This window comes from Ornithinimicrobium carbonis, assembly GCF_977012275.1.
This window is the reverse complement of sequence record NZ_OZ348993.1, coordinates 966,833-1,024,503: the sequence shown is the minus strand read 5'-3', so window position 1 is coordinate 1,024,503 and position 57,671 is coordinate 966,833. Positions and strand designations below refer to the sequence as shown.

Here is a 57,671-nt window from a genome sequence, read left to right as displayed (position 1 = left end):
AGGGCGGTGCCCTTGTGGTCGACCGCCCCGACGTGGACGACCTGGGCCCGGGCCCCGTGGGCGCGCAGCCGCCCGGCCGCCCGGTGGGCGTCCTCGGCGGGGGCGTCGACGTCGCGGCCGCCGACGTAGAACCGCACCGGTGCCGACGTCCCCACGTCCCCCACGCTGTTCTCCGCCAGCCGCCGGGCGAACCACCCCTGGCCGCCGCCGCACAAGTCCTCGACCGTCTCCCGGGTGAGCAGGTGGGTGGGGTCGCGCGGCAGCGCCATCTCCACCTCCAGCGAGCTGCGGGTGCCGTCGAGCAGGATCGGCAGGCGTCGGGCCCAGCGCTCGCGCACCACGTCGTCCAGCGGCTGCCCGTACACCCGCGCGTAGGACATGGCCAGCGCCGCCAGGTACGTCGTGTGGTGCTGCGAGCGTCCGGACAGCACCGCCGGCCCGACGGTCTCCGCCAGCCGGTGCGCGCCCGCCACCGAGGCCACCGCCACCACCTCGAACGGCGCCTCCCGCCGACCCAGCTCGGCGAGCGCGGCCAGCGAGGCGTGGCCGCCCTGGGAGAAGCCCAGCAGGGCCAGCCGCTCGGGCACCCTGGTCCCGACCTCGGTCAGCACCTGCGGCAGCACGTCGAGCAGGTCCGCGACGGCCCGCCCCTCGGTCGGGGCGTGCAGGTAGGGGTGGGGTCCGGGCGAGCTGCCCATCCCGAGGTAGTCGGGCGCCACGAACACGTACCCGGCGCCGGCGAAGGCCAGCGAGGCCATGACGCCCTCGAGCCGGTGCGGCGCCGACGGCACGTGCAGCCGGTGGGTCTGGGTGGCGTGCTGGTAGGACACCACGGCGTGCGGCCGCACCCCCTCCGGCGTCGCCACGAGCCCGGAGGCCAGCGTCGGCCGTCCGTCGACCCCCGTCGTCGGGTAGAGCACCCGGTGCAGCCGGACGCCGTGCCGGGCCCCGAGGCTGGCGAGCCCGAGCGCCCGCAGGGCGAACCGGGCCGCCGGCTGGGGATACCTCCGCAGCCGCGACACGACGGGCAGACCGACCTCGCAGCCGGTCGTGGTGGTGACCATCGAACTCCCCTGACGCGACGTGATCTCGTCAGGGTGACCCTGGTCACACCCCCTGTCAAGAGGGTATGCCGCTGGCGTCCCGGCGCGAGAACCCCGCCCTGGCGTGCGACGATGCCCGGATGCCCTCCCCCGACGCACGTCGCGAGCTCTTCGACGCCCTCGTCGACCTCGACGACGCCGCCGCCACGACCGTCCTGGACCGCGAGCGCGGACGGCGGGGGCTGGACGCGCTGGTCGGGGACCTGGTCGTGCCGGTGATGCGCGAGATCGGTCTGGGCTGGGAGCGTGGCGAGGTCTCGGTGGCCCAGGAGCACCTGGCCACCCAGCTGGTGCGCTCGGCCCTGGACCGGATGTCGGCCGGCTGGGACGGCGGCGACGGGCCGCAGGCCTGGCTGGCCTGCCCTCCGCGCGAGCTGCACGACCTGCCCCTGCTGGCCTACGGGCTGCTGCTCCGTGAGCGTGGCTGGCGGGTCCGCTTCTTCGGTGCGAGCACGCCCCTGCACGACCTGCGACGGTCGGTGCGGGTCCACCGTCCGGAGGTGGTCGTCGTCTCCGGCGACGACCCGGCCCGGCTGCGCGCCAGCCGGGTGGCGCTCGACCTCCTCGCCGGCGACGCGGTCCTGGCCCTCGGCGGCCGCGCGGCCCAGCTCGCCGGTGCCGACCTGCCCGGCAGGGTGCTCCCCCCGGACCTCGTCCTGGCGGCCGACCGGCTGGCCGAGGTGCTCGCCGAGGCGGAGTCCGGCCCTCTCGAGCTGCTCGGGACGGGCTGACCCCCGTCCGGTTTGCTCCGGGGGCCGTCGGGGGGCACGGTGGCCCTATGAGCGAACACACCCCCGAGCACGAGCGCGACCGCGACGAGGACGGTTTCGGCACCGTCGACCGGACCGAGGAGCAGCAGGAGCGGGCCCAGGTCGACCTCGACCAGCCCGAGTCCACCGACGACGTGCCGTGGAGCCCGCCGACCAGCCAGCCGATCCACTCCGAGTTCCCGGACGACCCGGCCGAGGAGACCATCGACCAGCGGATCGCCCAGGAGGAGCCCGAGCTGGGCACGGCCTACGGGGCGCCCGAGCCCGGTGGGGTCCTCGGCGGGGCGGACGACCCGGCGGCCCAGGGTCCGAGCGTGGGCGGCGACGACCCCGACGCCATCCCGGCCGACCAGGACGTCCTGGGCACCGAGTCCGGCCTCTGACGAGATATCACGGACTCTCGTCATAGAACTAGAAAGCCCTAGAGGAGCCGATCGCGTTCTGCTCCTCGCGCTCGGGACCCGGGGCGACGTGGAGCCGTTCGCCCGGCTGGGGGAGGTGCTCCGCACCCAGGGGTATGCCGTCACGGCGGCCGTGCTCGAGGACGGCGCCGACCGCATGGCCCGGGCCGGGGTGACCCCCGCCGTCGTCGGACCGGTGGCCGAGCGGACCATGTGGTCGCCCTCGCCGACTGTCCGACGGGTCGCCCACCTCAACCCCGGTCTCATGTACCTGCAGATGCGCCGCGCCCTGACCCGGCACGCGAAGGCGCTGGCCGAGGGGCTCGCCCCGCTCCTCCTCGGGGACGCCGTCGTCGTCTCCGGCCTGCCCACGGCCCGGCTCGTCCCCCTGCTGCAGGCCCGCGGCGTCCCCGCGCGGCTGGCGCTCATGGCCCCCCTGACGCCCCACCCGACCGGGACCTCGGCCTGGTCCCACCCGTTCACCGAGCTGCTGCCCCGGGCCGTCGAGGTCCCGCGTCAGCGGCTGCTGTGGTGGATGACGACCGGGCTGTCCGCCGCCCTGGCCCGCGAGGTCGCCCGCCGGCTGCCGGGAGCCACCCCGTGGTCCGCCGGGCGTGCCACCCCGCGGCTCGGTCCGGGTGCCACCCGGCCCACTCCGGGTGCCCCCCCGACCGCCGCCCCCACGGCATACCTCCCCCTGCTGGCGACCAGTGCGGCCCTGGACGCCTCGCCCTCGCCGGGGGTCCACCAGGTGGGGTGGTGGGCCGACCCCGCGCCGGTGGACCCCCTGCCGCCGGAGCTCGCCGACCACCTCGAACGGCATCCGGGGTCCGTCCTGCTGGCGCTGGGCAGCATGCCCGCGGACCGCCCCGACCAGCTCGTCGACCGGCTCGCGGAGGTGGCGCGGCGGACCGGTCGTCCCGTGGTCATGCAGATACCCGGGGCGCGCACGGGAGCAAGGGGCACCGTGTTTGTCGTCGGCGAGGTCGACCACCGCGCGCTGCTGCCCCGCGTCGTGGCGGTCGCCCACCACGGCGGCGCCGGGACGACCCACGCCGCCACGGCCGCCGGGCTGCCGCAGGTCGTGGTCCCGCACCTGGGGGACCAGGCCCACTTCGCCCGGCAGGTCCACCGGGCGGGCGTCGGGCCGGCGCCTCTACGGCCGGTGCTCGCGACCGCCCGGACCGTGGCCGACCGGCTGGAGCAGGCGCTCGCCGACCCTGCCTACGGCCGTCGGGCCCGCGCCGCCGCCCAGCTCATGGCGTCCGAGGACGGCCTCGGCGCGACGGCGCAGATCGTCCGCGAGATGGCGGCGGGTGCACCCGCGGGGTGACCGCAGCACCACCCGGGAGGCCCGACCCCCGACAATGGAGGGGTGAGCGGGACGAGAGTGCTGGCGCTGAGCAGCCCGATCTACGCGCACACGCTCAACGCCGTGCCCTTCGTCGAGGGCCTGGCCGCCCGCGGGGCCGAGGTGCACCACGGGGTCGCCACCCCCTGGGTCGCCTCCCGCGCCGTCACCTCCCACGACCTCGTCCACGACACCGGGCCGGTCCCCCCGTTCGTCCCTCCGGGCGGCCGGGTCCGTGACGTCTCGGCCCGCTACGCCTGGCTGGTCGCCGACGCGGCCCTCCGCGTGCGGGCCGTCGAACGCCTCGTCGAGGACCTGCGTCCCGACGTCGTCCTCACCGACTCCCTCGGGTACGCCGGGGCGCTGGCCGCCGAGCGCCTCGGCCTGCCGTGGGTCAGCTTCGGCGACGGCCCCCTCCACTTCCCCGACGAGCTCACCCCGCCGTTCGGCGCCGGCCTGCCCTACCGCACGCCCCGCCCCTGGGTCTGGCGCAACACGGTCGTGCAGGCCGCCAGCCGTCGCCTCGTCATGGGCCGGGCCCAGCAGAGGTATGCCGCGCTCCGCACCTCCCTCGGGCTGGCGCCCCGCGACGTCCCGGTGCTCGAGGCGTGCCTGTCCCCGCTCCTGCACCTGCACTGCGGGGCCCCGGAGCTGGAGTACCCCCGCGCCGAGCTGCCCGACCACGTCCACTTCGTCGGGGCGCTGCGCCCGCCGCAGCCCGCGGGCTGGGTCCGTCCCTCCTGGTGGGACGCGGTCGTGACCGACCACGCCGGCGACCTGGTGCTGGCCACCCAGGGGACCCTTCGCGGCGATCCCGCGGAGGTGCTGGCCCCGACCCTCCGGGCGCTGCAGGCCACCGGCAGGGCCGGCCTGCTGACCACCGGCGCGGGCGACCCGGTCCTGCTCGGCGGGCCGGGGGTGGTCGCCGCCGACCCGGGCGAGGGACGGCGGCCCTCCCGCGCTCCCCACGCGGTGCCCTCCCGCGCCCACGCGGCGTCCTCCCGCGGTCCCCACGCGGTGCCCTCCCGCGCCCACGCGGCGCCCTCCCGCGCCCACGCGGCGCCCTCCCGCGCCCACGCGGCGCCCTCCCGCGCCCCGGCCCCGGTGGCCGTCGAGCAGTTCGTGCCGTACTCCGAGGTGCTGCCCTCCGCCGGCGTCTTCGTCACCAACGGCGGCTGGACCGGGGTCCTGCTCGCCCTGGCCCACGGCGTCCCGGTCCTGCAGGTCGGCAGCACCGAGGAGAAGGCCGACATCGGCCGGCGCGTGGAGTGGGCCGGCGCCGGCGTGCACCTGGGCGCCGCCCGTCCCCGGCCCTCCTCCGTCGCCCGCGCCCTCGCGCGGGTGGAGGGTGCGGCATACCGGGCGGGAGCCCGCCGCGTCGCCGCCTCGCTCGCCACCCGCGACCCGGGCCGGGACGGTGCCGAGCTGGTGCTGCGACTCCTCCGCGCCGGGGGCTGACCGCGGGCTCGCGGACACACCCGCCGGGAGGTCGCCCCGGGGAAGGTTGGACGAGCGGATACAGTCGGATTCCGGGCGCCCGCCCGGACACGGCGACGACGAGGATGCTTCTCGGGTGAGCATGACGACGACTGACCGCGACCACGACCAGGTCGTGCTGGTCGACGAGGACGGCACGGAGACCGGCACCGCCTCCCGCACGGAGGTGCACGGGACCGACACGCCGCTGCACCGTGCCTTCTCGCTCTACCTCTTCGACGACGAGGGCCGCGTGCTGATCACCCGCCGCGCCCTCGACAAGCTCACCTGGCCGGGGGGGTGGACCAACGCCTGCTGCGGGCATCCCCGCCCGGGCGAGGCGCTGGCCGACGCCGTCCGGCGACGCCTCGGCGAGGAGCTCGGCCTGCAGGTCGAGGACCTGCAGCTGGTGCTGCCGGACTTCCGCTACCGCGCCGTCGACGCCAGCGGGATCGTCGAGCACGAGCTGTGCCCGGTCCTCGTCGGCCGCGTCGCCGGCGAGCTGGCGCCCGACCCGGCCGAGGTCTGCGAGCACGCCTGGGTGGCCTGGCCCGACCTGGTCGCCGCCGTGCGCGCCACGCCGCAGGTCTACAGCCCGTGGGCCGCGCTGCAGGTGCCCCAGCTCGACGGCGAGCGGCCGCGCCTGCCCGTCCGTCCGGTCGCGGCCCGGTCGCTCGGCCCGGGCGCCTCGGCCACCCTCGACCGGGTCGACGAGCTCCTGCGCGAGGAGAGCACCTGGGTGGAGCAGGTATGGAGCAGGCTGGCCCCCGCGGGCCCGCCGGACCTCATCGGGAGCCAGGTCGGCGACCTGCCCACCTGGCTGCACGCCCTGCTCGCCGGCGGGGGCAAGCGGATCCGTCCGCAGATGTGCCACTGGGGCTTCGTGGCCTCCGGCGGGGCCCTCGGCAGCCGGTGCCACGACCACGTGGTGCGCGCGGCCGCCGCGCTGGAGACCCTGCACCTGTTCGCGCTGGTGCACGACGACGTCATGGACCAGTCGGCCGAGCGCCGCGGCCGCGCCTCGGCCCACGTGGTCGCCAGCGAGGCCTTCCGGCGCGGCGGCGGCCACGGCGAGGCCGACCGGTTCGGGGAGAACATCGCCGTGCTGCTCGGCGACCTGGCCCACTGCGAGGCCGACCGGATGGTGCACCCGCTGCCGAGCGAGATGCGCGACTACTGGTACGAGCTCAACCTCGAGCTCATCGTCGGCCAGCGGGCCGACCTCACCGGGGCCGCGGCCCGGCGCACCGACCTGGCGCACGCCGAGTCGGTGGCCGCGCTGAAGTCCGGCTCCTACACGATCGAGCGTCCGTTGCAGCTGGGGGCGCTGGCCGCCGGGGCGGACCCCGGGCAGCGGGCCGCGCTGGCGACCTTCGGCTGGCACCTGGGCCGCGCGTTCGCCTGGCGCGACGACGTGCTCGGCGTCTGGGGCGACCACCAGGTCACGGGCAAGCCCTCCGGGGACGACCTGCGGGAGGGCAAGACCACGCTGATCTGGGTGCTCGGCGCCGAGCGCCTCACCGGCGGTGCGGCCGCCGCCATGGAGCGGGTGGGCACCCCGGCGGCCCGCCCCGAGGACGTCCCGCTCATGCAGGAGGCCCTGGTGGAGGCGGGGATCCGGCAGGAGCTGGAGGACCGGATCGCCGAGGAGCTGGCCGTGGCCGAGGACGTGCTGACCGACGCCCCGCTCACGCCCGACGGCGTCGACGGGCTGCGAGCCACCGCCCGGGCGATCGCCTGGCGCGACGTCTGAGGGGCAGGCCGGACCGGAGCCGCCGGGCCCTGCCGAGGAGGCCGCCACCGCTGCCGGGGAGGCGGCCCCCCTCCCCGGAGCCACCGACCCCGCTGCCGAGCGCGAGCCGCATACCCCGCAGCCAGTAGCCCTCGATGAGGTGGTCCCAGCCCAGCTCGGGCTCGTCCACGATCCGGGGCGCCCGGGCCAGCAGCCGCCGCAGGAGCACGTCCGACTCGAGGATCGCCAGCGGCTGGCCGGGGCACTTGTGCGCCCCGTCGCCGAAGGAGAGGACGTAGTCGTTGACCCCCGACGGCAGCGGCCGCCCCGGGCACAGGTCGAGCGGGTCCGCGCCGACGACGTCCGGGTCGGCGTTGGCCGGGCGGACGCAGACGTCGACCAGGTCGCCCTCGCCGATCGTCCACGACTCCCCGCCGTCGGTGATCTCCACCGGCTGGTGCACCCGGCGGTAGATGTGGCCCACGACCGGCTCGAGCCGGATGATCTCGTGCAGGATCGCGAACCGCTCCTCCTGGCCGGCGACGAGGTAGCGCTCGCGCAGCGCGTCGTGCCGCAGCAGGTGCCAGGCGGCCATGACGATGAACTCGCGGGTGGTGACCATCCCGGCCGTGCCGTAGGTGACGCACTCCACGAGGACGCCGGTGGTCGAGTAGCCCTCGTCGAGCAGGTGGCTGATGACGTCGGGCCGGCGCTGCCGTCGGCGCTCGCGCAGGGCCGGGCGGACGTCGGCGAGGTAGAAGCGGGCGACCGGGACGAGGCCGTTGACCGCCGCACGGGCCCACTGCCGGGGCGTGCGGCCCAGGTCGTCGCGGGTGATGTCGAACGGCGGCTGGTTGAAGAACGACTCCAGGCGCCGGGCCATCCGCGGCACGGACGACTCCGTGAGCCCGACGACCTCGGCGGTCACCTCGACCGTGTAGAGCAGCGCGAGCTCGTCGAGGACGCAGCCACCGTCCGCCTCGGCGCCGTCGAGCAGACGTTCGGCGCACTCCTCCATGAGGTCGGTGTAGCGGTCGCCGACGACCTTGGGGGCGAAGAACCGGGCGACCTTGCGCCGCTGGTCGTCGTGCTGGGGCCCGTCGGAGACGAGGATCGGGTGGTGGTCGAGGTAGCCCTGCGGGATCGCCTCGGCGGTGAACCCGGCCTGGGTCGTCGCCCCGCGCGCCCGTAGCACCTGCCGGGCAGCCTCCAGCGAGCGGATCCGCCAGACGTGGCCCTCCCGCTCGACCCGCGGCGTGCTCGCCTCGCCGGGCTTGACGGCCCTGCGGCGGGCGGGGCTCATCGGCCCCGGAGCCCGGGCACCCGGGCCGCGCCCCGGCGCAGCGCCGCCGGCACCCGGGTGGCGCCGTCGCGGAGCAGGCCGGGCACGGTGGCCGCCCCGTCACGTACCGCAGCGGGCAGGTGCGGCCGCCGTCGCAGGATCCCCTCCAGCGGCACGGTCCACACGTCCTCGCCGCGCACGCCCCAGCCCTGCAGCAGGTGGTTGGCGGCCAGCACGCCGGTCACCGCCGCCCGCTCCATGAGGGCGATCGGCCAGTCCACCCGCAGGCCGTCCCCGGCCAGGGCCAGACCGGGGTACGGCGTGTCGACCGTGGGCCGCTGCCGCCAGGGGCCGGTCCCCACCAGGCCGCAGTCGTCCTCGACGACGAGCTCCTCGTGGACGCTCTCCAGCTCGGCCGTCTCGGGGTAGACCTGGTGCAGGGAGGCGAGCAGCCGGGCCCGGACGCGCTCCTCGTCCAGCCCGCCCCGGCCCCCGCCGGCGACGTCGGGGTCGCGGTGCGGGTCCACGGCATACCCGTGCAGCTCCACGACCGACCCGCCGTGCTCGGCGGACCAGTCGGCCGCGCCCTGCTCGAAGCGCTCCAGGACGGTGACGTTGTCGAGCAGGTCGTAGCCGCTCGTACCCAGGAACGCCTCCCGCGACGGCGCGACGAGCCCGTCGCACCACAGCCGAAGGACGACGAACGGTGGGGCGTTGCGCCCGGCCGCCAGCCGCTCGTGCCACGAGCGCTGGGCCCGGCCCAGGGTGCGGTCCTGCGACACCGGCAGGTCGGCCACCAGGGCCCGGGTCGCCCGGGGGTCGGTGGCCAGGACGACGGCGTCGGCGGTCAGCTCGCCGGCGTCGGTGCGCACCGTCCAGGCCCCGCCGTCGTCCCCGCCGTCGTCACCGCCGTCGGCGGTGCCGTCCGGACCGGCCGGCTGCGCGGCATACCCCGAGGGCGGTGCGACCTGCTCGACCCGCTCGCCGGTGCGGATCTGCACCCCGAGCCCGGACAGGTAGCGCCCCAGCGGCGCCCACAGGGCGGTGTCGTAGTCGTCGTCCGGCACGTCGAAGAGCAGGCCCTCGGAGGAGCCGGTGAAGTAGGTGTGGAACATCCCGACCAGCTCCCCGGCGCCGAACTCGCTCGGGTGGGCGAAGAAGGAGCGGGCGAAGACCTCCAGGGCCAGGTGCCGCGCGCCGTCGGGGAAGCGCAGCCGGTCGAGGAAGTCCTGCGCGGACTCGCCGTCGTAGCGCTCGTGGCTCTCCGGGTAGGAGACGTTGACCAGCTCCAGCGCGCTCGGGATGTGCACCGACGGCAGCGCGGACACCGGGAACGTGGGGCTGCGCAGGACGAAGGTGACCAGGTTGGCCGGCGGGGTCGCGGGCAGCTTCGCGAAGCTGTCGGTCAGCCCGTCGCCGCGGCGCAGCGGGTAGTCCGGCACCGGCACGAGGTGGTCCAGCTCGGGGTCGACGCGGCGCAGGAGGGCGCGGAGCGTGTAGTACTGCCGGAAGAAGGCGTGGAAGCCGCGGCTCATCGTCCGCCCGTCCTGCGTCGGCCAGGCGCGCACCCGCCCGCCCAGCTGCTCGCAGGCCTCGACGAGGGTGACGCGCGCGCCGCGCTCGGCGAGCACGACGGCCGCCGCGATCCCGGCGATGCCGCCGCCGACGACGACCACGTGCCGCTCGTCCGTCAGGCGGGGGGCGCCGTCGGGGCCCGGGTGCAGGACGGCGTGCGGGTCGCGGCCGGGAGGGGTTCGGTCGTTCATGGCGGCTCCAGGTGCTGCGGGTGGTCGGGGTGGGCCGGGGAGGCGTGGACGGGGTGGGCCGGGAGGGTGCTCGCGGCGCGGTCGCGGCGTGACCGCGGCGCGGGTCTGTCCGGACGGCCTAGCCGGGCCGGCGCGCGAGGACGGTGTGCAGGATGCCGCGCTGCCAGCCGCCGGCGGTGGACCAGGACACGTCGGTGAACCCGGCGCGCGTGAGCCGGCCGGTCAGCTCGGCGGTGCTGTCGTTGTCCAGGACGCTGCGCCACAGGTAGCGGTAGATCGTCGGGTTGCCCCTCACCGCGACCGCCAGCGGCATGACCACGCCCCAGCACACGAGCGTCCACACGGCGCTCGCGACCCGGTCGCCCTTGACGTGGTAGTCCTGCAGCGCCACCCATCCGCCCGGACGCACCTGGTCGCCGATCGCACGGACCACGGCGTCGCGCTGGTGCTCGGGCACGTTGCGCATCAGGTATGCCGCGAACGCCCCGTCCGCGGGCCCGGCCAGCTCCCGGTCGGCCACCTCGGGCAGGTCCTGGGCCACGGCGTGCACGAAGGAGACGCCCGGCGGCCAGTCTTTGCCGCGGGCCTGGGCGAGCATGCCCTCCGAGGCGTCCAGCCCGACGATCCGCACGCCCGGGCCGGTGGCCTGCAGGAGCGCCTCGGTGGACAGGCCCGAGCCGCAGCCCAGGTCCCAGAGGGTGAGCGCAGGAGCGGCCGGCCCGTCGACGGGCGTCGCCGCCGGGCCACCCTCGTCCTCGGCCCCCCGGGCTCCGGCGGCGGCACGGACCGTCCCCCGCAGCCGGGCGACCAGCCCGGTCGCCGCGTCGCGCAGCGCGCGGTGGTAGCCCGGGTTCAGCCTGGTCAGCAGGTCGTAGCGGTCGGCGGCCCGGTCGAACTGCTCGGCGAGCTCCATCGCCGCGGCCTTCACCGGCGCGGCACGATCAGGAAGGGGTAGCGGTCCACGCCGTCAGCCTAGTCGCGGCCCGGTGCACGCCCCGCGCCGCCCGGGCAGCCACCCGTGCGGTCGGGTGCACGCCCGGCGCCGCCCGGGCAGCCTAGTCGCGGCCGGGCAGCCACCCGCGGCTGCCCGCCCCCACGCCACGGACCACCGTGCACCGCTGTCGTGTCACGCCGGTCGTCCTGGCGACCGGCGTGACACGACGGCGCGGTACATCGGTTGGTCCTTCGCACCGTGACGGGTCGCACACCCAGGACGGGACGTCTGTCACTGCCGGACGGGCGCCCCCGGGGCATAGCGTGATCGTCATGACCACCTCCTCGTCCGGGACCGCCGCGGAACGTCGCCCGACCGCCGCGGACCGTCGCCCGACCGCGGCGGACCGTCGCCCGACCGCCGCGGGTCCTGCACCCGCCCCGGTCGTGGGCGGCACGGCGCAGCCTCCGGCCACCTCTCTTGTCCTGCAGGTGGACGGCCTCGTCCGGGCCTACGGCGACCTGCGGGCCGTCGACGGCGTCTCCCTGCAGGTGGCGCCGGGTGAGACGTTCGGGCTGCTCGGCCCCAACGGCGCCGGCAAGACGACGACCATCCTCATGATCGCCGGGCTGCTGCGCCCCGACGCCGGCAGCGTCCACGTCGCCGGGACGGACATGGCCGACGACCCGATCCGCGCCAAGGGCCACCTGGGCCTCGTCCCCCAGGAGCTGGCGATCTACCCCGAGCTGTCCGCCCGCGACAACCTGCGCTTCTTCGGCCGGCTCCAGGGGCTGCGCGGCGCCCGCCTGAAGACCCGCGTCGAGGAGGTGCTCGAGCTGGTCGGCCTGGAGGACCGGTCCACCAAGCCGAGCAAGACCTTCTCCGGCGGCATGAAGCGCCGGCTCAACATCGGCATCGGCCTGCTGCACGAACCGACCCTGCTCATCCTCGACGAGCCGACCGTCGGCGTGGACCCCCAGTCCCGCAACGCGATCCTGGAGTCGGTCGCCACGCTGACCGACGCCGGGATGGCGGTGCTCTACACGACGCACTACATGGAGGAGGCCGAGCGCCTCTGCGACCGGATCGCCATCATGGACGGCGGGCGCGTGCAGGCCCAGGGCACCCGGGACGAGCTCGTCGAGCTGGTGGGCGACGCCGACGTCGTCGTCCTCGCGGGCGGGGGCGACCTGGCCGCCGCCGAGGCCGCGGTGGACCGCATACCCGCCGTGCAGCGGGTGGTCCACGACCCCCACGGGCTGCGCCTGACCGTCCGGGGGGCGCCGACCGCGATCGCCGGGATCGTCACCGCGGCGAGCGGTGCGGGCATGAGCTTGCACGACGTCCAGATCACCCGCCCCGACCTGGAGTCGGTCTTCCTGCACCTCACCGGCCGGGCGCTGAGGGACTGACGTGCGCGCCCTCCTCGTCCTCGTGGCCCACGACCTGCGCCAGCACCTGCGCGACCGGTCGGTCATCCTCTTCGCCGTCGTCATCCCGCTGGCACTGTCGGCGGTCTTCAGCCTGGCGTTCGCCGGGGTGGACGACCCGCAGCTGGACCCGGTGACCGCGGCGGTGTCGGTGCCCGACGGGGACGAGGCGGCCACCGCCGTCCCCCGGACGCTCGCCAGCCTGTCCGAGGCGGGCATCGACGTCACCGTGCTCGAGGTCCCCGCCGACGAGGTCACCGCCGCCGTCACGTCCGGCGAGGCCCAGGTCGGGATCACCGTGCCGGAGGGGTATGCCGCCGCGCTCGACGACGGGACCGGCGCCTCCGTCGACGTCGAGGTGGGCGAGGACGCCGGCCTGGCCGGCCAGGTGGTCGTGGGGGTGGTCAGCAGCACCGTCGAGGCGATGGAGCGCGACGCCACGACGATCGCCGCCGGGGCGGAGCTGGGGCTCTACGGGCAGCAGCTGGAGACGCTCGTGGCCGCGCTGTCCGGAGGCGGAACGGCGCCCGCCGGCTCGGCGACGGACCCGGAGGGGACCACGGCCGACGGGGCCGCCGGGGGCGCCGCCTGGACCGTGCGGGGGGTCGCCGGGGGGCAGCTGTCGCTGTCGGCCGGGATCGTGGCGGGGCAGGCCGGCATGTTCCTCTTCTTCACCGTCGGCTTCGCCGTGCTGACGATGCTCACCGAACGGGAGTGGGGGACGCTGGCGCGGGTGCGCTCGACCCCGATCCGGCCGTGGCTCGTGCCGCTGGCCAAGGCGGTCGTGGCGGTCCTGCTCGGTACCGCCTCGACGACCGTGCTCCTCGTGGCGGGGTCGCTGTTCCTGGAGGGTGTGTCCTTCGGCTCCTGGCCGGCGGTGATGGTCGTGGTCGTGGCCGTGGTGACCGCGGCGACGTCGGTCATGGCGCTCATCCTCAAGCTGGCCGGCACCGCCGAGCAGGCCAGCCTCATGCTCTCGGTCGTGGCCATCTCGCTCGGCGTGGTGGGCGGAACCTTCTTCCGCGTCCCGGACGAGGGGCTGCTCGGCCAGGTGCTGGCGCTCAACCCGGTCGCCGCGCTCGGCCGGGGGCTGAGCGTGACCGCCGGAGGTGGCGGCGTCGCCGACCTGGGACCCGTGCTCCTGACCCTGCTCGGCTTCACCGTCGTGCTGCTGCTGCTCGCCCGGGTCGTCCCGGGCCGGAAGGACCCGCTGTGAACGCCGTCGTCGCGATCGCCGTCCACGAGCTGAAGAGGTTCCTGGCCGACCGGTTCAACCTGTTCTTCGTCTTCGTGCTGCCGATGATCCTCGTCGTCGTCCTGGGCCTGCAGGCCACCTCGCAGGCGGCCAGCTCGGTGGGGGTCGTGGACGGGGCCGAGGGGTCGGAGGTGGCCACCCTCGCCGCCGTCATCGTCGACCAGCTGGACGCCGCCGGGCTGGAGGCGACGGCATACCCCGACGAGGAGGAGCTGGGCGACGCGGTGACCGAGGGGGCCCTCGACGTCGGCGTGGTCGTACGCTCGGCCGCGCCCGCGGAGCTCGAGATGGTCGCTCCGGGTGAGGCGGCGCCTCCGGGGTTGGACCAGCTGGTCAGGGGCGCGGTCGACGCGGCGTTCGTCGAGCTGGGCCGTCGACAGCTGCTGACGGAGGCGGTGGACGGGGCGGCCTCCGACGGGAGCTCCGCCGACGCCTCCTCCGCCGACGCGTCCTCCACCGCCGAGGTCGTGGCTGCGCTGGAGCGGGCGGAGGCGCAGCGGGACCCCGTGACGGTGGACGTCCGCTCCGCCGACCCGGTGATGCAGGAGTTCGCCTCGATGGGCCGCTTCGACATCGGCGCCGGCGGGCAGCTGCTCCTCTTCGTCTTCCTCAACACCCTCACGGCCGCCAGCGCGACCATCCAGGCCCGCCGGAGCGGGGCGCTGCGACGGGTGATGGCCGCGCCGGTGAACGCCCGGCAGGTGGTGGCCGGGCAGGCGCTGGGCCGCTTCGTCGTCGCGGCGTTCCAGGGCATCTACATCATGGCGGCCAGCTCGCTGCTCTTCGGGGTGGACTGGGGCAACATCGTCGTGGTGTCGGTCGTCGTCGCGGTGTTCGGCCTGGTGGCCGCCGGGGTCGCGATGCTCATCGGCGTGCTGATGGACAGCGAGGGCGTCGCCAGCGGGGTCGCGGTCGGGGCGGGCCTGATCCTCGCCGCCGTGGGCGGGTCGATGGTGCCCCTGGAGTTCTTCCCGGACACCATGCGCCGGTTCGCCTACCTGACCCCGCACGCCTGGGGCTACGAGGCGATCGCGGAGGTGCAGCGGCGCGGCGGCGGCCTGGTGGACGTGCTGCCGCAGATCGGCGTCCTGGCCGGGATGGCGGCCGTGGTCCTGGCGCTGGGGACATGGGCGCTGCGCAGGAGCCTGGGGCGGGTGATGTGACGGGCCGCCGGACCCCGACGGGCCGCCGGACGTGCGCCGGACAGCAGGACCCGGGCCAGTGCAGTCGATCGGGGCCATGATCAGGGCCACGATCGACTGCGCACGGACCGACCGGCGGAGATCCACGTCCTGCCACTGACCTTGCGGGCGGCGGCCTGGCGCTCGTAGCTGCGTGGCTGAGGAGGCCCCGGTGCCCGCACCCCTGTCACGATGACCTCGTGAGCTCCTTCGACGAGCACCTGGAGGACTGGCGGGCCTACACCGCCGAACCCTGGAACCGCATCCGGTATGCCGTGGTGCGCGACGTCCTGGCCGCCCACCTCGGCGACGTGGGGGCGGGTGCGCCCCGGCTGGACGTGCTCGACGTGGGCGGGGCGGACGGGCTGGACGCGGCCCCCCTCCAGCAGCTCGGGCACCGGGTGACCGTGCTGGACCCGGCCGAGGGCATGCTCCGCCTGGCCCGCGAACGCGGCCTGCGCACCAAGGTCGGTGGGTTGGACGACCTGGCCGGCCGTCCGGCGGTCGACGCCGTGCTGTGCCACTACGTCCTGCAGTACCGTCCGGACCCCGCCGCTGACCTGCGCCGGCTCGTGCAGGTGCTGCGGCCGGACGGACTGCTCTCGGTGGTGCTGCCCAACCCCGACCACCGGGTGCTGACCGCCTTCCTGCGGCAGGGTCCGGAGGCGGCGCTGACCGAGCTGGAGGCCACGAGGGCGCCGACGCTGACGTTCGGGACGGAGGTCGCCAAGATCGACCTGCCCCGGTTGGAGCGCTGGATGGCCGGCGCCGGGATGGAGGTCGTGGACGTGTTCGGCGGGCGCACCGTGGGCGACCTCCTGCTCGACAACGGGCCCAAGGCGGACCCGGACTTCTACGCCGCGTGGGAGCGGCTCGAGATCGCCCTCTCGCGCCGGGAGCCGTTCCGCCGGCTCGGTCAGTTCTACGGGGTGCTCGCCCGTCGGGCCTGCTGACCTACGACGCGGGTACGGGGGTGCTCGCCCGTCGGGCCTGCTGACCTACGACGCGGGAACCCGCGCCGCGTCCAGCTCGTCGACGTCCACCGCCGCGCCGCTGAACTGGGCGGCGTGCAGCCGTGCGTAGGCCCCGTCCGCCGCGAGCAGCTCGCCGTGCGTGCCCTGCTCGACGATCCGTCCGTGCTCCATGACCAGGATCAGGTCGGCGTCGCGGATCGTGGAGAGGCGGTGGGCGATGACGAAGCTGGTCCGGTCGGTCCGCAACCGGGCCATCGCCTCCTGGACGAGCAGCTCGGTACGGGTGTCGACCGAGCTGGTGGCCTCGTCGAGGATGAGCAGCGAGGGCTGTGAGACGAAGGCCCGGGCGATGGTGATCAGCTGCTTCTCCCCGACGCTGATCGAGGACCCCTCGTCGTCGAGCACCGTGTCGTAGCCGTCCGGCAGGTGCTGGACGAACCGGTCGACGTAGGCCGCCTCCGCCGCCGCCTGCACCTCCTCGTCCGTCGCACCGGGCCGGCCGTAGGCGATGTTGGCCCGGATCGTCCCCTCGAAGACCCAGGCGTCCTGCAGCACCATCCCGATCCTGGCGCGCAGGTCCTTGCGCGTCATCGTCGTGATGTCCCGGCCGTCGAGGGTGATCCGGCCCCCGGCCAGCTCGTAGAACCGCAGGACCAGGTTGACCAGCGTCGTCTTGCCCGCCCCCGTCGGTCCGACGATCGCCACCGTCTGGCCCGGCTCCGCGACGAGCGAGAGGTCCTCGATGAGGGGCTCCTCGCCGTAGGAGAAGTCGACGTCCTCGAAGACGATGCGCCCGCGCGGCGCGCTCACCGGGGCGGCGTCGACGGGGTCCGGGGTCTCGGTCGGTGCGTCGAGGAGCTCGAAGACCCGCTCGGCCGACGCGACGCCGGACTGCAGCAGGTTGGCCATCGAGGCCACCTGGGTGACCGGCTGGGTGAACTGGCGGGAGTACTGGATGAAGGCCTGCACGCTGCCGAGCGAGAGGGTTCCGGTCGCGACCCGCAGGCCCCCGACCACCGCGACGAGCACGTAGCCGAGGTTCCCCACGAAGAACATCGCGGGCATGATGATCCCGCTGATGAACTGGGCCCGCCAGGTGACGTCGTAGAGCTCCTCGTTGGTGGCCCGCATCCGGTCGGTGACCTGCTCGCGCCGGCCGAAGACCCTCACCAGCTCGTGACCGGTGAAGGCCTCCTCGATCTGCCCGTTGAGCGTCCCGGTGTGCTTCCACTGGGCCTTGAACAGCTTCTGGGAGCGCTTCGCCACGAGGACCGTCACCAGGACCGAGACCGGGATCGTGGCGATCGCGATGAGCGTGAGCACCGGGGAGATCCACAGCATCATGCCCAGGATCGCCACCACCGTGACGGCTGCGCTGAGCAGCTGGCCGAACGTCTGCTGCAGGGTCTGCTGGAGGTTGTCGAGGTCGTTGGTGACCCGGGAGAGGATCTCCCCGCGCGGCTGCCGGTCGAAGTAGGCCAGCGGCAGGCGGTGCAGCTGGTCCTCCGACTCGGCCCGCAGGTCGCGCACCGTCCACATCGAGATCCGGTTGACCAGGCGCACCGCGATCCAGGTGAGCAGCGCGGCCGCGAGGTAGAGGCCGATCACCTGGGCGATCACCAGCGCGAGCGCGTCGAAGTCGATCCCCTGCCCGGGCACGAGGTGGGGGGTGCCCTCCACCAGGTCGGCGTAGGTCTCCTGCCCGTCGGCCCGCAGTCCGGCGGCCACGTCCTCCACCGACGCCCCGGCCGGCAGCTGCGACCCGATCCAGCCGCCGAAGACCAGGTCGGTCGCCCGTCCGAGCACCCGCGGGCCGAGGGTGCCGAGGACGACGCCGACGACGGTCAGCACGACCGAGAGGGCGATGAGGGTCCGGTAGGGCGTCAGCCGATGGGCCAGCCGCTTCGCCGACCCCCGGAAGTCGGACGGCTTCTCGACCGGAGCCCCCATGCCGTGCGGGCCGCCGGGTCGCGGGCCGCGCCGGACCTCGGGACGGACGACCGGCTCGTCCGCACCGTCGTCGGTGGTGGCGCCGTCCCCGGGGCGCCGGCCATCGTTCACGACGTCACCCCCGCCAGCTCCTGGGAGCGGGCGATCTCCCGGTAGGTCGGGCAGGTCGCCAGCAGCTCGTCGTGCGTGCCGGTCCCGACGACCCGGCCTGCGTCCAGGACCACGATCTGGTCGGCGTCGACCACGGTGGAGATGCGCTGGGCGACGACGACCACCGTGGCCTGCCGCGTCATCGGCCGCAGGGCCGCCCGCAGCCGCGCGTCGGTGGACAGGTCCAGCGCGGAGAAGCTGTCGTCGAAGAGGTAGATGTCGGGGCGGGCGACCAGGGCCCGGGCGATGCACAGCCGCTGCCGCTGCCCGCCGGAGACGTTGGTGCCGCCCTGGGCGACCGGGTGGTCGAGCGTGTCGGCCCAGGAGGAGACGAAGTCGGCCGCCTGGGCCACCCGCAGCGCCTCCCAGATCTCCTCGTCGGTGGCGTCGGGGTTGCCGAAGCGCAGGTTGGTCGAGACGGTCCCGGAGAACAGGTAGGGCCGCTGGGGCACGAGACCGACCCGCGACCAGAGGTCCTGTGGCGCCATGTCGCGCACGTCCGTGGAATCCACCCGGACACCGCCGCCGGTGACGTCGGCCAGCCGGGGGATCAGCCGCAGCAGGGTGGTCTTGCCCGCACCGGTGCCGCCCACGATGGCGGTGGTGGTGCCCGGCCGGGCCGTAAAGGAGACGTCCTGCAGCACGGGGGTCTCCGCCCCCGGGTAGGTGAACGAGACCGCGTCCACCTCGACCGTGCCGTGCCGCGCCGTGGGGCTCGCCGGGTGCTCGGGGCGCACCACGCTGGTCGTGGTGCCCAGCACCTCGTCGATCCGCTCGGCGGCGACCGACGCCCGCGGGATCATCGTGGCCACCATCGTGGCCATCATGATCGACATGAGGATCTGGATGAGGTAGCTGATGTAGGCGATCAGCGACCCCACCTGCATCGCCCCCGACTCCACCCGCTGCGCGCCGAACCACACCACGCCGACGCTGGAGAGGTTCATCACGAGCATGACGAAGGGGAACATCAGCGCCATGAGGTCGCCCACGCGCAGCCCGATCCGGGTCAGCTCGGTGTTGGTCGTCCGGAACCGGGCCTTCTCGTCCTCCTCGCGGGTGAACGCGCGCACCACGCGGATGCCGCCGATCTGCTCGCGCATGACCCGGTTCACCGCGTCCAGCTGCTTCTGCTGGGCGCGGAAGAGCGGCACCATGCGGCTGATGACCAGGGCCATGCCCGCCAGCAGCACGAGCACGGCCACCCCGATGAGCCAGGACAGCCCCACGTCCTGACGGATCGCCATGACGACGCCGCCGACGCCGGTGATCGGCGCGGCCACGAGCATGACCAGCGACATGAACGTCAGCATCTGCACCTGCTGGACGTCGTTGGTGCTGCGGGTGATGAGCGTCGGTGCGCCGAACTGCCCCAGCTCCCGCGAGGAGAACCCCAGCACCGTGTCGAAGACCGCCACCCGCAGGTCGCGCCCGACCCCCATCGCCGTCCGGGCCGCGCACCACACGGCGCCGATCTGGGCCACCACCTGCACCGCGCTCACCGCGAGCATGACGGCCCCGACCCGCCAGATGTATGCCGTGTCCCCCCGGGCCACGCCGTTGTCGATGATGTCGGCGTTGAGCGCGGGCAGCCACAGACTGGCCAGGGTGGCCACCAGCTGCAGCAGCAGGACCCCCACGACCAGTCCGAGGTAGGGCCGCAGACGGCGGCGAAGGACCCGGACGAGCACGAGGTCGATTGTGCACCCTGCGCCTGTCAGACCCTTGCGTCCTCACCCCTGAGGGGGTGGTGGCCAGCGCGACGCTGCGTCACTTTGCCGCGCCGTGACCTGCGGCCACCGATTGTTACCCAGTCGTAACCCTGTGATCGTCCTGGGAACGGTGACCCTTTGGCAGGCTCGGGGCTTGTGTGCGTCGACCGGCGTGCACCGTGCATCAAGGGAGATAGACGCGTGAATCAAGCACCACGGGGCAGCAGCCCTCGCCGTGCTCTCGCAGGTGTCGCCGCGCTGACGATGACGGGGGCGCTCCTCGCGCCGCTGTCCGCCGGAGCGTCCGAGTACCTGGCACCGGGTTCCCCGGCGCCTGAGAGCAAGATCCAGGGCAACACGATCAGCGGTGTCGAGATGGCGCCGCACGCCTTCTTCGTCCAGTTCGCCTCAGCACCCACCAGCGAGGGCGGGTCCCTCCAGGCGATCCAGGCCGAGCGCAGCCAGTTCCTCGCCGACGCGGAGCAGGCCGGGGTGGACGTCGAGGTCCGCGCCGAGTTCGACAGCCTCTGGAACGGCGTGTCCGTCAACGCCTCGGAGGACAGGCTGACGGAGCTGGCCTCCTCCCAGGTCGTGGAGGCGATCTTCCCGATCGCGGTCCTGGACGCCCCCGAGGAGCCCGAGGCCACGACGATCGACCCCGAGATGTTCACCGCCCTGTCGATGACCGGCGCGGACGTCGCGCAGAGCGAGCTCGGCTACACGGGCAAGGGCATCCGGGTGGGTGTCATCGACACCGGCATCGACATCGACCACCCCGACCTGGGTGGCAACGGTTCGCCGGGCACCACGCCGTTCCCCTCCCCCCGCGTGCGGTTCGGCTACGACTTCGTCGGCGACGCCTACAACGCCGACCCCGGCTCGGACGCCTACAGCCCTCAGCCGCTCCCGGACCCCAACCCGGACGACTGCCAGGGGCACGGCACCCACGTCGCCGGCATCGTCGGTGCGGCCGGTGAGGTGGACGGCGTCGCTCCCGAGGTGACCTTCGGTGCCTACCGCGTGTTCGGCTGCGAGGGCTCCACGGACGCCGACATCATGCTCCGCGCGATGGAGAAGACGCTCTCCGACGGCATGGACGTGGTCAACCTTTCCATCGGCTCCGCCTTCTCGGCCTGGCAGGAGTACCCCACCGCCCAGGCGACCGACGCCCTGGCCCGTGAGGGCGTCATCGTCACCGCCTCCATCGGCAACAGCGGTGACAGCGGCCTGCACTCCGCCGGTGCTCCTGGTGTCGGGCACGACACCATCGGTGTCGGGTCGGTGGACAACGTGGCCTACCGCGCCAACATGTTCCTGGACGCCGCGGGCGAGCCGGTCCCCTACGGCGAAGCCACCGGCGCGCCGCCGGCCCCCACGTCGGGCACCGAGGTCGTCGTCCCCGTGGGCGCGCCCGGTTCCGTCGAGGCCCAGGCGTGCACCGCGCTGCCGGCAGACGTGGCAGCGGCCGTCGAGGGAAACGTCGCCCTCATCCAGCGTGGCACCTGCGCCTTCCACATCAAGGCCGTCAACGCCATGGACGCCGGCGCCTCGGGTGTCATCATCTACAACAACGTGGCGGGTGCCTTCAGCCCCACCGTCGCGGGGACCCCTGCCGTGACCATCCCGGTCGTGGCCATCACCCGCGCCGACGGCATCGCCCTCTACGACGACGCGGCGGCCGGTGACGGCACCACGTCCATCACGTGGTCCGACGAGCAGGTCGAGGCGACCAACCCGACCGGGGGGCTGATGAGCACCTTCAGCTCCTACGGCACCACCGCCGACCTGACCTTCAAGCCGGACATCTCCGCGCCGGGCGGGTCGATCTACTCGACCTACCCGCTGGAGATCCAGCCCTACGCCACCCTGTCGGGCACCTCGATGGCCGCTCCGCACGCCGCCGGGGCCGCCGCGCTCATGCTGGAGGCCCGTCCGGGTCTGGACAACGAGGAACTGCTGCTGCGTCTGCAGAACACCTCCGACGTCCTGGAATGGAACCAGGCCGCCGGGTACGGACCCGAGGCCGTGCACAAGCAGGGCTCGGGCATGATCCAGGTCGACGAGGCCATCCAGGCCGAGGTCGTCGCCTCCCCGGGTCTGATCCAGCTCGGCCAGCAGCTCCCCGGCGTCAGCACGACGCACGAGATCACGCTGACCAACGAGGGTGACACCTCCCGGTCCTTCGCGGTCTCGCACACCGAGGCGCTCGCAACCATCGGTACGGCCAACGACTTCGGATTCTGGCTCGGCGGCGCCACCGTCGACGTCCCGGCGTCCGTCACCGTGCCTGCCGGCGGGACAGCCACCCTGTCGGTGACGATCACCTCGCCCAAGGACGGCATCACCTTCGGTGGCTACATCGCCCTGGAGGACCCGGACGGCATCGATCACTCGGTCGCCTACGGCGGGTCGGCCTACGACCTGCAGGACGTCGAGGTCCTGGCCGACATGATCACCAAGGACGCGGAGGGCAACATCACCGTCGTCCAGGAGCTGCCCGCCCTCCTCGAGGTCGGCCAGTGCGGGAAGTTCCTCGGGGTCGACTGCGTCGACGAGGACGGCACCTACAACCTGGTGAAGGAGGGCAACGTCTACGAGATGGCCGGGAACGACGTGCCGACCGTGGCGCTGCACTTCGAGCACCAGGCCCGCCACATGGAGTGGGAGGTCTACCGCGCCAACGTCGACGGCTCCAAGGGCACGTCGGTCGGCGTCGTCACCGAGGTCGACTACCTGGCCCGCACCGGCAGCCGCAACGGCATCTCGGCGTGGACCTGGGACGGCAGGTACGTGGACGCCGACGGCGCACGCCAGCGCGTGGACTCCGGGGACTACGTCCTCGAGGTCCGCGTCACCAAGGCCAGCGCCTGGAACGACGACCGCACCCCGGGCGTCGAGACCTGGACCAGCCCGTACTTCACCGTGGCCTGGGAGGGTGGCTCGACCACCGACACCCTGTCGGTGACGCGCGCCCTGGGCAACGACCGCTACATGGTCGCCTCCGAGCTGGCCGTCGAGAACTTCGACGCCGGCGTGGAGACGGTCTACGTCGCCAACGGCCTGTCCCACCCGGACGCGCTGTCCGGTGGCGCCCTGGCCGCCGCGAACGACTCCCCGGTCGTGCTGGTCAAGCCCGGCTCGATCCCCGCCTCCACCCGGATGGCCCTGCAGCAGCTGAAGCCGCAGCGGATCGTCGTCCTCGGTGGTGACGCGGCGGTGTCCGACCTCGTGGCGACCGAGCTGCGCGGCTACGCGGGCACCGTGGAGCGGCTCGCCGGTCCCAACCGCTACGCCACCTCGGCCGCGGTCTCCGGCGAGTACGACGCCGCGGGCACGGTGTTCATCGCCAGCGGCGAGAACTTCCCCGACGCCCTGTCCGCCTCGGCGGCCGCGGGCGTCCAGGACGCGCCGCTGATGCTGGTCAAGTCCGACGGCGTGCCTGCCGTCGTGGCCGCCGAGCTGGACCGGCTGCAGCCGCAGCGGGTCGTGCTCGTCGGTGGACCCGCGGCGGTGTCCGACGACGTGCTCACCACGTTGGACGGCTACGCCGACCAGGTCGAGCGCATCGGCGGGGCCAACCGCTACGAGGTCTCGGCCGGTGTGGCCAAGCGCTTCTTCGACGCCCCCGTGGCCCACGCCCTCGTGGCGACCGGGCTCAACTTCCCGGACGCCCTGGCGGCCGGGCCGGTGGCGGCCCAGCACAACAGCCCCGTGCTGCTGGTGAAGAAGGAGACCGTCCCCTCGGCCGTGCTCGGTGCGATCGTGGACCTGCGGGTCCAGCAGATCACCATCGCCGGTGGCTATGCCGCCGTCGACAAGGCCGTCGAGGACCAGCTCGACGGCGTCGTCTACCCGTGAGGTCCCCGACCCCGCAGGACTGAGGACGTCCAGCAGGCGCCCCCCGCACCCACCCGGGTGCGGGGGGCGCCGCCGTCCCGTGGTATGCCGTGCGGCGGCGCCCCGACACACCCGCCCTCCCGGACCTGCCCACCCGGTTGCGCGACCGCATACACCTCATCTGCCACACATGTCACAACTGCATAACGATTTCCACCGATCGGGAACCCCTGTCCCGGAACGGTGGTAAGGCCGGGCTACGGTGCGAGACGTCCGCTCACGCCCTCACGAAGGTGCCGCTCATGAACTCCCTGGTTCTCGCCCTCATCGGTGTGGCGATGATCCTGGCGGGGTACTTCCTCTACTCGAAGTTCCTCGCGACCAGGATCTACGCCCTCGACGACTCCATCCCGACCCCGGCCCACCAGCTGGAGGACGGTGTCGACTACGTCCCCACGAACAAGTACGTGCTGTGGGGCCACCACTTCACCTCCGTCGCCGGTGCCGCGCCCATCGTCGGTCCGGCCATCGCCGTCATCTGGGGCTGGCTGCCCGCCTTCCTCTGGGTGACGATCGGCACGGTCTTCTTCGCCGGCATGCACGACCTCGGGGCGCTGTGGGCCTCGATCCGCAACCGTGGCCAGTCGATCGGTGCCCTCTCGGGCCGCTACATCGGCGCCCGCGGCCGCAACCTCTTCCTCGTCGTCATCTTCCTGCTGCTGCTCATGGTCAACGCGGCCTTCTCGGTCGTCATCGCCAACCTGCTGGTGGCCACCCCGACCGCGGTGATCCCGACCTGGGGCGCGCTCCTCGTGGCGCTCGCCGTCGGCCAGGCGATCTACCGGCTCAGGTGGAGCCTGCCGCTGGTGTCGGTCGTCGGAGTCGTCGCGCTCTACACCCTCATCTGGATCGGCGACCAGGTGCCGCTGGCCCTGCCCGAGACGGCCTTCGGCCTGCCGGCCAACTCGGTCTGGATCATCCTGCTGTTCCTCTACGCCGGTATCGCCTCGATGCTGCCGGTCTGGGTGCTGCTCCAGCCGCGCGACTACATCAACGGCCTGCAGCTGTTCATCGCGCTGGGCATCCTCTACGGCTCGGTCCTGCTGGCCCGGCCCGAGATCGTGGCCCCGGCCGTCAACAGCAACGTCCCCGAGGGCACGCCGAGCATCGTTCCGCTGCTGTTCGTCACCATCGCCTGCGGCGCCATCTCCGGCTTCCACGGCATGGTCTCTTCCGGCACCAGCTCCAAGCAGCTGGACAAGGAGAGCGACGCCCGGTTCGTCGGCTACTTCGGCGCCGTCGGCGAGGGTCTGCTGGCCCTGGGCTCGATCATCGCCGCGACCGCCGGTTTCGCCTCCCTGGCCGCCTGGGAAGAGGTCTACAACGCCTTCGGTGCCGGCAGCGTCGGGGCGTTCGTCTCCGGCGGCGGGGCGATCGTGGAGAGCGGCCTGGGTCTGCCCCAGTCCCTGTCGGCCACCATCCTGGCGACCACCGCGATCCTCTTCGCGGCCACCACGATGGACACCGGCGTGCGCCTGCAGCGCTTCGTGGTCCAGGAGATCGGCGACATCGCCGGGGTGAGCCTGGGCAAGGGCGTCGCCACGGTCGTCGCGGTCGGTGTCGCCCTGGCGCTGACCTTCGGCGCCGGTGCGGACGGCTCGGGCGGCATGCTCATCTGGCCGCTGTTCGGCACGACCAACCAGCTGATGGCCGCGCTGACCCTGTCGATCATCGCGATCATGCTGATGCGTCGCGGCCGCACCCCGCTCCCGGCGCTGATCCCGCTGGCGTTCGTGGGCGTCATGACGATCTACGCGCTGTTCATCCAGCTCGGTACCTTCTGGAACACCCAGAACTGGCTGCTGCTGATCCTGGACCTCGTCATCCTCGTCGCGGCCGTGTGGGTCATGGTCGAGGCCGCGGTCGCCATGAAGGGCGCCAAGGACTACGACGGCGACGACGACGCCGAGCTCGCCGCCCTGTCAGGGCGCGAGCAGCCGGTCGAGCACGTCGGCGACCACCCGCCGCACGACTGAGCGCGTGCGGCATACCCTGAGGTATGCCGAACACGTCGCCGCAGCCCCGTGGTCGCCTCGCCGAGGTGGCCGCGGGGCTGCGCGAGTTCTACAGCGGGCCTTACCGGCGCACGTTCGCCCGCGCCCGCCAGGACGAGGACGACCTGTTCATGGTCATCGTCATGGCCGAGGCGCTGGGAGTGCCCAACCCGGCGAGCTACTACACGGTCGAGCTGCTGCCGGTGGTCTACGAGCAGTTCCACGACTGGCACCGGCGGATGGGGATGGACCGCTCGCCGCTGGACCACTTCTCCTGCTGCTGACCGCGGCACCCGCACCGGCCGCCCAAGGCACGTCGCCCTCCGTCCCCATCCTGACCCTCGTCGCCGAAGGACCCATGAGCTCCCTGCTGACCGACCTGACCACGCGGCGCGACGTCCTCTTCGTCGGGGGCAAGGGAGGCGTCGGCAAGACGGCCGTCGCCTCGGCGCTGGCCCTCGACAGCGCCCAGGGCGGACGGCCCACGCTCGTGGTGTCCACCGACCCGGCGCACAACCTGGGCCACCTGTGGCGGCGACCGGTGGGTGATGACCCGGTGGAGCTGGCGCCGCTCCTGCGCGGCCTGGAGATCGACCCCGGGCGGACCACCGACGCCCACCTGTCGGCCGTGCGCGAGACCATGCGGCGGCTCATGCCCGAGCACCTCCAGGGCGAGGTCGACAAGCACCTGGACCTTGCCCGGGACGCGCCCGGCACCCACGAGGCGGCGGTGCTCGAGCGGCTCGCCGAGGTGCTGGAGGAGCGGGACCGTGACGAGCTGGTCGTCGTGGACACGGCGCCCAGCGGCCACACGACGCGGCTGATCGCGCTGCCCGAGCTGATGCAGGCCTGGACCGAGGGGCTGCTGCGGCGGCAGGACCGGTCGGCGAAGTTCGGTGCGGCGCTGCGCGGTCTGGAGGCCGACCGCGGCGAGCAGGCGGCGGCGGACGTGATCGGGGTCGTCCCTCGCTACGGCGAGCAGCCGGGCGACCGCGGAGGGGACCGGCGGTCGCGGCGGGACGCGGAGATCCGGCGGGTGCTGGACCGGCGGCAGGACCGTTTCCGGACCCTGCGGGAGCTGCTGCAGGACCCCGCGCGCAGCGGGTTCGTCATCGTCCTGGCGGCCGAGCGGCTGCCCGTGCTGGAGACGATCGAGCTGCACGAGCAGCTGAGCCGGTCGCACATGGACGTCGCGGCGCTGGTGGTCAACAAGCGGTCGCCGGCCGACGCGGGCGAGCTGCTGGCCGCGCGGCGGGCGGTGGAGGACGGCTACCTGGCGCAGCTGACGGACGAGCTGCCCGACCTGCCGGTCGTCGAGGTGCCGCTGCTGCCCGGCGAGGTGCTGGGTGAGGAGGGGTTGTCAGAGCTGGCCCGCTGGTTGGCGCGGCCTACGGGCTGAGGTGTGGGTCGTCGGTCGGCTGTCGGTCGGTCGGACCCCGTGCAGTCGATCGGTGCCCTGGAGGGGGCCATGATCGACTGCGTGAACGGGCGGGGCCGGACGGTCGGGGGCTGCCGGGTGTGAGGAGCCTTGGGCTGCAGTCGATCGGTGCCCTGGAGGGGGCCACGATCGGCTGCGTGGATCCAGGCTCCCCGGACGGTCGGGGCGGGGTCGCCGACGAGCTGACCACCGCCGGGGCGGCCAGCGGCCTGTGGACAAGTCACAACCGGCGATCTTCGATGCGGCCACCATAGGACGGGTGGACCTTCCAGCCCTCGCCCGTCGTCAGCACGGAGTCGTCAGCCGTCGACAGGCGCTCGCGGCCGGCATGTCGGCCAAGCAGGTCCGCTGGCGACTGCACCGTGGCGCCTGGCAGGCGATCCACCCGGGCGTCTACCTGACCAACACCGGCACCGTGACCTGGCACGCGAAGGCGTGGGCGGGGTTGCTGCGCTGCGGGAGCGGCGCCGCCCTCGCGATGCAGTCGGCGTCGTTCGTCTGGCGCCTCGACAAGATCGAACCTCGGGGCCTCACCATCGCTGTTCCGAACGGCACCCGCTGCCGGGGGCTCACGGGTGTCACGGTGGTGCAGCGACGACGGTTGGAGACCCGGTCCGTCGAAGGGTTTCCCACGACCAGCCTTGCTCAGACGGTCATCGACCTCGCCGAAAGACCGGACAGCTCGCTCGACGACGCGGTCGCCCTGGCGGAACGTGCATGCCAGCAGCGGTCGCTGACCCAGTCGGCCCTCCTGGACGAGCTCGCCGCCCGCCGCGGCCACCGGTGGTCCCGCGAGCTGCGCCTGGCGTTCGGTGAGATCGGTGACGGCGCGGAGAGCCTTCCGGAGGTCTGGTACGCCACCCGCGTCCAGCAGCCCCACGGTCTTCCGGTCTTCGAACGTCAGGTCAGCGAGGACGACGGCTGCACCAGGACGGACCTGAAGAACAGGAGGCACGGCGTCAACGTCGAGATCGACGGCCTGCTGTGGCACGCCGGTGAGCAGTTCCACGGCGACCGTCGCCGGGACCGTCAGGCCGCGGCCCGTGGTGAGGTGACGTTGCGTATCAGCTACCTGGAGCTGGACCAGAAGCCGTGCGAACTGGCCGTCGACGTTGCCCGGACGCTGGCCGTCCGGGGCTGGACCGGCACGATCACCCCCTGCTCGATGGAGTGCGCCGCCCTCGCCCTGGCAGCGTCGTAGGCCGACCACCGCAGTCGATCAGGGCCGTGGGCGGGGCAACGATCGACTGCGTCAGGATCTGGGCCGTCCGGTGCCCCACGGCATACCCCACCCAGGTGCCGACCCGAAAACGATCGGGCGTAGTTTCGGAGCATGATCGTCAACGAAGACACCTCGGTCGACACCGCACACGAAGTGGGCCGCGGCCCGCGCACCGTCATCTGCCTTCCCGGCTGGTTCGGTTCGTCCACGGGCTGGGGCCAGGGCTTCCTGGGGGCCCTGGACACCGAGAGCTTCCGGTACGAGTTCATGGACTACCGCGGGTACGGCGAACGCCGCGGATCAGGCGGGCCGTACACGATCGACCAGATCGCCGCCGACGTCCTCGAGCTGGCCGACGACCTCGGCGTCAGGACCTTCTCCCTGGTCGGGCACTCGATGGGCGGCTCGGCCGTGCAGCGGGTCCTGGCCCTGGCGCCGGACCGGGTCGAGGCGGTCGTCGGCATCGCGCCCGTCCCTGCGTCGGGCACCCCGTTCGACGAGGAGGGGCGGCAGCTGTTCGAGAGCGCGGCCGGCGACGACACCGCGCGCGAGACGATCGTCGACCTCACGACCGGCAAGCGCCTCTCCGCACGCTGGATCGACCAGATCGTCAGGCACAGCCGCGCGCGCAGCGACGAGGAGGCCTTCGCCGGGTACTTCACCGCATGGGCCGACACCGACCACGCCGCCGACGTGCCGGTCGACCGGGTCCCCGCGCTGGCCGTCGTCGGTGAGCACGACGTCGCGGTCACCGAGGAGGGTGTGCGGGCCACCTGGGGCAAGACCCACCCCAGCTCGACGGTGGTGGTCATGTGCAACGCCGGGCACTACCCGATGTACGAGACACCCGTCCGTCTGGCCACGATCCTGGAGGAGTTCCTCGAGACGCACTCGGTGGCGGCCGGGAAGGACTGAAACGTCGGCAGCCGCCAGTCACGACTCCCGCCGGCCACGACGCCCGCCAGTGCGGAGCCGTGGGCCAGCGAGCCGGCGGGTGGATGTGGTCCAGCGAGCCGGCGCGGAGATGCGGTCGGAGGCGCGAGACGGTTCACCCCAGGAGGGCGCGCCCCGCCCGTGACGAAGGGGCGCGCCCTCGCGCACGGACGTCCGTCCCCCGACTCGACGGGGCTGCTGCCTGGGTGAGTGCAGCGCCCCGGCGACGTCCGTGCGGACCATGCGCGGGGAGTGGCTGGGGTGAAGGGATGAAGCACCACCTGCCTCCGCGTCAGGTCGTGACTCGACGCTACGCCGCGACAGGCAAAGAGAGGGTATGGAGCAGGTCTGGGTTTGGTCATGCATCTCGCCCGTGAGGTCGGGCGCCTTGGGCCTACCCCGTGTCGGCGGTCGGGAGTAGGTTGACCGCATGAGGGGATCGCGGGTGGGTGTCCTGCTGGCTGCGCTGCTGGTGGTGCTGGGGCTGGTCGTGCCGGGGGTCCTTCCGCCGGCGAGCGCTGCCGGTGAAGGGCCCTCCGCCGAACCCACCGTCGAGACGGCTGCGGCCGGTGTGGCGTGGTCCCGGATCGGCGGAGCCAACCGCTACGCGGTGGCGGTGAACATCTCGCGGTACCGCTTCGCCGATCCCTCCAGCGTCCGCTCGGTCTACCTCGCCCGCGGCGACGTCTTCGCCGACGCCCTCACCGCCGGTTCTCTCGGCGACGGCCCGGTCCTGCTCATCACCAACGCCTGCCGGTCCGTCCCCGCCGTCGTCCTGGACGAGATCGCCCGGCTCGACCCGGACCGGGTCGTCGCCCTCGGCGGGGAGGTGTCGGTGTGCGAGGAGCAGCTGGCCCAGGCGGCGGCCGGCCGGCCGACGGCCCGGCTCGGTGGGGCCGACCGCTTCGAGACCGCCGGCACGATCGCCCGGGCGGCCTTCCCGTCCCGGCCGGCCACCGTCTACCTGGCGAACGGCTCGATCACCCCCGACGCCGTCGTGGCCGGCACCCTCACCGACGGCCCCGTCCTGCTCACCTCGCGCGACGGCCGCAGCGTGCCCTCGGCCACCGCCGCAGCCCTCGCCCGGCTGAACCCCTCCCGGGTCGTCGCCCTGGGCGGCACCCTGGCCGTCTCCGACAGCACCCTGACCACCGCGGCCGCCGGTCGCCCGACCAGCAGGCTCGGTGGATCCGACCGATACGCCACCGCCCGCCTCGTGGCAGACCGGGCCTTCCCGTCCCGGACCTCTCGCGTCTACCTGGCCCGCGGCGACGGGGAGAACTTCGTCGACGCCCTCTCCGCCGGCATGCTCGCCGACGGCCCGGTCCTGCTCACCTCCGGGCCGTGCGACCGCCTGCGCTTCGGGCCCGCGGCAGAGCTGGCCCAGCGCACGCCCTCGCGCGTCGTCGCGCTGGGAGGACCGCTGGCGCTGTGCGACTCCACGCTGGTCGGATCGTCGACCGCCGCCCGCGGTCAGGTGGACTGCGCGCGCACCGCGTGCGTCGCGCTGACCTTCGACGACGGGCCCGCGAGCGGCACGTCGACCGTCCTGGACACCTTCGCCCAGAAGCGGGTGCCGGCGACCTTCTTCGTCGTGGGACGCAAGGTCGCCAGCGACGGGGCCATCACCCGCCGTACCTGGGTGGAGGGCCACGAGGTCGGCAACCACACCTACGACCACCCGCGCCTGCCCGACCTCACGCTGTCCGGTCAGCAGGCCCAGGTGGACCGGACGGACGCAGCCCTCCGGGCGATCGGCGTCCCCACCACCCGCACGATGCGCCCGCCGTTCCTCGCCTTCGACGCCAACACCCGCCGGCTCGGCAAGGCCGTGATCATGGTCGACACCAACCCCAAGGACTGGAACGGCCCCTCGACCCAGCAGATCCGCACCTTCATCCGCGACAACGTCCGCCCGGGGTCGATCGTCATTCAGCACGACACCGTGGCCAACACGGTGGCGGCCATGCCGGGCATCGTGGACGACCTGCACGCCATGGGCTACACCCTGGTCACCGTGCCCCAGCTGATCCCCGGCCTGGACCCCGGCGACCTCGTCTACAACCGCACCACCGTCCACGGCCCCGGCACCGCGGTGTCGATGCTCGACCCGGTGGAGCTGGACGACGGCCGGGTCCTGCCGCCGCTCGTCGACGAGTACGGCGTCCCCGGCCTGGCGCCCACCCTCACCCGCGAGGAGGTCCTCGGGCTCGACCCCTGAGGCGACCCCACCCTCACCCGTGAGGAGGTTCTCGGGCTGGGCCCCTGACCGTGCCCCGCGCGGGCCGGCCCGGGCTGCGGCAGACTCCGGGGTATGCAGCTCGCCCGGGTCATCGAGACCTCCACCACCGTCGCGGCGACCCGGTCCCGCCTGGCCAAGGTCGACGCCCTGGCGGAGGCGCTGCGGGAGGCCGCCGCCGCCGACCTGCCCGCCACCGAGCTGGAGCGGCTCGTGCGCACCACCGCCGACCACCTGGCCGGCACCCTGCCGCAGCGCACCGTCGGGGTCGGCTACCGGGGGCTGCGCGACCTGCCCGACCCGGCCGACGAACCGTCCCTGCAGATCCTCGAGGTCGACGACCTGCTCACCGCCATGGCCGCCCTGGCCGGCCCTGGGTCGGCCGGCGCCCGCGCGGCAGCGGTGGGCGAGCTGTTCGGCCGGGCGACCGCCGACGAGCAGCGTTGGCTGGTCGGCCTCATCACCGGGGAGCTGCGCCAGGGCGCCTCCGACGGTGTGCTGCTGCCCGCCGTCGCCACCGCGGCCGGTGTGCCCGAGGCCCTCGTCCGCCGGGCGGTCATGCTGGCCGGCTTCACCGGCCCGGTGGCCGCCGCCGCCCTCCTCCACGGCGAGGCCGCGCTCGCCGAGATCCGGCTGGAGGTCGGCCGCCCGCTGCGTCCGATGCTCGCCGGCTCCGAGCCCGACGTCGCCACCGCCCTCACCCACCGGCGCGACCCGGGAACCCCCGTGGCCGTCGACACCAAGCTGGACGGCATCCGCCTGCAGGCCCACCTGGACCGGGACGCCGAGGTCCCGGTACGGCTCTTCACCCGCTCCCTCGACGAGATCACCGACCGCCTCCCCGAGGTGGTCGACGCCGTCCTGCGCCTGCCCGCCGACCGTGCGGTCCTCGACGGCGAGGTCGTCGCCCTCGACGCCGACGGCCGGCCGCACCCGTTCCAGGTCACCGGCGCGCGCACCGCCAGCAGCGCCGACCCGCAGGCGCTGGCGGGCCGGACTCCGGTGACCACCTTCCTCTTCGACCTGCTCCACCTCGACGGCCGCGACCTGGTCGACGAGCCCGCGCACGTGCGCTGGGAGGCCCTGGACTCGCTGGCGCCGGAGCTCGTGGTCCCCCGCCTGGTGACCGCCACCGAGGCCGAGGCGACCGCGTTCTTCGAGGAGGTCCTCGCCGCCGGCCACGAGGGCGTGGTCGTCAAGGATCCCGACGCGCCCTACGCGGCCGGCCGTCGCGGCGCCGGCTGGGTCAAGGTCAAGCCCCGCCGCACGGCCGACCTGGTCGTCGTCGGCGTCGAGTGGGGCAGCGGCCGTCGCAGCGGCAAGCTCTCCAACATCCACCTCGCCGCCCGCCGCCCCGGCACCGACGAGCTGGTCATGGTCGGCAAGACGTTCAAGGGCATGACCGACGCCCTGCTGGAGTGGCAGACCGAGCGCTTCCTCGGGCTGGAGACCCACCGCGAGGGGTATGTCGTGCACGTGCGCCCCGAGCAGGTCGTCGAGATCGCCTACGACGCGGTGCAGACCTCGCGGCGCTACCCCGGCGGGATCGCCCTGCGGTTCGCCCGGGTGCTGCGCTACCGCGACGACAAGGGGCCGGCCGAGGCGGACACGCTCGACGACCTGCGGTGACGGGTCCGCGGGCGGCGGATGCGGCATACCCTCTGGTGCCGGCGGCCGATCAGGCGTAGCGTCGGTGCATGGGACGCCGGACGCTCCCAGGGGTGATCCTCCTGACGTGGGTGCTGGCCGTGGCGGGGATGATGCCAGCGGGCGGCACGGTGCAGCACGTCCCGGCGCAGGGGGCGCAGGGTGCGAGCGCAAGCACGGGCCAGGAGCCCGAGGCGGCCCTCGACGCGGCCGCGGACGCGACCCTGCAGGCCACGACCGTGGGACCGACCACGTCGCGGCTGGCCGGGACCGACCGCTACGCCTCTGCGGTGGCCATCTCGCGGTACGTGTTCGCCGACCCCTCCAGGGTGCGCTCGGTCTACCTCGCCCGCGGTGACGTCTTCGCCGACGCCCTGACCGCCGGGACCCTCTCGGACGGGCCCGTGCTGCTCATCAAGGGGTCCTGTGCGTCGATCCCCTCCGTGGTTCTGGCCGAGATCGCCCGCGTGACCCCCGACCGGGTCGTCGCCCTCGGCGGGCAGGCTGCCGTCTGCGACGCACAGCTGGCCCAGGCGGCCGGTGGTCGCCCGACCGCGCGGCTGGAAGGCGTCGACCGCTTCGAGACGGCGGCGACGATCGCCCACGAGGCCTTCCCGGCGGGGCCCACGACCGTGTACGTGGCGAACGGCTCGATCACGCCGGACGCCGTGGTGGCCGGGACGCTGCGCGACGGTCCGGTGCTGCTCGTCTCCCGCGACGGTCGGACCGTGCCGTCGGCCACCCTCGCGGCGATCACCTCGCTGGACCCCGACCGGGTCGTGGCGCTGGGCGGGACGCTGTCGGTGACCGACGCCGCGCTGATCTCGGCGGCGCAGGGGCGCGCGACCGCACGGGTCGGCGGGAGCGACCGGTACGCGACCGCCCGCCTCGTCGCCGACCGGGCCTTCCCGGCCCGGACGTCGCGGGTCTACCTGGCCCGGGGGGACGGGGAGAACTTCGTCGACGCCCTCTCCGCCGGCATGCTCACCGACGGACCCGTCCTCATCACCTCCGGCCCGTGCGACCGGGTGCGGTCCGCGCCCGCGGCCGAGCTGCGCCAGCGGGTGCCCGACCGCGTCGTCGCGCTGGGGGGCACGGTGGCACTGTGCGACTCCACGCTGGTCGGAGCCTCGCTCGCCGGCCGTGGAGCGGTCGACTGCGCGGTGACCGCGTGCGTCGCCCTGACCTTCGACGACGGCCCGGCGGCTCCGACCCCGACGCTGCTCAACACGCTCAGGACCAACCGCGTGCCGGCCACCTTCTTCGTCGTCGGCCAGATGGTCGACGCCCGGCCGGCGACCACGCGGCGCACCCACGTCGAGGGCCACGTGGTGGCCAACCACACGTGGGACCACCAGCAGCTGACGCTGCTGACCTGGGCCCAGCAGAAGTGGGAGGTCGACGTCACCGACGACGAGATCAACCAGGCCGGTGTCCCCGACACGACGATCATGCGTCCGCCCTACGGCTCCTTCGACGCCAACACCCGCGCGCTGGGTTTCCCGCTCATCATGTGGGACGTCGACCCGCGCGACTGGGAGGGCTGGTCGGCCGCGACCGTGCGCCAGCGGGTCGTCGACGCCGTCCGCCCCGGCTCGATCGTGCTGCAGCACGACCTGCACGCCAACTCCGTCGCCGCCGTGCCCGGGATCATCGCCGACCTGCACGCCCGCGGGTACACGCTGGTCACCGTCCCCGAGCTCGTCCCCGGCATGGACCCCGGAGACGTCGTCTACAACCGCACCAACGTCCGGACCTCCTCCGTCCCGGCCTCGCCGACCGACGTGATCGTCCTGGACGACGGCCGCGAGCTCGGCCCGGTGGTCGACGAGGCGGGCATCCCCGGCCTCGCTCCCGCGCTGACGGACGAGTAGCGCCGGCTGCCCGAGCCTCGAGCTCGACCACCGTGCACGGCTGTCGTGACCCACCGGTCGTCAGGACGACCGGTGGGTCACGACAGCGAGGTACATCGGTGCTGGTCGGGTCGTGACCAATCGCTGCAGATCACGATGCGCTCGCGGTCGCGCGTCGCGGTCGTGGCCCGCGGTCGCGCTCGCGGTCGTGGCCCGTGGACCGCGGCCTGGTCGACGGACGGGTTGCAGACGGTCGCGCCGCCCGACGCGCCCGGCCCTCAGACCGACCGGTAGCGCTCGTGCCGCGCCCGCAGCCGCTCCTCCTGCGGCACGACCAGCAGCTCGCGTAGGTGGGCCGCGGTCACCCCGACCACCCGCCGGCAGAACTCGGCCGGCTCCTCGGCCGCGTCGGGGTGCTCGGGGACGATCTCGTCGACCACCCCGGTGGCGCGCAGGTCCACGGAGCGTATGCGGTGCAGCTGGGCCATCTCGGGCGCGCGGTCCCCCGTGCGGTGGACGATCGCGCTGGCCCCCTCGGGCGGGAGCGGGGCGACCCAGCCGTGCTCGGCACACACCGTCCGGTCGGCCGGCATGAGCGCCAGCGCCCCGCCGCCGGTCCCCTCGCCGAGGACGACGGAGACGACCGGGACCTCGACGGTCGCCAGGGCCGCCAGGCAGCGGGCGATCTCCCCGGCCATCCCGCCGTGCTCGGCCTCGACGGACAGGTCGGCCCCGGGGGTGTCGACCACGGTGAGCAGCGGCAGGCCCAGCTCCTCGGCCAGGGCGAAACCGCGCTGGGCGACCCGCAGCGCACCCGGTCCGAGGTGGGCCGAGCGCTGGGTCTGACGGTCCTGCCCGACCAGCACGCACGAGAAGCCGGGGAAGCGGGCCAGGCCCATGATGACGGTCAGGTCCGACTCGCCGGAGTTCGTCCCCCGCAGCGGGATGAACACCTCGGCCTCGTGCCGCAGCAGCTCGCGCAGCCCCGGGCGGTCCGGCCGTCGGGTCGCCTGCACGGACGTCCACGCCGGCCGGGCGGCCAGCTCGTCCAGGTCGGGCTCGGTGCCGTGCTCGCCGACCGGCTCCTGCTCCCCGGTCAGCACCCGCAGGGCGTCCATCGCCACCCGTCGCAGCCCCGGGAGGGGCACGACGCCGTCGATGACGCCGCGGTGGGCGAGGTTCTCGGCCACCTGGACGCCCTCGGGGAAGGGCTCGCCGTGGATGATCTCCCGGACGCGGGGCCCCAGGAAGCCGATGAGCGCCCCCGGCTCGGCGATGGACAGGTGGCCCAGCGAGCCCCACGAGGCGAGCACCCCGCCGGTCGTGGGGTCGCGCAGGTACACCAGGTAGGGCAGCCCCGCCCGACGGTGGGCGGCGACGGCCTGGCCGATCTTGACCATCTGCACGAACGCCGGCGTGCCCTCCTGCATCCGGGTGCCCCCCGACGAGGGCGAGGCCAGCATCGGCAGCCCCTCGGCGGTCGCCCGCTCGAACGCCCGGGTGATGCGCTCGCTGGCGGCCGAGCCGATCGACCCGGCCAGGAAGGAGAACTCTCCCGCCGCGACCGCCACCCGCCGGCCGTCCAGCAGGCCCTCGCCGGTGAGCACGGCCTCGTCCACCCCGCTGCGCTCCCGCGCCCGGGCCAGCTGCGCGGCATACTCCTGACCGAGGTCCGGCTGCACCGGCTCGGTGTCCCACGACACGAAGGTGCCCTCGTCCAGGACGGCGTGGAGCACGTCGCGGGCGCTGAGCCGGGCCACGTCAGCCCTCCTGCAGCCAGGCGCGGACGGCAGGACCGTGCTCGTCGAGCAGCGGCGGGCTGGCGTGCTGGGTTGGGGTGGTCTCGGTGCCGTCGGCCGCGAAGAAGCGCAGCGGCGGGCCGGGCAGCCGGACCGGCCCCAGGGTGGGGTGATCGACGTCGACGAGCAGGCCCTGGGAGCGGGTCTGGTCCCACTCGTAGACCTCCTGCAGGTCGCGCACCCGCCCCGCGGGGACCCCGGCCTCGGCCAGCCGGGCGAGCAGGTCGTCGCCGGGGATCGACGCGAACGCCTCCTCCAGCACCTGGATCACCCGCTGGCGGTGAGCCACCCGTTCGCCGTTGGTCCGCATCCCCTCGGCGTCGGGATCCAGCCCGAACTCCGCGCACAGCCGCCGCCACAGGCTCTCGTTGCCGCAGGCCACCTGCACGGCCCCGTCGGCGCAGTGGAAGAGTCCGTACGGCGCGATCGAGGGGTGGTGGTTGCCCTGAGCCCGCGGCACCTCGCCGGCGACGGTCCACCGGGTGCCCTGGAAGGCGTGCACCCCCACGATCGAGGCCAGCAGCGAGGTCCGCACGACCTGCCCGCGCCCGGTGCGCTCCCGCTCCAGCAGCGCGGCCAGCACGCCGTAGGCGCCGTACATCCCCGAGAGCAGGTCCCCGATCGGCACGCCCACGCGCTGGGGGTCGTCCGGTCCGGAACCGGTCAGCGACATCAGCCCAGCCTCGCCCTGGGCGATCTGGTCATACCCGGCGCGCCCGCCCTCGGGCCCGTCGTGCCCGAACCCGGAGATCGACAGCACCACCAGGCGCGGGTTGAGCTCGGCCAGGTGGTCGGGGGCGAACCCGAGCCGGTCGAGCGTGCCGGGACGGAAGTTCTCCATCAGCACGTCCGCCCGGCGGACCAGCTCGGTGAGCACCGCCCGGCCGTCGTCGGACTTCAGGTCGAGGGCGAGCGACTCCTTGTTGCGGTTGCACGACAGGAAGTACGTCGCCACGTCCGCCCCGTCCGACCCCGGCACGAACGGCGGCCCCCACGAGCGCGTGTCGTCGCCGGTCCCGGGCGTCTCGACCTTGATGACGCGCGCGCCGAGGTCGGCCATCATCATCCCCGCGTGCGGCCCCGCCAGGGCGCGGGTCAGGTCGACCACGACCGTGCCGGCGAGCGGTCCGCCCCTGCTCCCGGGGTATGCGGTGGGGCCGGCGTCGCCGGTCGTGCTGGCGTGGTCGGCGGTGGGCCGTGCGTCGTCGTGGGGGGACGGCGGGCCGTCCGTGGTGGACGGGTCGGCGTCGTCCTGGGTCCGGTCGGTCATCGACGCTCCTTCGCGCGGGCGGTCACGGGTCTGGTCCCACCCAAGCAGGTGGGCCGACGGGACCGCGCGCGCAAGGTGTCATCGGGTTCCCGCCGCATTTCTGGCAAGTCTTGCCCACGGGCCCCCGGCCGTGCCGCCCTAGCCTGGGGTGCAGCGGTGCTGCATACCCCGCGGTCCGTCGTCCATGTGCGCGACGGTCGCGTCCGCGGTCGGTCCGGCACCCGTCCGACCCGTCAACGAGGAAGGTGTGAGGTCATGCCCGACCCCATCGAGGTACGCAAGGTCCCGATCCACTCCGTGAGCGACGCCACCGAGTTCACCCGGCTGCTCGACGACGGCGTGCTGGAGGCCGACCGGGTCCTGGCCATCATCGGCAAGACCGAGGGCAACGGCGGGGTGAACGACTACACCCGCATCATCGCCGACCGGGCCTTCCGCGAGGCGCTGATGGCCCGTGGCGTCGACCAGGAGAAGGTCAAGCAGATCCCGATCGTCTGGTCCGGTGGCACCGACGGCGTCATCAGCCCGCACGCGACGATCTTCTCCACCGTCGACCCCTCCACCGTCGAGGCCACCGACGAGCCGCGGCTGACCGTCGGCATGGCGATGAGCGAGCCGATCCTGCCCGAGGAGATCGGCCACATGGGCATGGTCGACAAGGTCGCCGACGCGGTGAAGGTCGCGATGGAGAAGGCCGGCATCACCGACACCGCCGACGTGCACTACGTGCAGACCAAGACGCCGCTGCTGACGATCGACACGATCCGCGACGCGCACAGCCGGGGCGAGGACGTGTTCACCGACGACACGCTGACCTCGATGGACGTCTCGAACGGGACCACCGGGCTCGGGATCGCCAAGGCGCTCGGTGAGGTCACCGACCTGTCCGACGCGGACATCATGAAGGCCCGCAGCAAGTACTCCGCGGTCGCCTCGTGCTCCTCCGGCGTCGAGCTGGACCGGGCCCAGGTGGTCGTGGTCGGCAACGCCCGGGGGGTCGGCGGCCGCTACCGCATCGGCCACTCGGTGATGGAGCACGCGCTCGACCAGGACGGCATCTGGAACGCGATCAAGGACGCCGGGCTCGAGCTGCCCGACCGCCCGCACCGCGACGACATCCAGGGCCGGCTCGTCAACGTCTTCCTCAAGTGCGAGACCAGCGGCGACGGCAAGGTCCTGGGCCGCCGCAACGCCATGCTCGACGACTCCGACGTGCACTGGCACCGCCAGATCAAGGCGGCCGTCGGCGGCGTGACCGCGGCCGTGACCGGCGACCCGGCCGTGTTCGTGTCGGTGTCGGCCGCCCACCAGGGCCCCGAGGGTGGCGGCCCCGTGGCCGCGATCGTCGACCTGGGTGAGGAGCCGACGGGCTACGTGCCGCCGGCCGACTGAGGTCCCGGGGTGTCGCCCGACCAAGCTCGCGGGCGGCCGCCCGACCGAGCCCCAACCGAGGCCCGGGGCTGAGCCGGCCGCAGCAGCGCCCCCGCACCGTCCGGTGCGGGGGCGCTGCCGTGTCCGGTCCGGGGGGAGGGCCTGCCCGCCGGTCACGGTCACGTGGCGGGGGGTGTCGTCCGGTCCGAGCAGGGGTCTCGTCCAGTTTGCTCGAGGGCCGATCACGTTTCCGCAGGTCACGCTCTGCCACAGGCGGGCAAACCGGACGACACCTCGCGGGACGGGGGCTCGGCGCCTGGCCGACGACCCACTCTCAGCCGGTTCTTGACAGGTGCCCGGGTCGCGACCAGTGAAAACGCCGTCGCGCCGGTGAAGAACCGGCTAAGAGTGCCGGGCAACGCAATGTCCGGGCGGCCCCGCTCACACCTGCGGCGCCTGCTCCACGAACCTCGTCGCCCGCTCGTACACCCTCGTCAGCCGCAGCAGCCGGTCGTCCGACCACGGCGCCCCCACGAGCTGCAGCCCCACCGGCAGGCCCTCGACGAACCCGCCGGGCACCGACACCGCCGGGCACCGGGTGGCCGAGATCACCGAGCACGAGCGCATCCACTCGACATAGGTCTCCAGCGTCACCCCGTCGATCTCGCGGGGCCACTTCTTCTCGGTCGGGAACGGCATGACCTGCACCGTGGGGGTGAGCAGCAGGTCCCAGCCGTCGAACCACTCGCGCACTGCGGCGTCCAGCCGGCCCCGGGCCTCGGCGGCGGACATCAGCTGCTCCGCGCCCAGCTCCAGGCCGCGCCGGACGTTCCAGACGACGTCCTCCTTGACCATCCCGTCGTCCAGGTGCTCGCGCACGATCCGCCGCAGCCCGGTGGCCATGTCGAAGGCCCGGGTCACGTCGAACACCTCGTCGGCGTCGACCAACCGCGGCGCCGACTCCTCCACGGTCGCGCCCAGCGAGGCCAGCACCTCGGCCTGCTCGAGCACGGCGCGCCGGACCTCGGGGGCCACCGGCACGCCCACGCCCAGGTCGAGGCTCACACCCACCCGCACGCCCGACAGGTCGGCCGGCCCCTCGTCGTCGAGCAGCGCCGCGAACGCGCTCCCCGGCACCCGGCTGGCCAGCGAGCTGCCCGGGTGCGGACCGGCGACCACGGACATCCCCAGCGCCAGGTCGTCGACCGACCGGGCCATCAGCCCGTTGCGGCTCAGCGTGGCGTCCGGGTTCGGCGCCGGCACCATCGGCACGACCCCGGGGCTGGGCCGCAGCCCCACCACGTTGCACCAGGCGGCGGGGTTGCGCAGCGACCCACCCATGTCGGACCCGTCGGCCAGCGCCTGGATCCGGGTGGCCAGCGCCGCCGCCGCCCCGCCGGAGGACCCGCCGACGGACCGCTCGGTGTCGTACGGGTTCCCGGTCGCCCCGAACAGCGGGTTGAAGGTGTGCGACCCGGCGGCGAACTCGGGCACGTTGTTCTTCCCGGTCGCGATCACCCCGGCGTCCCACAGCCGCTGGACGATGAGGTCGGTGTGCTCCGGCACCTGGTCGGCCAGCACGGGCGAGCCCATGGTGGTCCTGATCCCGCGGGTGGCCAGGGTGTCCTTGTGCGTCATCGGTATGCCGTGCAGCGGCGCGAGCGCGCCCCCGCCGGCTGCGGTGCGGTCGGCCTCGTCGGCGGCCGCCAGGGCCCGCTCGGCCTCGATGGTGACGACCGCGTTGACGACCGGGTTCACCGCCTCGATCCGGGCCAGGTGCTCCTCGACGACCTCGCGGGTGCCGACCTCGCGGGAGTGCAGCAGGTCGCGCAGCTCGACGAGCCCGAGCTCGTGCAGGGCGGTGCCGGTCATCGGTCGTCCTCCTCGGTGGTGGTGCGGGGCGGTGCCGGACGCTCGGTCGCAGCCCCGCTCGTCCCGGCGCCCGGACCCTCACCCGGCCCGCGTCCGTCCCAACTCTCCTGGTCCTCGGCGAACTGCCCGGCCAGCGGCATGTCCACGTCGAGCAGCCGCTCCTCCTTCGGCTTCATCGAGTACAGCACGATCGCGATCGCCGCGGCCGGCACGATGCCCGAGGTCATCAGTGCCGCCACGTTCTCCGGCAGGTTGGCCGCGATCTCCGGCCGCCAGGCGAAGCCCTGCCCGACGACCACCGAGACGGCGATGATGATGAGGTCGTTCTGGGTCAGCGGCCGGGTGGTCAGCAGGCTGATGCCCGCGGAGATGATCATCCCGAACATCACCACCGCCGCGCCGCCGATGACCGAGGCCGGGATGACCGCGATGATCATCGCCAGCTTGGGCACGAACCCGGACAGCACGAGGAAGACCGCCCCGACCGTCACGACGAAGCGGCTCATCACGCCGGTGAAGGCGACGAGCCCGACGTTCTGCGAGAACGAGGTGTTCGGCAGGGCGCTGAACAGCGCCGCGAGTGCCGTCCCGACACCGTCGCCCATGAGGCCGCCGCGCATCTCCTGCGTCGTCGGCTGCCGCTGGTCGCCGGCCTTGGTCAGCGCCGAGATGTCGCCCACGGTCTCGATCGAGGTGGCCACGGCCATCGCACCCATGGCGATCAGCGCCGCGGCGGGGAACTCCAGCCCGAACTGCAGCGGCTGCGGCACGGAGAACCACGCCGCCGAGCCCACCCGCCCCCAGTCGACCATCCCGAGGGCGGAGGCGACGGCATACCCCGCGACGATGCCGATGAGCACCGCGGCGGCGCCGACGAACCCGCGCCCGAACCGGTAGAGCAGCAGGATCGCCACGAGCACGAAGGTGGCCACGCCGAAGTTGCGCAGTGACCCCAGGTCCTCGGCACCGGCGCCGCCGGCGAACAGGGTGATCCCGGTGGGGATGAGGCCGATGCCGATGACGAGCACGACGATGCCGGCCACGATCGGCGGGAAGAACCGGCGGATCCGGCTGAACACGGCGCCGAAGAGGACCTGCACGACCCCGGCGAACAGCGCGCCGCCGAAGACCGCCGCGAGGCCGTACTGCTGGGCCAGCGGGATGGAGACGACGAGGAAGCCGAAGCTGGTGCCCTGCACGATCGGCAGGCGCGCGCCGACGGGGCCGATGCCCATCGTCTGCACGAGCGTGGAGATGCCGGCCACGAGCAGCGCGACCTGGACGAGGAAGGCGGTGTCCTCGGGGCTGGCGCCGATGGCGGTGGCCAGGATGACCGGGATGGTCACGTTGCTGGCCATCATGACCATGACGTGCTGCAGGCCCAGCGGCACGGCGCGCCTCAGCGGCGGCCGGTCGTCGAGCCCGTAGCGGACGGGGGAGGGGGCGGTCGTGGACACGGAGGGCCTCTCGGGACGGCGTCGTCGCGCGGGACGGGGTGGGGTGTGCGGAGGGTGCGGGTCGCGGGTGCGGTGAGCCTGCGTCGGTCGGTGGGGTGCGGAGCAGGGGGTATGCGGCCGCGCGCCGGGGGCGGGTACCTCCGGCGCGCGGGTCCGGGCTCAGGCGGAGGGTACCCGCGCGGCCAGGGCGGTCAGCGCCTGGACGAACACGTCGGCGGGCGGGTTGACCAGGCCGGCGCCGACCTGGCCGGTGCCGGGGACCTTGCCGGCCATGCCGGTGTTGATCTGCGGCAGGACGCCGGTGCGGGCGACGGCGACGGCGTCGATGCCGATCGGGGCGCCGCGGAACTCCAGGATGGGGACCTGCAGGGAGGGGTGCTCGCCGAGGGTGATCTCGTACATCGTCCGGGTGGTCGTCAGCGCGAAGTCGACGTCGCCGCCCACGAGCCGCACGATGGCCGGGGCGGCCGCCATGACGAAGCCGCCCATCCCGGCGGTCTCGGTGATCGCCGAGTCGCCGATGTCGGGGTTGGCGTCCTCCGGGCCGAACGACCCCAGGAACAACCCCTGCGGCGTGTCGGCCGGCGCGGTGAACCACTCGTCGCCGGTGCCGGCCAGCTGGATGCCGAAGTCGGTGCCGTTGCGCGCCATCGTCACCACGACCGAGGAGCCGGGGACGTCCTTCGCGGCGGCCATCGCCAGCTTGCAGGCCGGCATGACGAGGTTCAGCGCGAAGTGGTCGTTGGCGCCGACGAAGCGGCACACCTCGGCGATGTCCGCCTGGTCGCGTCCGCCCACCTGGGCCACGATGTGCGGCAGCAGGTCGCGCAGGAACATCAGCGTCGCGCTGCGGTTGCGGTTGTGGCCCTCGTCGCCCATCTGCAGCATCTGCGAGAGGTAGGCCTTGATGTCGACCGGCCCGTGCCGCTCGACCGCCTCGGCCAGCACCGGCCCGAGCACGTCGCGCATCCACTCCAGGCGGGTGACGACCTCCTCGGAGTAGGCGCCGTAGCGCAGCACCTTGCCGAGGCCCTCGTTGAGCGAGCAGTGGGACACGTTTCCGTGCACCGGGTCCCGCAGCTCGAAGACCCACATCGAGGGGGAGACGACCCCGGCCATCGGGCCCACCGCGCCACGGCTGTGGCACGGCGCGAGGGTGATGTCGGGCCCGGCCAGCTTCTCCTCGGCCTCCTCCGGCGTGCTCGCCAGGCCCTCGAAGAGCATCGCGCCGATGAGGGCGCCGCGCATCGGGCCGGACGCGCGCTCCCAGGTCAGCGGCGGACCGCTGTGCAGGAACTCGCCCCGCTGCAGGCCGAGCACCTCGCTGGCCGGGGCCACCCGCACCAGCTCGGCCTCGGCGGAGGTGATCCGCTCCAGGGCCCGGGCGTTGGCCTCGGTCAGCCGCGGGTCGGCCAGGACGGTGGTCAGCGCCTCGGCGGTGCCCTCCATCGGGGGCCGCCACTCGACCTCGCTCACGGGGACGACCTGGTCGCGCAGCGCGGTGGCGAACAGCTCGGCCCCGGCGCTGACGACGGACGGCTCGGACTGCAGCAGACCGCGGAGCGGGGCGTCGTGCTGGGTGGTCATCGGGTACCTCCGAGGTGGGCGAGCGCCGCGCGGGTGGCGGCGGCGTTGGACGTGAGGACCTGGGCGCCGGCGGCGGCGAGCGCCTCGGCGCAGCGCTGCAGCCCCTGCGGGTCGGACTCGGTGCCGACGAGCGAGACGACGACGGGCAGCTGCCGGCCGTCGGCCTCGGCCGAGGCCCGTGCCTCGGCGATCGCGGCGGCCAGGTCGCCCGCCGGGTCAGGGTGGGCACCGTGGCCGAGCACGAGGTCGAGGAGCAGCACCCCGCAGGTGGGGTCGGCGCCCTGGGTCCGGATGCTCTCCAGCCGCAGCGACGGGTCGATCATCGGGTGGGCCCGCCCCTGGGTCATCTCGTCCTCGCCGAAGTCGACGACCGCGTGACCGGTGAGCGTGTCGTGCCCGGAGACGTGCGGGGCGCCCTCGAGCGGGATGTTGGAGGCGATCGGTCCGAGCGCGTCCTCGGCGATGATCATGGCCTCGTCGGCCAGGGTGCCCCCGCAGAAGAGCCCACGAAGGTGGCCGCCGGTGCTCTGGGCCGGCTCGTCGCCGCTCGCCGGCGCACCGCCGGGGTCGGCGGACCCGCCGCCGGGCGCGGCGGCATACCCCTTGGTCCCCCAGGAGGGCCACGGGTCCGGCACCGTCGCGCCCGCGTCGCGCAGGGTCTGCTCGGTCGCCGCGGTGAGGTCGGGGCGGCCACGCCCGAGCGTCGCCCAGGTGACGGAGATCCCCAGCTCGGCGGCCAACGTCTCGAGCTCGCCGACGACCTCCTCGGCGGCCGGCTTGGAGACGATGACGACGTGCTCGGTGGCCTCGTCGGCCGACAGCGCCCGGAGCGCCTGCTTCGCTGAGCGGCCCCCGACCGCGGCGGACAGGTCGCGCCCGCCCAGGCCGAGGCAGTGGCTGATCCCCTCGCCGGCCAGGTCGAGGAGCGACATCACCTGCTGGGCACCGGTCCCGGAGGCGGCGACCATGCCGATCCGCCCCGGCCGGACGACGTTGGCGAACCCCATTGCGGCCCCGTTGACCACGGCCGTCCCGCAGTCAGGCCCCATGACGAGCACGTCCCGGTCGGCGGCCGCGTCCTTCAGCGCGATCTCCTCCTCGAGCGGCACGTTGTCGCTGAAGAGCATCACCGACAGCCCGGCGTTCACCGCGTCCAGGGCGTCGAGCGCGGCGTACTGCCCGGGCGTGCTGACCAGCGCGATCCCGGCGGAGCTGCGCCGGGCCGCCGAGCCGATGGTCCTCGGGGCGACCTCGGTGGCCGAACCCTGGGCGCGCGAGCGGTCGTGCAGCTCCTGCAGCACGGTCGTCAGCATCGCCCGGCCGGCGGCGACCGAGTCCTCGTCGTCCCCGCGCAGTGCGACGACCAGGTCGTTCGGGCCGGCCTCGGCGGGGACGTCGAACCCGACGTCGCGCATGAGCCCGAGGTTGAGCTCGGTACCCATGCCGATGAGCGCGTCCTGCACACCGGGTGCCGTCCGCACCCGCTGGGACACCTGCATGAGGGTCACGGAGTCGTGGTAGGCACCACGACGGATCTCGACCGAGTCAGTCACGACGTTCCTCTCGTGGGGACGGCCGTCGGGTCGACGGCCGGTGCTGCATCAAGGGGGGTGTGCGGTGTGGCCAGGACCGTGGCCAGGCCCAGCAGGAGGGCGGCGCCGGAGGTGTGGCCGACGGCGGCCACCTCGGCGGCGAGGGCCGCCTGCCGGTGCTCGTCGGCCCCGGCGTGCCAGGCGCGGAGCAGCGCGACGACGGGCGGGACGGCGTACCCGGCGGCGGCGTGGCGAAGGAGGGTGGCCGACAGCGCGGTCGTGCGGCCCAGCAGGGGGGCGAGCGCCCGCTCGAGGGTGGCGCGCTCGTGCTCGGCGCCGGTGGCGCGCAGGCCGAGCAGCAGGCCGCAGAGGACGTCGTCACCGGCGGGGGTCAGGCCGGGTCCGAGGCCGACGAGGTCGTGGGCGGGGCGTCCCAGGTCCTGGGCGACGTCCTGCGCGAGGGTCGTCAGCAGGGGGCCGAGGTCGTCCTCGATCGCGGTGCGACCGGCCAGCGCGGACAGGGCGGTCGCCCGGGCGGCGGGGGAGAGCGTGGGGGACGGGACCCGCTGGGGGCGCCAGGTCCGTCGGACGACCAGCCCGGTGTCGCGGGCCAGCACCCGGCCGCCGCCCACCGTGACCTCGTCGCCGACGGTCAGCCGGAGGGCGTCCAGGTCGGTGCGGTCGGCGACCCGCAGACCGCCGGGCAGGGCGAGCGCCCCGGGGGCGAGCAGGGGGAGGACGTCCTCGTCGCGGTGCAGGTAGACGGCCACGTCGAAGACCGCGACGACCCGCGCGGGGACGGGCCGGCCGTGCAGCCATCCGGGGGCCAGGGTCGACGCCGCGGCCGGGCGGAGGGCCTGCCCCGGCCGGCTCTCAGGCACCGTGGCACCGGGGCGGACGCCCGGGCCGGCGGTCGGCGTCGGGGCGCTCGCGACGGCGGCGCTGGCGCTGACGGTCGGCATCCGGCCACGATATTCAGGCCGTGCCACTTGCGTTGCCGGTCATTCCTGACAACGATCCGGGCATGGATCGTCAAGTCTCGCCCGTATCGCCCTCCCCGGGTCCTTCGGGCATGTCCGTCCGCGAGGTGCTCACGCTGCCCGTCATGCAGGGCACGACGGTGCTCGCCGGCGCGGAGGGGCTGGACCGGCTGGTGGGCAGCGTCAACGTCATGGAGGTCCCGGACGTGCTGCCGTGGGTCCGGGAGCGCGAGCTGCTGCTCACGACCGGGTACCCGTTGCGGGCGCACGTCGAGACGGACATGGCCGCCTGGATCGCCGACCTCGACGAGCACGGGCTGGCGGGGCTGGCGATCAAGCTGGCCCGCTACGTCGACGAGCTGCCGGCCGAGGCGCTGGCCGAGGCCGACCGCCGCGACTTCCCGGTGCTCACGCTGCCGGGCGACGTCGGTTTCGACGACGTCATCAACCAGGTCCTCACCATCGTCATCAACCGGCGCGCGGACACCCTCGCCCGGGCCGAGCAGGTGCTGCAGGACCTCGTGGGCGTGGTCATCGCGGGCGGCGACCTCGACCAGGTGTGCCAGGGGGTGGTGCGCCACCTGGCCCGCACGGCGCTGGTGACGACGATGGACGGCCGGGTGCTGGCCCACGCCGGCGACCTGCCCGCCCGGTGGGCCGACCTGCCCGGCTTCGACCCGACCGGCCGGTTCCTGGTGGAGACCGAGGTGCCCGGGGTGTCGGCCCGCTTCGACGGGGTGCACCGGCTGGTGGCCCGGGTGACGGGCGCCCGGACCGACCTGGGCCGGCTCGTCCTGCTGCGGGAGGACGCCTTCACCGCCGACGACAACCACGTGGTCGGTCAGGCCACGACGGCCGCCGCGCTGGCGATCACCAAGCAGCAGGCGGTGGCCGCGGTCGAGGGCAAGTACCGCGCCGACTTCCTGCGCGACGCCCTCCTCGGCCGGGCCGGCGACGCCGAACGGGTGGCGGCGCACGCGGCCGAGCTGGGCTGGGACCTGCGCCGCCCGCTGGCCGTCGTCGTCGCCGAGGCCGAGGAGGCCCCGGACGACGACCCCGTGTCGCGGACGCTGCCGGAGCGCTTCCGGGCGGCCTGGGAACGGGTGGCCGGGGCCGACGACGAGACGGCGGCCGTCGCCGGGTTCAGCCAGGAGGTCGTCGTGCTCCTGGGCGTCCCCGAGCAGCTGGACCCCGCCGGCGTCACCGAGCGGGTCCGGCTCATGGCCGGTCAGGTGCACGGGCGGGGCGGGGGCGGCCGCCGCGCCTTCGCCACGGGCGTCTCGCGGACCATCACCGCGCTGGAGGACCTGCCGCGCGCCTACGCCGAGGCCCGCAAGGCCGTCCAGGTCGGCCGCCGGCTGCACGGGGCCCGGGCGATCACCCACTTCGACGCCCTGGGGGTCTTCCGGCTGCTCTCCCAGGTCGAGGACCGGGACGAGCTGGCCAGCTTCGTCACCGAGACGCTGGGGCCGCTCGCCGACGACCTCTCCGAGGACGCGGAGGACCTGCGCACGACCCTGACCGTGCTCCTCGACAACAACCTCAACGTCGCCTCGACGGCCCGGGCGCTGCACTTCCACTACAACTCGCTGCGCTACCGGATCGGCAAGCTCGAGCGGATGCTCGGCCCGTTCATCACCGACCCCCGGCTGCGGTTCGCCATCATGCTGGCCCTGCAGGCCCGTCAGCTCGACCACCACTGAGCCGAACGAGCCCGACCACCCCCGATCCGACCACCACCGAGCCGACCACCGAGCCGGTCGCCACCGAGCCGGCCACCACCGAGCGTGCCCCCGTCCCCCTCCTGAGCCGCACGCCCGCGCGGCGGCGGCGGCGCCGCATACCCCTCGGGCAGACTGTGCCCGACAGCACCCGAGGCAGACGTCAACGTGTGCCGATTCTCCGGAGGCTCACGCCCGCCTAGTGTCATGCGTCACAGAGGCGTGCTCACCGGTGAGCCGGTGGCCCGTGACCCGCCTCACGGACGAAGGAGTGGCAGTGTCGGCATTCGGTTGGAAGCTTCACGGGGACGGGAGCACGCCCAGGCCCGGGGCGGTCGTCGCCCCGGACGAGCGGTTGAGCTGGCCCAAGACGATCGGTCTGGGGGCCCAGCACGTGGTGGCCATGTTCGGCGCCACGTTCGTCTTCCCCCTGATCATGGGCCTGAACCCCCAGCTCGCGATCATGATGAGCGGTATCGCGACGATCGCGTTCCTGCTCATCGTCCAGGGCAAGGTGCCCTCCTACCTGGGCACCTCGGCCGCCTTCGTCGGCGGTGTGGCCGCCGTCGTCGCCCAGGGCGGCACCCCCCAGCAGGTGACCGGCGCGATCCTCGTCGCCGGCTTCGTGCTGACCCTCACGGGCATCTTCATCCACTTCGTGGGTGCGGCGACGCTGACCAAGATCCTGCCCCCGGTCGTCACCGGCGCGGTCGTCATGCTCATCGGCTTCAACCTGGCCCCGGTCGTGGCGGACATCTACTGGCCGCAGGACCAGTGGATCGCGCTGGCCACGATGACCGTGACGATCCTGCTGGCCACCGTGCTGCCCGGGTTCTGGGGCCGCGTCTCGGTCCTGCTGGGCCTGATCTTCGGCTACGTCGCCTCGTGGCTGGCCGACGTCCTCACCGGCCCGATCACCGCGTTCAACGCCGGCACCGGCGAGGTCGACACGCACAACCGGGTCAACTGGGACGGCGTGGTCGCCGCCCCGTGGTTCGGCCTCCCGCCGGCCACCGACAACGCCGCCGGTGTCGTCGGCTGGCACCTGCCCGACATCGAGCTGACCTTCGTGCTGCTGATGATCCCGGCCGTCGTCGCCCTCGTCGCCGAGAACGTGGGCCACGTCAAGGCGGTCGCCGAGATGACCGGCCACGACCTCGACCCGGTCATGGGCCGCGCGGTCGCCGCCGACGGCATCGGCACCATGCTGGCCACGTCCGTCGGTGGCTCGCCGACCACGACCTACGCCGAGAACATCGGCGTCATGGCCTCCACCCGCGTCTACTCGACCGCCGCCTACTATGTCGCGGCGCTGGTGGCGATCCTCTTCGGCCTCTCGCCCAAGTTCGGCGCCCTGGTCTCCGCCGTCCCCGGCGGTGTGCTCGGCGGGATCACCGTGGTCCTCTACGGCATGATCGGCCTGCTCGGCGCCAAGATCTGGGTGGAGAACCGGGTCGACTTCTCCAAGCCGATCAACCTCGTCCCCGTCGCGGCGGGCATCATCATCGCCATCGGCGACACCTCGCTCGCGGTCGGCGACTCGTTCGCCCTCGCGGGCATCGCCTTCGGCACCATCGTCACGATCGTGGCGTACCACCTGGTCCGCGTGCTCATGCCGGCCTCGATGAAGGACGAGCAGCTGGGCACCGCGACCTTCGCCGACCCGCCCGGCAACCAGAACCTGGAGAACCTCGGCCTGGCCGACGACTACGGGCTCTACGGCCACCGGGTCCTGGGCCGCACCTCCGAGGGTCACCTCATCGTGGAGGAGCGCCCGGCCGAGGTCGACCCGCTCGACCGCCCGGACGACGGCGGTCGCCGACCCTGACACCGGACGGGCCGGGTGCCGACGGGCACCCGGCCCGCACCCGTGGAGGGGGTATGCAGCGGCGCGGGCGACCGCATACCCTCGCCTCCCCGGACCGTACCGGGGTCCACGGTCCCCGGCAGCGGCAGCCACGGCCCCGCACCCGACGACGCAGACAGCACCGACGACCGCAGCACCGACGCACACGGAACAGGTGATCGACCGATGAAACCGGCACCCTTCGAGTACCACGCGCCGGCCGACCTCGACGAGGCCCTGGCCCTGCTCGCGGAGCTCGGCCCGGAGGCCAAGGTGCTCGCCGGCGGGCAGTCGCTCGTGCCGGTGCTCAACATGCGCCTGGCCAGCCCGGGGCACCTGGTCGACCTCAACCGGGTGCCCGGCCTGGACCACGTGCGGGTCGAGGACGACGCCGTGGTCGTGGGCGCGCTCGTGCGGCACGCCTCCCTGCTGTCGCACTCCGCGGCGCGCACCGCCCAGCCGCTGCTGCGCCAGGCGCTGAGCTGGGTGGCCCACCCGGCCATCCGAAACCGGGGCACGACCGTCGGCTCGATCGTGCACGCCGACCCCTCTGGGGAGATGCCGGCGATCCTGGCGGTGACCGACGGGTCGGTGCTGCTGCGCTCGGCCGGCGGGGAGCGGGTCGTGCCGGCCAGCGAGTTCTTCGTCGGGCCGATGGAGTCGTGCGTGGCCGACGACGAGATCGCCGTGGAGGCGAGGTTCGGGCGGTTCCCGGCCGGGACGCGGACCGGGTTCACCGAGCTCGCCCGGCGGCACGGCGACTACGCGCTGGCCGGGGTGGCGCTGGCCGTGCAGGTCGACGGGGAGGACGGGGACGGTGGCAGCTCCTCGGGAGGTCCTGCGGACGGTGGGAGCCCCTCGGGCGGCCCCGCCGGTGCTGGTGGGCCGGGGCTGATCCGCTCGGCCCGCGCCGGCTACGTCTCGGTGACCGAGGTCCCCGGCGTGCTCGACCTCACCCCCGTCCTCGGGGGCGCCTCGGCCGAGGACCTCCCGGGGTTGGCCGACGCGGTCGCCGAGGCCGTCGCCGCCCACGTCGACCCGGTCGACGACATCCACGCCTCGGCCGACTACCGCCGTCATCTCGCGATCGTCCAGACCCAGCGGCTGCTGTCCTCGCTCCTGGACGTCGCCGCCCCCGACCAGGAGGTCAGCGCATGAGCACCCCCGCACAGACGCCCGGTCCGACCGCCAGCCAGAGCCAGGGCCAGAGCCACCGGTCCGACACGGTCCGCGGACGGGTCGTCACCACGGTCCCCCGGGCGGCCTTCGACCCGGCCGGCGGCAACGCGAGGCCCGAGGAGCTGCTCGACGTCTACCTGCGGGTCAACGGCGCCGAGCACCACGTCCGGGTCCCGGGCCGCCGGCTGCTGTCCGACGCGCTGCGGCACGACCTGGGCCTCACCGGCACGCACGTCGGCTGCGAGCACGGGGTCTGCGGCGCCTGCACCGTGCTGCTCGACGGGCAGCCGGCCCGCGCCTGCCTGATGTTCGCCGTCACCGCGCAGGGCTCGGAGATCACCACGGTCGAGGGGCTCGGCGGCCCCGGCGGCGAGCTGGGCCCGGTGCAGCAGGCGTTCGTCGAGTGCCACGGCCTGCAGTGCGGCTTCTGCACGCCAGGGTTCCTCACGACGATCACCGCCTACCTCGACGAGAACCCCGACCCCACGCCCGAGGAGGCGCGAGAGGCGATCTCGGGCAACCTGTGCCGCTGCACGGGGTACCAGAACATCGTGAAGTCGGTGTGCCGCGCGGCCGAGCTGCGGCGCGGCGACGGGCCGGACGACCAGCACGGGGGCCCCGGCGACGGGCCGGGCGAGGACCAGCGCGGAGGCGCCGTCGACCACCCGGCCGAGAAGCACTCCGACCGGGAGGAGCAGGCATGAGCACGCGCAGCGTGGGCTCGCGCGTCCAGCGCCGGGAGGACCCGCGCCTCGTCCGCGGGGACGGCCGCTACCTCGACGACCTCGGCCACGGGGCGCTGGCCGCCTCGTTCGTCCGCAGCCCGCACGCGCACGCCGGGATCGTCGACATCGACGTCACCGGGGCCCTCGACGTCGACGGCGTCGTCGCGGTGTGGACCTGGGAGGACCTGCAGGAGACCGGCACGGCCGCCGAGCCGCTGCCGATGCTCATCCCGCACCCGAGCATCCAGGCGCCGGTCACCGGTTACGCGCTGGCCCGCGACGCCGTCCACCACGTCGGCCAGCCGATCGTGATGATCGTGGCCACCGACCGCTACGTCGCCGAGGACGCCGCCCAGCGGGTCCGGGTGACCTACGACGTGCGCCCCGCCGTCGTCGGCGTCGCCGCCGCCCGCGCGGCCGAGCACCTCGTCCACGAGGAGGCGCCGGGCAACGTCGGCGCCTACTACGAGCAGCACCTCGGCGACGCCCCCGGGCAGATCGCCGCGGCGCCGCACGTGCTCGAGCTGGACCTGGACATCGAGCGCAGCGCCTGCATGCCGATGGAGGGCAAGGGCATCCTGGCCCGCTGGGACGCCGAGGAGGGCCGCCTGAAGGTCCACGCCTCGACCCAGACCTCGACCGGCCTGCGCGCCGCGCTCGCCGCCAAGCTCGGCCTGCCGCTGTCGGCCGTCGACGTCGTCGCCCCGGACGTGGGCGGCGGGTTCGGCGTGAAGATCAACCACCCCTGGCCCGAGGACGTCGCTGTGGCCGCCGCGGCCATGCGCCTGCAGGCCCAGATCAAGTGGGTCGAGGACCGCCGCGAGCACTTCATCTCCTCGGCCCACGAGCGTCAGCAGCTGCAGCACGTGCGGGTCGGCTTCGACGACGACGGGCAGATCCTCGGCCTGGAGGTCGAGCTGTGGCACGACCACGGGGCCTTCCTGCCCTACGGCGTCATCGTCCCGCTCAACACCGCCACCCACATCCCGGGGCCCTACCGGATGCGCAACTTCTCGGTGACCTACACCTCCCTCTACACCAACACCGTCATCGTCACCCCCTACCGCGGCGCGGGGCGCCCGCAGGCGGCATACCTCATGGAGCGCACGATCGACGCGGTCGCGCGCAGCCTGGGCAAGGACCGCGCGCAGGTGCGCTCGGTCAACTTCATCCAGCCCGAGGAGTTCCCCTGGGACCTGGGGATGGTGCTACAGGACGGCCGGATGGGGATCTACGACTCCGGCGACTTCCCGACCAGCCTGGACAAGCTCAAGGCGCTCGTGGGCTGGGACGACTTCGAGGCCTACCGCGAGCAGGCGCGGGCGGAGGGGCGCCGGGTCGGGATCGGTATGGCGTGCTACGTCGAGGGGACGGGCGCCGGCCCCTACGAGGGCGGCCACATCGAGATCGAGACCAACGGCCGGGTCAACGTGGCCACCGGGCTGACGACGCAGGGCCAGGGGCACCAGACGGTGTTCGCCCAGATCGTGGCCGACGAGCTCGGCGTCAAGGTCGAGGACGTGCACGTCACGACGGGGGACACCCGGCGGATGAGCTACTCGGTCGGGACGTGGGGCTCGCGCGGTGCGGTGATGAGCGGCAACGCGCTGCTGCTCACCGCGCGCAAGGTCAAGGAGCGGGCGCTGAAGATCGCCGCCGACGCGCTGGAGGCCAACCCCGACGACCTGGAGATCGTCGAGGGGATCGTGCGGGTCAAGGGGGCACCGTCCTCGCAGATCCCGCTGCCCATGGTGGCGGTGCTGGCCAACCCCCTGCGGTACGCCTTCGACGAGACGGCCCGGGCGGCGACCCAGTTCGGCGGCAAGGCGGACGAGAGCAAGCCGCCGATCGCCGACGAGGAGCACCCCGGCCTGGAGGAGAGCGACTTCTTCTCGCCCGTGCGCACGACCTTCGCCAACGGCATGCACGCGGCCGTCGTGGAGACCGACCCGGACACCGCGGACATCACCGTCCTGCGCTACTGCGTCGTGCACGACTGCGGGCCGATGCTCAACCCGATGATCGTCGAGGGCCAGGTCCACGGCGGCGTCGCCCAGGGGATCGGCGGGGCCCTCTACGAGAAGCTGGCCTACGGCGAGGACGGGCAGCTGATGAACGCCTCGTTCATGGACTTCCTCATGCCGTTCGCCACCGAGGTGCCGCACATCGAGACCGACCACCTCGAGACGCCCTCGCCGCTGAACCCGCTGGGCATCAAGGGCGCCGGCGAGGCGGGCACGATCCCCACCTCGGCCGCCATCGCCTCGGCGATCGAGGACGCCGAGGGCATCCCGATCACCCGCATGCCCATCTCGCCGCACGACCTGTGGGAGCTGCGGCGTCAGCACGGCACCCACGGCGCCACCGTCGGCAGCACCGCGGCCGACGGGGCCACCCCCACCGGCGCGTCCGCCACCCCCCACGCCTGACCTTCCCGAGGAGACCCGATGCAGATCACCGGCAAGAACCACCTGTCCGTCGACCCGGCCACCGCGTGGGAGGCCTTCCACGACGCGGGCGTGCTCGAGCGCAGCCTCCCCGGCGCGCAGAGCCTGCGCGAGATCGAGCCGGGGACGTTCGCGATGACGGTGACCGCCGGTGTCGCGGCGATCAAGGGGACGTACGACGGGCAGGCCGTGTTCTCCCAGGAGACCGAGCCGGAGAGCTTCGTGCTGTCCCTGTCCGGCGCCGGTGGCCCCGGCACGGTGAACGCCGACGTGCTCGTGCGGCTCAGCCCGGCCGACGGGGGCACCGACCTCGACTGGACGGCCGACGCCACCGTCGGCGGCCCGGTCGGCGGGGTCGGCCAGCGGATGCTGTCCTCCGTCGCCAAGCGGCTGGCGACGCAGTTCTTCACCAACATCGACAAGGACCTGGCCCGTGGTGGGTCGGCCGCCGCGGACGGTGACGGCGGGTCCGTTGCCGGGGCCGGTGCGGAGGGTCAGGGGGCCGGCGGTCAGGAAGCCGGCGGGGCCGTGGCCGGCAGCGGCTCGGACGCGGGCGGTGGCTCGGTCGGGCGTGGCCCCGGCGCAGCCGCCGGTCGTCAGCTGGCCGGGCTCGCCGGCGGTGGCATGGCCGGGAGCGCCAGCCAGCTCGTGCCGATGGTGACCGGTGCCGCGATCGCCCTCGTCGGCGTCGCGCTGGGAGCACGCCTGCGCCGTCGCTGACCCGGGGTCGGGGGCGGCGAGGTCCGGGCCACAATCTGGTGCAGTCGACCGGTGCCCCTCATGGGGCCACGATCGACTGCGCGACGGGACGGTTCCACGGCGGACGCGCTGCGGTTTCACCCCGGGCCGGGGCCTGGTCTGGTTCACTGGTCGGATGATCCCGGCCACCATGCAGGCCGTGGTGCTCACCGGCCACGGCGGCCTCGACCGGCTCGAGCACCGGGACGACGTGCCCGTGCCCGAGCCAGGTCCCGGGGAGGTGCTGCTCGAGGTCAGCGCCTGCGGGATGAACAACACCGACGTGTGGGTGCGCCAGGGCGCCTACGGCCTCGAGGAGGATCCGGCGGCGGTGTCGACCTGGCGCCGGGGCCGCTCGACGCTGGAGTTCCCCCGCATCCAGGGCACCGACAGCGTCGGCCGCGTCGTGGCCGTGGGCGCCGGGGTGGACGGGGCCCGCGTCGGCGAGCGGGTGATGGTCGACTTCTCCCTCTACAACCGCGAGGACGACAGCCTCGCCGACATCGACTACATCGGCCACGGGCGGGACGGGGGCTACGCCGAGTACCAGGTGGTGCCCGCCGACCACGCCCACGTGGTCCACCGCGACCTCGACGACGCCGAGCTGGCCACGTTCTGCTGCGCCTACCTCACCGGCGAGCACATGCTCGACCGGGCCCGCGTGGCCGAGGGCGAGCGGGTGCTCATCACCGGCGCCTCCGGCGGCGTCGGCTCCGGGCTCATCCAGCTGTGCCGGGCCCGGGGCGCCATCCCCTACGCGGTCACCAGCGCGGGCAAGGCCGACGCGGTGCGCGCCATCGGCGCCGAGGGCGTGGTGCTGCGCGGCGAGGGCGACCTCGTCGACGCGGTGGCCGAGGCCACCGGGGGTGCCGACATCGACGTGGTTGCCGACCTCGTCGCGGGCGAGTTGTTCAACGACCTGCTCCGCATCCTGCGCCCCGAGGGTCGCTACACCACCTCCGGTGCCATCGCCGGCCCGGTCGTCCAGCTCGACCTGCGCACCATGTACCTCAAGCACCTCGAGCTCCACGGCTCCTCCCAGGGGACGAGGGCCGCGTTCCGGCGCCTCCTGGGCCACATCGAGTCCGGCGCCGTCCGCCCGCTGCTCGCCGGCACCTACCGGCTGAGCGAGTTCCACGACGCCCAGCGGGCGTTCATGGCCAAGGGCTTCGTGGGCAACCTCGTCGTCGTGCCCGACGCCCGGTGGGACGAGGTCGGGGCGCCCCATGCCGCCTGAGGACCGCCACCGCATCCAGCTCATCGACACCCACTACGGCGGTGACGTCAGCCGCGTCGTCGTGGGCGGCATACCCCACGTCCCGGGCGACAGCGTGCTGGCCAAGCGGGCGTGGCTGGAGTCCGACGGCGACGCCCTGCGTCGGCTGCTGCTCTCCCCGCCCTACGGCGAACCGGCGATGTGCGCCAACGTGGTGGTGGACACCGACCTGGCGCCGGCCGAGGCCGGCTACGTGATCATGGAGGCGATGGGGTACCCGTTCTTCTCGGGCTCCAACTCGATCTGCGTGGCCACGGCGCTGCTCGAGAGCGGGTACCTGCCGATGGGGCCGCCCGGACGGCAGGTGGTGCACCTGCAGGCGCCCGCGGGGCTCATCCGCGCCGAGGTCGAGCACGACGGCCGGCACGTGCACTCGGTTACGGTCACCTGCGACACCGCGTGGGTGTTCGAGCGCGGTCGCACCGCCGACCTGCCCGGGTTCGGACAGGTCACCTACGACGTGGTCTGGTCGGGCTGCTTCTACGCCGTCGTCGACGCCGCGGCCCACGGCTTCGCCCTCAGCGAGCCCGAGCGACCGGCGCTGGCCGACTTCGGCCTGTCCCTGTGCCTCGTCGCCTCCCCGGACCTGCAGCTCGTGCACCCCGACCACGGCGACACCGGCCCCCTCTCCTTCGTGAACCTGGCCGGTCCCCTGACCGAGGGCGACCACGGGCTGCAGATGCCCTCGGTCACCTACGTCCATCCCGGGGTGGTGTGCCGCTGCCCCACCGGGACCGGCACCGCGGCCCAGCTGGCGCTGCTGGCCGACGACGGCGTGCTGGGCGTGGGCGACCGGGTGACCAGCATCTCGCCCACCGGTTCCACGATGGAGGGCCAGATCGTCGGGCGCTCCGCCCTGCACGGTCGCCAGGCCACCACCTCCACCGTCACCGGCCGTGCGTTCACCCTCGGTGTCACCGAGCTCGTGGTGAACCTCGACGACGACCTCGCCGAGGCCGAGGGCATCTGGGAGCTGCTGACCGGCACCGCAGGCCGCTGAGGCAGACCGCTCAACTGTTGCCGAACCGTCGGTGACTCGTCGTCAGATGTTGCCGGGGAGAAGACCGCCCCCGGACGGTTGACTTCGACCCAGACGCACGCGCGCCGGCAGGGCTCCCGACCCGACCGAGCGGCACCTCCACCCGAAGGGAAGCTGGATGAGCACCACGACGAACCGCCGG

41 protein-coding genes (2 of these 41 running past the window's edge) are annotated in these 57,671 nt (G+C 73.9%); 28 read left to right on the top strand and 13 right to left on the bottom strand.

Annotated features, from left to right (window positions below; all coding sequences use genetic code 11):
• Positions 1 to 1,064 carry the 5' portion of a hypothetical protein gene (locus ACWHYA_RS04660; protein ID WP_425942862.1) on the bottom strand. It extends 373 nt beyond the left edge of the window, so 1,064 of the gene's 1,437 nt are visible here — the first part of the coding sequence; its start codon is at positions 1,062 to 1,064; its stop codon lies off the left edge, out of view.
• Positions 1,065 to 1,183: 119 nt separating this feature from the next.
• Between ACWHYA_RS04660 and ACWHYA_RS04655 the strand changes: the two genes are divergently transcribed.
• The 5 genes from ACWHYA_RS04655 to idi all read left to right on the top strand — a co-directional run bounded on the left by ACWHYA_RS04655 (position 1,184) and on the right by idi (position 6,854).
• A complete protein-coding gene (locus ACWHYA_RS04655) occupies positions 1,184 to 1,834 on the top strand; it encodes a cobalamin B12-binding domain-containing protein (RefSeq protein WP_425942863.1) in 651 nt (216 codons plus the stop codon).
• Between the two features lie 47 nt (positions 1,835 to 1,881).
• Positions 1,882 to 2,256 carry a hypothetical protein gene (locus ACWHYA_RS04650; protein ID WP_425942864.1) on the top strand — a complete coding sequence of 125 codons (375 nt, stop codon included), beginning with the start codon at positions 1,882 to 1,884 and terminating at the stop codon, positions 2,254 to 2,256.
• A gap of 88 nt (positions 2,257 to 2,344) precedes the next feature.
• Complete coding sequence (locus tag ACWHYA_RS04645) at positions 2,345 to 3,607, top strand: glycosyltransferase (RefSeq protein WP_425942865.1); 1,263 nt, start codon at positions 2,345 to 2,347, stop codon at positions 3,605 to 3,607.
• 42 nt (positions 3,608 to 3,649) lie between these two features.
• Entirely contained in the window at positions 3,650 to 5,083 is a 1,434-nt protein-coding gene (locus ACWHYA_RS04640; protein WP_425942866.1) for a glycosyltransferase, read from the top strand.
• A gap of 121 nt (positions 5,084 to 5,204) precedes the next feature.
• On the top strand, positions 5,205 to 6,854 hold the full coding sequence (gene idi, locus ACWHYA_RS04635) for an isopentenyl-diphosphate Delta-isomerase (RefSeq protein WP_425942867.1): 1,650 nt from the start codon (positions 5,205 to 5,207) through the stop codon (positions 6,852 to 6,854).
• On the opposite strand, the gene ACWHYA_RS04630 is transcribed toward idi, so the two are convergent.
• The 3 genes from ACWHYA_RS04630 to ACWHYA_RS04620 form a co-directional block, all read right to left on the bottom strand.
• A complete protein-coding gene (locus ACWHYA_RS04630; RefSeq protein ID WP_425942868.1) occupies positions 6,790 to 8,136 on the bottom strand; it encodes a cytochrome P450 in 1,347 nt (448 codons plus the stop codon). The genes idi and ACWHYA_RS04630 overlap by 65 nt on opposite strands.
• Positions 8,133 to 9,881 (bottom strand): FAD-dependent oxidoreductase, encoded by a 1,749-nt coding sequence (locus tag ACWHYA_RS04625; protein ID WP_425942869.1) that lies wholly within the window; start codon positions 9,879 to 9,881, stop codon positions 8,133 to 8,135. Before ACWHYA_RS04625 ends, ACWHYA_RS04630 begins: the two co-directional genes overlap by 4 nt.
• Positions 9,882 to 9,999: 118 nt before the next feature.
• A complete protein-coding gene (locus tag ACWHYA_RS04620) occupies positions 10,000 to 10,809 on the bottom strand; it encodes a methyltransferase domain-containing protein (RefSeq protein ID WP_448095545.1) in 810 nt (269 codons plus the stop codon).
• Positions 10,810 to 11,147: 338 nt separating this feature from the next.
• Between ACWHYA_RS04620 and ACWHYA_RS04615 the strand changes: the two genes are divergently transcribed.
• From ACWHYA_RS04615 to ACWHYA_RS04600, 4 genes are all read left to right on the top strand, one after another.
• Positions 11,148 to 12,227, top strand: a complete 1,080-nt coding sequence (locus ACWHYA_RS04615; RefSeq protein ID WP_425942871.1) for an ABC transporter ATP-binding protein — start codon at positions 11,148 to 11,150, stop codon at positions 12,225 to 12,227.
• A 1-nt stretch (position 12,228) separates the two neighbouring features.
• Positions 12,229 to 13,461: an ABC transporter permease gene (locus ACWHYA_RS04610; RefSeq protein WP_425942872.1), complete on the top strand. Its 1,233-nt coding sequence runs from the start codon at positions 12,229 to 12,231 to the stop codon at positions 13,459 to 13,461.
• Positions 13,458 to 14,663: an ABC transporter permease gene (locus ACWHYA_RS04605; RefSeq protein ID WP_425942873.1), complete on the top strand. Its 1,206-nt coding sequence runs from the start codon at positions 13,458 to 13,460 to the stop codon at positions 14,661 to 14,663. Before ACWHYA_RS04610 ends, ACWHYA_RS04605 begins: the two co-directional genes overlap by 4 nt.
• A gap of 218 nt (positions 14,664 to 14,881) precedes the next feature.
• Positions 14,882 to 15,634, top strand: coding sequence for a class I SAM-dependent methyltransferase (locus ACWHYA_RS04600; protein ID WP_425942874.1), 753 nt, complete (start codon positions 14,882 to 14,884; stop codon positions 15,632 to 15,634).
• 45 nt (positions 15,635 to 15,679) lie between these two features.
• On the opposite strand, the gene ACWHYA_RS04595 is transcribed toward ACWHYA_RS04600, so the two are convergent.
• Positions 15,680 to 17,605, bottom strand: a complete 1,926-nt coding sequence (locus ACWHYA_RS04595; RefSeq protein WP_425943110.1) for an ABC transporter ATP-binding protein — start codon at positions 17,603 to 17,605, stop codon at positions 15,680 to 15,682.
• Positions 17,606 to 17,712: 107 nt separating this feature from the next.
• Positions 17,713 to 19,446, bottom strand: a complete 1,734-nt coding sequence (locus ACWHYA_RS04590) for an ABC transporter ATP-binding protein (RefSeq protein WP_425942875.1) — start codon at positions 19,444 to 19,446, stop codon at positions 17,713 to 17,715.
• Between the two features lie 222 nt (positions 19,447 to 19,668).
• Between ACWHYA_RS04590 and ACWHYA_RS04585 the strand changes: the two genes are divergently transcribed.
• The 9 genes from ACWHYA_RS04585 (at position 19,669) to ACWHYA_RS04545 (ending at position 34,711) form a co-directional block, all read left to right on the top strand.
• Positions 19,669 to 23,325: a S8 family serine peptidase gene (locus ACWHYA_RS04585; RefSeq protein ID WP_425942876.1), complete on the top strand. Its 3,657-nt coding sequence runs from the start codon at positions 19,669 to 19,671 to the stop codon at positions 23,323 to 23,325.
• A gap of 281 nt (positions 23,326 to 23,606) precedes the next feature.
• Entirely contained in the window at positions 23,607 to 25,340 is a 1,734-nt protein-coding gene (locus tag ACWHYA_RS04580) for a carbon starvation CstA family protein (protein ID WP_425942877.1), read from the top strand.
• Between the two features lie 23 nt (positions 25,341 to 25,363).
• Positions 25,364 to 25,642, top strand: coding sequence for a cory-CC-star protein (locus ACWHYA_RS04575; protein ID WP_425942878.1), 279 nt, complete (start codon positions 25,364 to 25,366; stop codon positions 25,640 to 25,642).
• An 83-nt stretch (positions 25,643 to 25,725) separates the two neighbouring features.
• A complete protein-coding gene (locus tag ACWHYA_RS04570) occupies positions 25,726 to 26,757 on the top strand; it encodes an ArsA family ATPase (protein ID WP_425943111.1) in 1,032 nt (343 codons plus the stop codon).
• Positions 26,758 to 27,055: 298 nt separating this feature from the next.
• Entirely contained in the window at positions 27,056 to 27,997 is a 942-nt protein-coding gene (locus ACWHYA_RS04565; RefSeq protein WP_425942879.1) for a type IV toxin-antitoxin system AbiEi family antitoxin domain-containing protein, read from the top strand.
• A gap of 132 nt (positions 27,998 to 28,129) precedes the next feature.
• Entirely contained in the window at positions 28,130 to 28,933 is an 804-nt protein-coding gene (locus ACWHYA_RS04560; RefSeq protein ID WP_425942880.1) for an alpha/beta fold hydrolase, read from the top strand.
• 448 nt (positions 28,934 to 29,381) lie between these two features.
• Positions 29,382 to 31,172 (top strand): cell wall-binding repeat-containing protein, encoded by a 1,791-nt coding sequence (locus ACWHYA_RS04555; RefSeq protein WP_425942881.1) that lies wholly within the window; start codon positions 29,382 to 29,384, stop codon positions 31,170 to 31,172.
• Positions 31,173 to 31,265: 93 nt separating this feature from the next.
• Entirely contained in the window at positions 31,266 to 32,819 is a 1,554-nt protein-coding gene (locus ACWHYA_RS04550; protein ID WP_425942882.1) for an ATP-dependent DNA ligase, read from the top strand.
• A 68-nt stretch (positions 32,820 to 32,887) separates the two neighbouring features.
• Entirely contained in the window at positions 32,888 to 34,711 is a 1,824-nt protein-coding gene (locus tag ACWHYA_RS04545; protein WP_425942883.1) for a cell wall-binding repeat-containing protein, read from the top strand.
• Positions 34,712 to 34,968: 257 nt separating this feature from the next.
• Here the strand turns inward: ACWHYA_RS04545 and ACWHYA_RS04540 are convergent, their stop codons facing one another.
• A complete protein-coding gene (locus tag ACWHYA_RS04540) occupies positions 34,969 to 36,450 on the bottom strand; it encodes a carboxyl transferase domain-containing protein (protein WP_425942884.1) in 1,482 nt (493 codons plus the stop codon).
• 1 nt (position 36,451) lies between these two features.
• Positions 36,452 to 37,759 carry a CaiB/BaiF CoA transferase family protein gene (locus ACWHYA_RS04535; protein ID WP_425942885.1) on the bottom strand — a complete coding sequence of 436 codons (1,308 nt, stop codon included), beginning with the start codon at positions 37,757 to 37,759 and terminating at the stop codon, positions 36,452 to 36,454.
• Between the two features lie 255 nt (positions 37,760 to 38,014).
• Here ACWHYA_RS04535 and ACWHYA_RS04530 point away from each other — a divergent pair, with 255 nt between their 5' ends.
• A complete protein-coding gene (locus ACWHYA_RS04530) occupies positions 38,015 to 39,151 on the top strand; it encodes a barbiturase (RefSeq protein WP_425942886.1) in 1,137 nt (378 codons plus the stop codon).
• A 420-nt stretch (positions 39,152 to 39,571) separates the two neighbouring features.
• Here the strand turns inward: ACWHYA_RS04530 and ACWHYA_RS04525 are convergent, their stop codons facing one another.
• The 5 genes from ACWHYA_RS04525 to ACWHYA_RS04505 all read right to left on the bottom strand — a co-directional run bounded on the left by ACWHYA_RS04525 (position 39,572) and on the right by ACWHYA_RS04505 (position 46,540).
• Complete coding sequence (locus tag ACWHYA_RS04525) at positions 39,572 to 41,002, bottom strand: amidase (RefSeq protein ID WP_425942887.1); 1,431 nt, start codon at positions 41,000 to 41,002, stop codon at positions 39,572 to 39,574.
• Positions 40,999 to 42,459, bottom strand: a complete 1,461-nt coding sequence (locus ACWHYA_RS04520) for a uracil-xanthine permease family protein (protein WP_425942888.1) — start codon at positions 42,457 to 42,459, stop codon at positions 40,999 to 41,001. The genes ACWHYA_RS04525 and ACWHYA_RS04520 overlap by 4 nt, the downstream gene beginning before the upstream one ends.
• Positions 42,460 to 42,618: 159 nt before the next feature.
• On the bottom strand, positions 42,619 to 44,046 hold the full coding sequence (locus ACWHYA_RS04515; protein WP_425942889.1) for a YlbE family protein: 1,428 nt from the start codon (positions 44,044 to 44,046) through the stop codon (positions 42,619 to 42,621).
• On the bottom strand, positions 44,043 to 45,599 hold the full coding sequence (locus tag ACWHYA_RS04510; RefSeq protein WP_425942890.1) for an FdrA family protein: 1,557 nt from the start codon (positions 45,597 to 45,599) through the stop codon (positions 44,043 to 44,045). Before ACWHYA_RS04510 ends, ACWHYA_RS04515 begins: the two co-directional genes overlap by 4 nt.
• The gene (locus ACWHYA_RS04505) at positions 45,596 to 46,540 is read right to left on the bottom strand and encodes a DUF2877 domain-containing protein (RefSeq protein WP_425942891.1); all 945 of its coding nucleotides are present in this window, start codon (positions 46,538 to 46,540) and stop codon (positions 45,596 to 45,598) included. Before ACWHYA_RS04505 ends, ACWHYA_RS04510 begins: the two co-directional genes overlap by 4 nt.
• A 110-nt stretch (positions 46,541 to 46,650) precedes the next feature.
• On the opposite strand from ACWHYA_RS04505, the gene ACWHYA_RS04500 reads away from it, so the two are divergent.
• The 9 genes from ACWHYA_RS04500 to ACWHYA_RS04460 form a co-directional block, all read left to right on the top strand.
• On the top strand, positions 46,651 to 48,261 hold the full coding sequence (locus tag ACWHYA_RS04500) for a PucR family transcriptional regulator (RefSeq protein WP_425942892.1): 1,611 nt from the start codon (positions 46,651 to 46,653) through the stop codon (positions 48,259 to 48,261).
• 295 nt (positions 48,262 to 48,556) lie between these two features.
• A complete protein-coding gene (locus tag ACWHYA_RS04495) occupies positions 48,557 to 50,107 on the top strand; it encodes a uracil-xanthine permease family protein (RefSeq protein ID WP_425942893.1) in 1,551 nt (516 codons plus the stop codon).
• A 204-nt stretch (positions 50,108 to 50,311) separates the two neighbouring features.
• Positions 50,312 to 51,283: an FAD binding domain-containing protein gene (locus tag ACWHYA_RS04490; protein ID WP_425942894.1), complete on the top strand. Its 972-nt coding sequence runs from the start codon at positions 50,312 to 50,314 to the stop codon at positions 51,281 to 51,283.
• Positions 51,280 to 52,008: a (2Fe-2S)-binding protein gene (locus tag ACWHYA_RS04485; protein WP_425942895.1), complete on the top strand. Its 729-nt coding sequence runs from the start codon at positions 51,280 to 51,282 to the stop codon at positions 52,006 to 52,008. Before ACWHYA_RS04490 ends, ACWHYA_RS04485 begins: the two co-directional genes overlap by 4 nt.
• On the top strand, positions 52,005 to 54,458 hold the full coding sequence (cutA, locus tag ACWHYA_RS04480) for an aerobic carbon-monoxide dehydrogenase large subunit (protein ID WP_425942896.1): 2,454 nt from the start codon (positions 52,005 to 52,007) through the stop codon (positions 54,456 to 54,458). Before ACWHYA_RS04485 ends, cutA begins: the two co-directional genes overlap by 4 nt.
• Positions 54,459 to 54,476: 18 nt before the next feature.
• On the top strand, positions 54,477 to 55,196 hold the full coding sequence (locus ACWHYA_RS04475; protein ID WP_425942897.1) for an SRPBCC family protein: 720 nt from the start codon (positions 54,477 to 54,479) through the stop codon (positions 55,194 to 55,196).
• Positions 55,197 to 55,350: 154 nt separating this feature from the next.
• Complete coding sequence (locus ACWHYA_RS04470) at positions 55,351 to 56,451, top strand: alcohol dehydrogenase family protein (protein ID WP_425942898.1); 1,101 nt, start codon at positions 55,351 to 55,353, stop codon at positions 56,449 to 56,451.
• Positions 56,441 to 57,490, top strand: coding sequence for a proline racemase family protein (locus ACWHYA_RS04465; protein ID WP_425942899.1), 1,050 nt, complete (start codon positions 56,441 to 56,443; stop codon positions 57,488 to 57,490). The genes ACWHYA_RS04470 and ACWHYA_RS04465 overlap by 11 nt, the downstream gene beginning before the upstream one ends.
• A gap of 157 nt (positions 57,491 to 57,647) precedes the next feature.
• Positions 57,648 to 57,671: the beginning of a hydantoinase/oxoprolinase family protein gene (locus ACWHYA_RS04460; RefSeq protein ID WP_425942900.1), read on the top strand. The gene runs 2,211 nt beyond the window's last position; the window shows 24 of its 2,235 coding nt (coding positions 1–24); its start codon is at positions 57,648 to 57,650; the stop codon falls past the right edge of the window.

What these genes read in the sequence shown, in the direction of transcription:
- ACWHYA_RS04655 (WP_425942863.1), top strand. Translation starts at nt 1,184, where the DNA reads ATGCCCTCCCCCGACGCACGTCGCGAGCTCTTCGACGCCCTCGTCGAC.
- ACWHYA_RS04650 (WP_425942864.1), top strand. Translation starts at nt 1,882, where the DNA reads ATGAGCGAACACACCCCCGAGCACGAGCGCGACCGCGACGAGGACGGT.
- idi (WP_425942867.1), top strand. Translation starts at nt 5,205, where the DNA reads ATGACGACGACTGACCGCGACCACGACCAGGTCGTGCTGGTCGACGAG.
- ACWHYA_RS04630 (WP_425942868.1), bottom strand. Translation starts at nt 8,136, where the DNA reads ATGAGCCCCGCCCGCCGCAGGGCCGTCAAGCCCGGCGAGGCGAGCACG.
- ACWHYA_RS04625 (WP_425942869.1), bottom strand. Translation starts at nt 9,881, where the DNA reads ATGAACGACCGAACCCCTCCCGGCCGCGACCCGCACGCCGTCCTGCAC.
- ACWHYA_RS04615 (WP_425942871.1), top strand. Translation starts at nt 11,148, where the DNA reads ATGACCACCTCCTCGTCCGGGACCGCCGCGGAACGTCGCCCGACCGCC.
- ACWHYA_RS04595 (WP_425943110.1), bottom strand. Translation starts at nt 17,605, where the DNA reads ATGGGGGCTCCGGTCGAGAAGCCGTCCGACTTCCGGGGGTCGGCGAAG.
- ACWHYA_RS04580 (WP_425942877.1), top strand. Translation starts at nt 23,607, where the DNA reads ATGAACTCCCTGGTTCTCGCCCTCATCGGTGTGGCGATGATCCTGGCG.
- ACWHYA_RS04575 (WP_425942878.1), top strand. Translation starts at nt 25,364, where the DNA reads ATGCCGAACACGTCGCCGCAGCCCCGTGGTCGCCTCGCCGAGGTGGCC.
- ACWHYA_RS04560 (WP_425942880.1), top strand. Translation starts at nt 28,130, where the DNA reads ATGATCGTCAACGAAGACACCTCGGTCGACACCGCACACGAAGTGGGC.
- ACWHYA_RS04555 (WP_425942881.1), top strand. Translation starts at nt 29,382, where the DNA reads ATGAGGGGATCGCGGGTGGGTGTCCTGCTGGCTGCGCTGCTGGTGGTG.
- ACWHYA_RS04550 (WP_425942882.1), top strand. Translation starts at nt 31,266, where the DNA reads ATGCAGCTCGCCCGGGTCATCGAGACCTCCACCACCGTCGCGGCGACC.
- ACWHYA_RS04545 (WP_425942883.1), top strand. Translation starts at nt 32,888, where the DNA reads ATGGGACGCCGGACGCTCCCAGGGGTGATCCTCCTGACGTGGGTGCTG.
- ACWHYA_RS04535 (WP_425942885.1), bottom strand. Translation starts at nt 37,759, where the DNA reads ATGACCGACCGGACCCAGGACGACGCCGACCCGTCCACCACGGACGGC.
- ACWHYA_RS04530 (WP_425942886.1), top strand. Translation starts at nt 38,015, where the DNA reads ATGCCCGACCCCATCGAGGTACGCAAGGTCCCGATCCACTCCGTGAGC.
- ACWHYA_RS04525 (WP_425942887.1), bottom strand. Translation starts at nt 41,002, where the DNA reads ATGACCGGCACCGCCCTGCACGAGCTCGGGCTCGTCGAGCTGCGCGAC.
- ACWHYA_RS04515 (WP_425942889.1), bottom strand. Translation starts at nt 44,046, where the DNA reads ATGACCACCCAGCACGACGCCCCGCTCCGCGGTCTGCTGCAGTCCGAG.
- ACWHYA_RS04505 (WP_425942891.1), bottom strand. Translation starts at nt 46,540, where the DNA reads ATGCCGACCGTCAGCGCCAGCGCCGCCGTCGCGAGCGCCCCGACGCCG.
- ACWHYA_RS04500 (WP_425942892.1), top strand. Translation starts at nt 46,651, where the DNA reads ATGTCCGTCCGCGAGGTGCTCACGCTGCCCGTCATGCAGGGCACGACG.
- ACWHYA_RS04490 (WP_425942894.1), top strand. Translation starts at nt 50,312, where the DNA reads ATGAAACCGGCACCCTTCGAGTACCACGCGCCGGCCGACCTCGACGAG.
- ACWHYA_RS04485 (WP_425942895.1), top strand. Translation starts at nt 51,280, where the DNA reads ATGAGCACCCCCGCACAGACGCCCGGTCCGACCGCCAGCCAGAGCCAG.
- cutA (WP_425942896.1), top strand. Translation starts at nt 52,005, where the DNA reads ATGAGCACGCGCAGCGTGGGCTCGCGCGTCCAGCGCCGGGAGGACCCG.
- ACWHYA_RS04475 (WP_425942897.1), top strand. Translation starts at nt 54,477, where the DNA reads ATGCAGATCACCGGCAAGAACCACCTGTCCGTCGACCCGGCCACCGCG.
- ACWHYA_RS04470 (WP_425942898.1), top strand. Translation starts at nt 55,351, where the DNA reads ATGATCCCGGCCACCATGCAGGCCGTGGTGCTCACCGGCCACGGCGGC.
- ACWHYA_RS04465 (WP_425942899.1), top strand. Translation starts at nt 56,441, where the DNA reads ATGCCGCCTGAGGACCGCCACCGCATCCAGCTCATCGACACCCACTAC.